This window comes from Variovorax sp. 10N412, from assembly GCF_056394985.1.
The window spans coordinates 112,623-167,518 of record NZ_JBFTIO010000011.1 but is presented as its reverse complement, the minus strand read 5'-3'; the positions used below and the strand labels follow the sequence as shown (position 1 = coordinate 167,518).

Below are 54,896 nucleotides of genomic sequence, written 5' to 3'. Positions count from 1 at the left end.
GCTGGAGAAGATCACGCCCACCGGCGAGGAAGCCAACGCGGTGCTGGCCTCCTACGGCTTCGCGCTGAACCGCACGCTGGTGAACGAAGACGAGCCCGCCCACATGCCGCGCCGCCGCGCGCTCATGGACCCGTTCACGCCCGAGGCGCTGAAGCACCACGAGCCGATGGTGCGCGAGCTGGCGCGCGCCTACGTCGACCGCTTCATCGACGACGGCAAGGCGGATTTGGTCGACCAGATGCTGTGGGAAATTCCGCTGACCGTGGCGCTGCACTTTCTCGGCGTGCCCGAGGAAGACATGGACACGCTGCGCAAGTACTCCATTGCGCACACCGTCAACACCTGGGGCCGCCCCAAGCCCGAGGAGCAGGTGGCCGTGGCGCATGCGGTGGGCAACTTCTGGCAGTACGCCGGCAAGGTGCTCGACAAGATGCGGCAAGACCCCGACGCCCCCGGCTGGATGCAGTACGGCATCCGCAAGCAGGCGCTGCACCCCGAGGTGGTGACCGACTCGTACCTGCACTCGATGATGATGGCCGGCATCGTCGCCGCGCACGAGACCACGGCCAATGCCACCGCCAACGCGATGAAGCTGCTGCTGCAGCACCCGCAGGTGTGGCAGGAGCTGTGCGAAGACCCGGGGCTCATTCCCAACGCGGTGGAAGAGTGCCTGCGCCACAACGGCTCGGTGGCCGCATGGCGGCGCCTGGTCACGAAAGACACGCAGATCGACGGCGTCGACCTGCCCGCGGGCTCGCGCCTGCTGATCGTCACCTCGTCGGCCAACCACGACGAAGGGCACTTCGAGGACGCCGACCTGTTCGACATCCGCCGCGACAACGCCAGCGACCACCTCACCTTCGGCTACGGCTCGCACCAGTGCATGGGCAAGAACCTGGCGCGCATGGAGATGCAGATCTTCCTGGAGGAGTTCACGCGCCGGCTGCCGCACATGAAGCTGTCCGAGCAGCGCTTCACCTACGTGCCGAACACCTCGTTCCGCGGACCGGAGCACCTGCTCGTCGAATGGGACCCGGCGCTGAACCCCGAGCGCACGAACAAGGGCCTTCTCGATGTGCAGGTGCCGGTTCGCATCGGCGAGCCCTCGGCGGGCTCGATCGCGCGGCCCGTGGTCGTCGAGCGCGTGACGCCGGTGGCCGACGGCATCGTCAAGCTGCGCCTGGCCTCGCCCGACGGCAAGCCGCTGCCGCGCTGGACGCCCGGCGCGCACGTCGACGTGGAATGCGGCGTGCCCGAACTCTCTCGCCAGTACTCGCTGTGCGGCGACCCGGATGAAGCCGGCGTGTTCGAGATTGCGGTGCTGCACGAACCCGAAGGGCGCGGCGGCTCGGCCTGGGTGCATGCCAGCGTGAAGGTCGGCGACCGGCTGCGCATTCGCGGCCCGCGCAACCACTTCAGGCTCGACGAGTCGCTGGACAAGGCGATCTTCATCGCGGGCGGTATCGGCATCACGCCGGTGAGCGCGATGGCGCGGCGCGCCAAGGCGCTGGGCATGGCCTACGAGCTGCACTACAGCGGCCGCAGCCGCGCGAGCATGGCTTTCGTCGACGAACTGGCCGCGCTGCACGGCGAGCGCCTGCATGTGCATGCGGCGGATGAAGGCCGCCGCAACGACCTGCAGGCGCTGCTCGCGAAGCCCGTGCCCGGCGCGCAGGTGTATGCCTGCGGCCCGCTGCGCATGCTCGAAGCGCTGGAACATGCTTGCGCCGCATGGCCCGAAGGCGCGCTGCGCGTGGAGCATTTCGAATCGACGCTGGCCACGCTCGACCCGTCGAAGGAGCACGCCTTCGAGGTCGAGCTGAAAGACTCCGGCCTGGTGCTCACCGTGCCGCCCGACCAGACGCTGCTGAGTGCCTTGCGCGCCGCCAACGTCGATGTGCAGAGCGACTGCGAGGAAGGCCTGTGCGGCTCCTGCGAAGTGCGCGTGCTGTCGGGCAAGGTCGACCACCGCGACGTGGTGCTCACGCGCATGGAGCGCGACGCCAACACCAAGATGATGGCCTGCTGCTCGCGCGCCTGCGAAGGGCAGGACCGGCTGGTGCTCGAACTCTGAGCCGCCAGGGCTACCAGGGCTACCAGGGCCGTCAGGACGCGAGCGGCATCCGCAGCGCCACCTGCGTTTCGCCGGGGCGCGACTGCAGTTGCAGCTCGGCGCCCAGCCGGCGCGCCCGCGCGCGCAGGTTGCGCAGCCCGGCACCTGCGTTCCGAGCGGTGTCATTCACCGCGAAGCCGCGGCCGTCGTCGCGCACGCTGAGCCGCAGTTCCGCGCCGGCGCGCACCACGCTCACGTCCACGCGCTGGCTGGCGCTGTGCTTGAGCACGTTGGTCAGCGCCTCCTGCAAAAAGCGCATCAGGTCGAGGCTCTGCGAGGGCGGCAGCTCGAGCGTGTCGATGTTCGACACCTTCCAGCGGCAGTCGATGCCGTTGGCGTCCAGCAGCTGCGCGCTGCGGTGGCGCAGCGGCGCCAGCAGCTCGCCCAGGGCGCGGGCACCGTCGTCGCGGCCGGTGGCGTCGATGATCAGCCGCAGGTCGTCGCGCAGGCGCTTGAGCATGGCCAGCAGCTCCGGCGCGCTGAGGTTTTCGGGCGTGCGCTCCAGCGTGGCGATGCTGCCCACCAGCATGCCGCCCAGGCCGTCGTGCAGGTCGCTCACCAGGTTCACGCGCTCGCCGATGCGCGCGTGCGCCAGTTCCAGCGCATGCTGCTGCGCCAGCGTGGCGGCCAGCTCGGCCTTGGCGGCGTTCACCTCCTCGATGAGCTCGGTGTTGAAGTTCTCTATGCGCCGCAGGCTCTGCGCGAAGCGCGCGGCCTGCGCCAGCGCCATGCCCAGCAGCAACACGTACGACGACATGTTCGTGTAGTAGATGTTGCTGTCGATCACCTGCGTGAACACCAGCAGGTCGTGCGCGCCGGTGATGGCGGACAGCGCCATGAAGGGCGCGAGCGAGCGCATCGGGCTGCCGCGGTGGCGCCAGGCGTGCACGATGGCGACGCTGTTCACCACGATGATCGTCAGGCCGCCCACCAGCGTCCAGAGCGCGCGGTGCGCCGCCAGGCCGGCCAGCGGCGCGACCCACAGGTCGGTGACCCCGGCCGCCGCCACCAGCAGCGCCGCGCCCTCCAGGCGCGGCATGCGCCGTTGGCAGTACCGCAGCGCGAACACCAGGTAAGACAGGCTGAACACCAGCAGCAGCGAGGTGTTGAGCGCCTGCCAGCCGTGGTTGGACGCAAAGGGCCACGGGCTGGTCGCGATCTGGTTGTAGGCGAACAGCAGCCACAGCACCGACATTGCCGCGAACCAGCCGTAGGCCGTCTCGCGCCGGCGCAGCCACCACCAGGCGGCGAAGAAGGCCGAGACCGCCGCGCTCACCGCCAGGCCCAGCACCTGCAGGTCGTGGCGCAGCAGCCGCTCGTGCGCGAACCCGGCTTGCGTGGCCGCCGGCGTGCCCAGTTCGACCGGCCCCAGCCCCGCCTGGTAGACCGACAGGCCCGACACGCGCACCAGCAGCGTGTTGCTGCCCGCGCGCAGCAGCGGCGGCGCCAGCAGCCAGTGGCGCGGCGTGTTCCAGGCGCGCGTGAGCGGCTCCACCAGGCTGGCGTCGCGCGAAATGGGCGTGCCGTTGAGCGACACCTCGCCGGCCATGTTCAGGTAGTGCAGCAGCAAGCCGGCTTCACGCACCTGTTCGGGCTGTGTCCAGGTCAGCCGGTACCAGACCACGCCGTCGAAGCCGGGCCAGCGCTGCGCCCAGCTGTCGGGCAGTGTGACGGGCGTCCAGCCTTCGGCGGGCGGCGCGGTGTCTTGCCACCCGGCGCCGCGCACGGCCTCGACGTGCAGGGCCGGTGCGGCCACCGCCTGCGCCCAGGCCGGACCGGCTGCAAGACAGACGAGCAGCGCGCCGATCAGCGCAGCAAGCCATGCCGCCGCCCCTGGAACACGGCTTCGGTGCGCGAGTTGACGGCCAGCTTGCGGTAGATGTTCTTGGTGTGGCATTCGACGGTCAGCCTGGAAATCGACAGCATCTCGGCCATTTCCCGGTTGCTCAGGCCTTGAGACACGAGCTCGAGGATCTTGCGTTCGCGCGGTGTCAGGGCCGAGAGGAGTGCATCCCCGGGCGCATTCCCGCGCGCCCCGGCCGGTGCCGTCGCAGGCCGAGGCGCGGCGGCAGCCACCCACGCCAGGATGCGCCGCGCGATGGTCGGGTCGATCGGTGCACCGCCTTGCTCGATGCTGCGCAGCGCCATGGCCAGCTCGAGGTCGTCGCGCTCCTTCAGCAGGTAGCCGATGGCGCCCGCGCGCAGCGCCGAAAAGATGATTTCTTCGGTGCGCCAGGCCGAGATCACCACCGCCGGCACGCCCGGGTGGTGCGCCTGCAGCCAGCCGATCAGTTCCACGCCGCTGCCGTCGGGCAGGCCGATGTCCACCAGCGCCACGCTGTAGCGGTGTGCGCCCAGCAGTTGCTGCGCGCCGGCCACGCTGTCGGTCACCGCGATGTGCGCGTCGTCGCAGCCGAGGGTGGCCAGCACATGGCGCAGGCGCTGCTGCATCTGCGGGTCGTCCTCGACGATGAGGGCGGGGCTCAGCGAGACGGGGTCGGCGTCTTCAACGGGGAGAACGGGCATGGACGCAAGGGCTCCGGGCAGTGGGCGGACGGTTGCTGATTCTCCCGGATTGTTGCCAAGTATTGCCTTTTGTATCCAAGGCGCCTTTTTGCGCCTTGGCACCGCCCGCTCAGGTCGCCCGAGGGGGCCGGCACATGATCAGGTATTCGGCATCCGACACCGGCTCCCGGTGCGCGGCCTCGCTGCGAAAGCCCAGCCGCTCGTAGAACCCCACGCTGCGCGGCGTGAAGGTTTCCAGGAAGCAGGGCACGCCCGCCGCGTCGGCTTCAGCCAGCGTGGGCGCCAGCAGCCGCGCGCCCAGCCCGCGCCCTTGCGCGGCGGGCGCGATGCCCAGGATCGACAGGTACCACGCGCCCGCCGGCACCACGGTCGGGGCGCGCGCCGCCATGAACTCGACGATGCGGTGGTAGCTGGCCAGGCCACGAGGGCCCAGCGCGCCGGCGAGGAAGGCGCTTTTCGCGGCCGACTCGGCGGCATCGACCTCGTCCGCGCGCGGCAGCAGCCATGCCGCCGCGCCCAGCGCGGGGTCTTCGGGCGTCAGGCAGCGTCCGGTGCGCGCGGCCTCGTCCAGCGACCAGGCGAAGTACGAGGCGAGCACCGCCTTGCGCTGGCGCATGTCGTGCTCGAAATCGACCGAGATCGCCAGGTAGAACGGATCGACGATCAGCGCGTCGGCCAGCGCGGGCGTGGAGAGCGACAGGGGCAGGGGTTCTTCGGTCGGCATGCGGGTCTTGGAGCGGGTTCAGGGGCGGCCGCGCGATTCTAGGGAGCCGCTTTGCCTCCTGCGCCAGGAAGCGGTACAGCTTCGGGTCGTCCGCATAGCCCAGGTTGGGTGATCGTGGCCACGGCCTGTGTGCTGAACCTGCGCTTCGTGGTGTTCAGCGTGTTCCTGGGCAACGGGCGCCTGCTGTCCGACTGGCACGATGCCCGGCTCTTTGCAGTGGACGCCGCATTGGCCTACTACCTTGTTCGGCGAAACGATGTGGCCGGGACGATCCTGGTCGGCACGGGTACGCTGATGCGCTTGCGGCTCGGCGTCGGCTGGCCCTCACACGAACACTTTGGCGATTACTTTTTTCAAGCGAATGGAGAACACGAGATGACGCTGGCAATGAGCTGGGACGAATGGGCCGCGCACGACGGCATCGGGCTGGCCGAGCGCGTGCGCAAGGGCGACGTGACGGCGGCCGAACTGGCGGCGCAGGCCGCGGCCGGTATCGCGAAGGTCAACCCGCAGCTGGACGCGGTGGTCGAGGTGTTCGACGACGTGGTCGCCGACCCGCTGAAGGACGGCATGGACCCCGAGGGCGTGTTCGCCGGCCTGCCGTACCTCATGAAAGACCTGGGTCCCACGCTCAAGGGCCGGCTGCAGGAATTCGGCTCGATGATCATGCAGGGCAACCGCCCGGCCGCCGACAGCTTCCTCACGGAAAAGCTGCGCAAGGCCGGCCTGAACATCGTGGGCCGCAGCACCACGCCCGAGTTCGGTGTGTGCAGCTCGGTGGAAAACGCACTGCACGTCACGCGCAACCCGTGGGATCTCGAATACACCACCTGCGGCTCGTCGGCCGGCACGGCCGCAGCCGTGGCGGCGGGCGTGCTGCCGCTGTCGCACGCCACCGACGGCGGCGGCTCCATCCGCATTCCGGCGGGCGTGAACGGCAACATCGGCCTGAAGGTGTCGCGCGGCGTGTTTTCGCTGGCGCCGGGGCTGTCCGATCTGTCGGGGTTGGTCTCCATCCAGGGCTGCCACAGCCGCACCGTGCGCGACACGGCCGCCTTCGTCGACCACTGCCGCGGCGGCGCGCCGGGCGAGTTCATGCCCTTCTGGTCGCCGGCCGAGCCGTACAGCGAGCTCATCGAGAAAGACCCGGGCCGCCTGCGCATTGCGCTGTCGCACGAATGGGGCGACTTTCGGGCCACGCCGCATTTCGTGGCCGAGCTGGAGCGCGCGGGCAAGTTCCTCGAAGGGCTGGGCCACCACGTGGAGTGGGCGCTGCCCGAGGTCGACCTTCGGGCCGCCTTCGCCGCGCAGACCACCTGCTACATCAGCAACTTCGCGCAGGTCATCGACGGCCACCTGCACCGCCTGGGGCTGGAGCGCCCGCCAGCCGAGCTGCTGGAGCCGATCAACATCAAGATCTGGGAAGCCGGGCTGAACACTTCGTACACCGAGCGCTCGAAGATGCAGGCCGTGTTCAACACCACCTCGCGCGCCTTCGGCAACTTCTTCCAGGGCTGGGACATCATCCTGACGCCGATCACCGCGCTGCCCACGCCCAAGGTCGGCACCAGCGAATACCTCACGACCAGCGCCAATCCGTCGGTCCACGACTGGTTCGCCAACCTGTGGCAAAACTTCGCATACACGCCGCTGTCCAACCTGTGCGGTCTGCCGGGCATCTCGCTGCCGATGGCCGCGCAGGAGAACGGGTTGCCGCTGGGCATCCAGGCGCAGGCGGCGCAGGCGAACGACGGCTTGTTGCTGCAGCTGGCCGCGCAGATCGAGCGGGCGCTGGGCGGCAAGTGGAATGCGGGCGAACGGCCCGGGGTGCACGTCACCAAGGTGTGACAGGGGCGGCTGACAGGGGCGGCGGCGTGGCCGCCGTGGCCGCCGCGGTTCAGAGCAGGTTGCGCAGCGCGGCCTCGATGGCCGCGGCGGTGGCCAGCGGCTTTTCCATCGGGAACAGGTGCGTGCCGTCCAGCATGGCGATGCGGCCCTTGGTGACGAGCTGCGTCATCGCCATGCCCACGCGCTTCATCTCGGCCGACTGCCGCCCGCCGATGAAGGCGGCCTTGCACTTGAGCGGGTGCGCGCGCAGCAATGCGCCCAGGTTGTGGGGCAGGGTGTTGTAGATGGCGGTTTCCACGTCGCGGTCGAAGCTCAGCTCGCGGCCTTCTTCACCGCCCTTGTCGCCGTCGAAGGTGCCGTGGTCGATGTAGTCGTGCAGCACCTGCTCGTCCCACTTCGCAAAGGCCTTCTTGCTGCGGAAATGCGCGAACACCGCCTCGCGGTGCTCCCAGCTGTTGCGGCGCTTGCGGCTGATGGCGCCCGGCGAAATGCTCTTCATGAGCGGCGTGCGCTTGACCACGTTGAGCGTGTTCGCGCGCCAGCCGCCGAGGATGGGCGAGTCGACCAGCACCACGCCGCGCGCCAGTTCGGGGTGGCGTGCCGCGCACATCAGGCTCAGGAAGCCGCCCAGAGAATGGCCGACGAGGAACACCGGGCCGCCCGCGCGGTCGGCACGGGCCTTGGCGAAGTCGGCCAGCTGCTGCACCAGGTGCGGCCAGTTGTCGGTGACGGGGTATTTCGGGTCGTGCCCGAACTTCTCGATGGCGTCGACCTCGAAGCCGCGGTTGCGCAGGCTGTCGAGAAGGACGCGGTAAGTGCTGGCGGGAAAGCTGTTGCCGTGCGAGAAAACGACGGGTGGCACGGGGTTCAGATGAGCTTTTCGTCGGGAGTCGAGATCTTGCGCAGCGCGCCGTGGCGCGTGGCGGGCATCTTCAGCGGATGCTCGGTATGGCTGTCGTCCCACACCGGGTCCTCGATGCTGTCGAACACCTCGCGCAGCTTCTGGCCCCAGCTGTTGTGCATCATGCGGTAGTAGGGGTTGTCGGCGTCGATGCAGATCACGCGGTCGGTCTCGAGCTTGTTGGCCTCGTACACCACCAGGTCCAGCGGCAGGCCGACCGACAGGTTCGACTTCATGGTCGAGTCCATCGACACCAGCGCGCACTTGGCGGCCTCGTCCAGCGGGGTCTCGGGGGTGAGCACGCGGTCGAGCACGGGCTTGCCGTACTTCGATTCGCCGACTTGGAAGTAGGGCGTTTCGGTGGTGGCTTCGATGAAGTTGCCGGCCGCGTAGACCAGGAACAGGCGCATGCCCTCGCCCTTGACCTGGCCGCCGAAGATGAAGGACACGTTGAAATCGAGCCCCGCATGCTTGAGCGCCTCGGCGTCGCGGTCGTACACATGGCGCACCGCCGAGCCCAGCACGCGGGCGGCGTCGAACATGCTCTTGGCGTTCCAGATGGTGATGGGCTCGCCCGGCGTGCCGTCTTCGCGGGTTTCGCGCAGCTCTTCGATCTGCAGGATTTCGCGCACCGACTGCGAAATGCTCAGGTTGCCCGAGGACAGCAGCACCATCACGCGGTCGCCCGGCTGTTCGTAGACGATCATCTTGCGGAAGGTGCTGATGTGGTCCACGCCCGCATTGGTGCGCGAGTCGGACAGGAACACCAGGCCGGCGTTGAGTTTGATGCCTACGCAATAAGTCATGAGTTCGTCTCGCATGAACAGTGCCCGGTCAGCCGGCGGCCTGTTCGCGTTGGTTCAATTTTTGAAGGGCGTACAAGGCGTCGAGTGCCTCGCGCGGGCTCATGGTGTCGGGGTCTAGCGCAGCCAGGGCGGATTCTACGGCGCTGGCCAGGGGCGTCTCGGCCACCGGGGGCGGTGCGAACAGGTCGACCTGCGCACGCGTTTGTGCATGCTGCGATTCGAGGGCTTCCAGCGCCTGCCGTGCGTGGTTGACCACCGCCGCGGGCATGCCCGCGAGCCGCGCCACCTGGATCCCGTAGCTCTTGCTGGCCGGGCCAGGCTGCATTTCATGCAAAAACACGATGTCGCGGCCTGCCTCGGTGGCGCTCACGTGCATGTTCACCGCACCGTGGTGCGTGGCCGGGAACTCGGTCAGCTCGAAGTAGTGGGTGGCGAACAGCGTGAAGGCCTTGCTGCGGTCGTGCAGCTGTGCCGCAATGCCCGCGGCCAGCGCCAGGCCGTCGAAAGTGCTGGTGCCGCGGCCGATTTCGTCCATCAGCACCAGCGACTGCGCCGTGGCGCTGTGCAGTATCTGCGCGGCCTCGGTCATCTCGAGCATGAAGGTCGACTGCGCATTGGCCAGGTCGTCCGCCGCGCCGATGCGGGTATGAATGGCGTCGATCGGCCCCAGCCGGCAGGCCGCCGCCGGCACGTGCGAGCCGATGGAGGCCAGCAGCACGATGATCGCCACCTGCCGCATGTAGGTCGATTTACCGCCCATGTTGGGGCCGGTGATGACCTGCATGCGTTGCTGCGGGCCCAGTTGCGTGTCGTTGGCGATGAAGCCGCCCGACGACTTTTCGGCCAGCCGGGCTTCCACCACCGGATGGCGGCCCTGCTGGATCTCGATGCAGGGGTGCGACACGAAGACCGGCGCGCGCCAGTGCAGCGTGTGCGAGCGCTCGGCCAGCGCGCACAGCGCGTCCAGCGAGGCGATGCCGACGGCCAGTTGCGTGAGCGCGGGCACCGAGGGCTGCAGCGCGTCGAGCAGCTGTTCGTAGAGCCACTTCTCGCGGGCCAGCGCGCGGTCTTGCGCGCTCAGGGCCTTGTCCTCGAAGGCTTTCAGTTCGGGCGTGATGAAGCGCTCGGCGTTCTTCAGTGTCTGGCGGCGGCGGTAGTTGTCGGGCACCTTCGACAGTGCGCTTTGCGTGACCTCGATGTAGAAGCCGTGCACCCGGTTGAACTGCACGCGCAGGTTGCTGATGCCGGTGCGCTCGCGCTCGCTGATTTCGAGCTTCAGCAAGAAGTCGTCGCAGTTGTCGCTGATGGCGCGCAACTCGTCGAGCTCGGCGTCGTGGCCGGTGGCGATCACGCCGCCATCGCGCACCAGCGCGGACGGGTCGGGTTTGATGGCGCTCACCAGCAGGTCGGCGCAGCCGGGCGGCGGTGCCAGCCGCTCGGCGATGCGGGCGAGCAGCGGGGCGGACGCGGGAAGGATCGGCGCCAGCTGCTCGGCCTTGGCCAGCGCCAGGCGCAGCGCCAGCAGTTCGCGCGGGCGCACCTGCCGCAACGCGATGCGCGCCGCGATGCGTTCCACGTCGCTGGTGTTCTTCAGTTGCTCGCGCAGCGAGCGCCAGGGCGCGGCCGTGCCGTTCAACACCGTGGACTGCAGCGCGCCGATGGCTTCGAGCCGGGCCTGCGCCTCGCTGCGGTCGCGGCGAGGCGACAGCAGCCAGCGCTTCAGCAGGCGGCTGCCCATGCCCGTCATGCAGGTGTCGAGCAGCGAGAACATGGTGGGCGAGTCTTCGCCGCGCAGCGTCTGCACCAGTTCGAGGTTGCGCCGCGTGGTGGGCGGCAGCTCGATCAGATCGCCGTCGCGTTCCACCGACAGACGCTGCACGTGCGAGAGCGCGCGGCCCTGCGTGTGCTCGGCATAGCCCAGCAGCGCGGCGGCCGCGGCATGCGCGTTGGTCAGCGATTCGGCGTTCCAGGCGGCCAGGCTGTTGCTGCCCATCTGCTCGCTGAGCTTGCGCTCGCCCAGGCCGCCGTCGAACTGCCACGCGGGGCGGATCGACAGGGTGAAGGGGGTGGACGCGCGGGCGGCTTTCAGGCGCTGTTCGAAGGCGGGGGTGACCTCGGCGCTGTAGAGCAGTTCGCTGGGCGCGATGCGCGCGATCCAGGTTTCGAGCGCATCGGCCGGGCACTCGGCCAGCCGCAGTTCGGCGCCTGTCACGCTGAGCCAGGCCAACCCGCAGAAATTGCGCGTGCCGGCGTGCACCGCGAGGAGCAGCGATTCGCTCTTGTCGCTGAGCAGTTCGGAGTCGGTCAGCGTGCCGGGCGTGACCACCCGCATCACCTTGCGCTCGACCGGGCCCTTGCTCGCGCCGACCTCGCCCACCTGCTCGCAGATGGCGACCGATTCCCCCAGCTTGATGAGCCGCGCGAGGTAGGTGTCGACCGCATGGAAGGGCACGCCGCACATCACGACCGGCTGGCCGGCCGACTGGCCGCGCTGCGTGAGGGTGATGTCGAGCAGGCGCGCGGCCTTTTCGGCGTCGGCCCAGAACAGCTCGTAGAAGTCGCCCATCCGGTAGAACAGCAGGGTGTCCGGGTGGTCGGCCTTGAGGCCGAGGTACTGCGCCATCATGGGCGTGTGCCCGGAAAAGTCGCTGGTCGTGGGGGAGGGTTGGGCAGTCGTCGTTTTCACTCGGGCGATTATCGGGGACGGTCGCAGCTCAGCCGATGACCAGCTTGACTGGCTTGCCGATGCGACTGAGCATCTCGACCAGCGTGTCGATGGTGAACTTGGCTGTCTTCCTGTTCACCACGTCAGAAACCCGAGGGCGGGAGACCATCAGGATGTCGGCCGCTTCGGCTTGCTTCAGGTGATGCTCCGAGATCCAGCTCGACAACTCCTCCATGAGTTGCTGTTTCAGCAGCCGCGTATCGGTGATCTGCTTTTGCGATGCTGCCTGCAGGCGCTTGGCCTCCGCGGGCGGAAAGCCCAACTCGAGGAAGAGGTTGGCGCCAGGCTTGGTGACGTGATTGATTGCTGTGTCGGTCTTCATGGTCATTTCTTCCTCGTCTTGATCACCGCCCGATAGCGTGCCTGTGCGATCGCCTTGTCCTGCTGACTGGTCGCCTGTGCTTTCTTCTGGAAACAATGCAGGACATAGATGGCTTCCTCGAACATGGCCACGTACATCACGCGGTAGATGCCGCTCGGGTCCCTGAGCCGGATTTCCCGCGTGCCGGAACCCACGTCATTGAACGGCTTCCAGTCCGTCGGGTCCTGCCCGGCCTGGACCTTGCCCAATTCGAAACCCGCTGCGCGGCGCGCTTCCACGGGGAATGACAGCAGATCCGCATATGAAGAGCCTGCCCAGCGGATTTCCTTTTCGTCCATCCATGCGCCTGTGTGTATAAGATTTTATACGCGAAGCCGAATGCGCCATCGCGCAACGACTCCCCTGATTCCGCATTGTTGGCAAGGTCCGGATGCTTTTGCTTCGGGCGGCACGATCTCGATGCCGACGGTCGTGAACTTTGCGGCATATCGAACCCCGATCAATTGCCGTGGCCTGCGAGAACTGCCGCAACCTCGCCGACATTCCGGCCCGCCGGCCCATTCGACGCGCAGCCACCGCTCTAAAATCCGCCAGCGCGACCCCCGCGTGAAGAACAAGGCGCCCATGGCCCAGCTGAACGAATCCAAAGGCCCTGAAGCGGTCGCCACCGCGCTGCCAGACAGCGCCACCGTCTCTGCCGAACTTGCCGCGCTGTACCTGTGCATGCCGCCGGCCCAGCTTGCGGACCTGCGCAAGTCGAAGCGGCCCGACGGGCGCGCGGGCAATAGCGCCAGCGTGATCCGGCCCGTGGAAGGCGGCGCGGCCGGGGCGCACCAGCCGGTGCGCTACCAGCTCGGCGCGTTGCGCGACTTTGCGAAGGCGAACGCCGCGCCCTCCGCCTTCGACACTGCGTCCAACGCCGGCATGCAGGGCTGGGCGTCCGCCAAGCTGCCTTTCTTCGCCGAGCTCGAGCCGCGCGTGAAGCGGGGCCGGCGCGTGATCATCGGCGGTGCCTGGGACCGTGCGGACCCCCTGCGCGAGAAGCGCTTCATGGACCTGGCGCAGGGCCGCATCCGCTTCACGTCGCTCACCTGCTTCGAAGCCGCGACCAGCCTGTGGGCCGACACGGCAAGCCACGCCGCGCTGGCCGACAAGGGCCTGGCCCTGCTCCGGAGCGAGACGCAGGCCATAGAGGCGGCGCTGGCGGACACCGGCGCGCTGGCAGCCAGGTCGAGCGCCGACACTGCGAGCTGACCCCGCCTGCAGGCATTTCCCCAACCCCTGTGAATTTTTCGGAGCTTCCATGCTGATCAACTGCGTGGCCTATGAAAACGGCGCCAAGCTCGCCGACATTTCGGTCGAGGACATCAGCGACTACATCAGCCGGCCGGGTTGCTTCGTGTGGGTGGCGCTGAGCGACGCCTCCGACGAAGAACTGGAAGAGATGCAGAAGGAATTCAACCTGCATCCGCTGGCGGTCGAGGACGCCCACCACGGCCACCAGCGCCCGAAGGTGGAGGAATACGGCGACTCGCTCTTCGTGGTCATGCACCTGGTGGAGCCCTCGGCCGAGGGCGAGCACTGCACCAACGTGGGCGAGGTCGACGTGTTCGTCGGCGCGAACTACGTGCTGTCGGTGCGCAACCGCAGCAAGCAAGGCTTTCTGGGCGTGCGCGAGCGCTGCGAGCGCGAGCCCGACCTGCTGCGCAACGGCGCGGGCTTCGTGCTGTATGCGCTGATGGACGCGGTGGTCGACCGCTACTTTCCGGTGATCGACGCGCTCGAGGTGGAGCTGGAAGCCATCGAGCAGCAGATCTTCGGCCAAGGCGGCGTGGCGCGCGACAAGATCAAGCAGCTGTACGACCTGAAGCGGCGCAGCATGATCCTGAAGCGCGCGGTGGCGCCGCTGCTGGAGGCGGCCGGCAAGATGCACGGCGGGCGGGTGCCCCAGATCTGCATGAGCTCGCAGGAGTACTTTCGCGACGTGGGCGACCACCTGGGGCGTATCAACGGCTCCATCGACGCGATGCGCGACACCATCGGCACGGCCATTTCAGTGAACCTGTCGATGGTGACCATCGAAGAGAGCGAGGTCACCAAGCGGCTCGCGGCCTGGGCCAGCATCTTCGCGGTGTGCACGGCGTTCGCCGGCATCTGGGGCATGAACTTCGAGAACATGCCGGAGCTGAAATTCCACTACGGCTACCCGGTGGCGCTGGGCCTGATCGCCGCCACCTGCGGCTATCTCTATTACCGGTTCAGGCGCGCCGGCTGGCTTTGACAACGGCCACATCGCCGGGCCGTTGCTAATGCCAAACTAATAAACATGTAGATAATCCAGTCCCTTATGAAAAGGGACTTTACGCAGCGTTTCGGTTTTCTCGTCAAGAGCGTCGGCAAGCTCTACATCGAAGAGTTCGACCGCCTGGCGCGCGAACGCATCGGCCTCACCAGCGCGCAGTGCCGCCTGCTGGGCGCATTGGCCATGCACGGCGACCCGGACGAGGTCGAGCCGCTGTCGCAGGCCGAACTGGCGCAGCGGCTCGACCTCACACCGATGGCGGTGGCCGGGCTGTGCGACCGCATGGCCGCGGCCGGCTGGATCCGCCGCGAGCCCAGCGCCACCGACCGCCGCGTCAACAAGATCCACCTGGAGCCCAGCGCCGAGAAAGCGCTCGACGCCGCGCTGAGCATCAGCGACGGGCTCAATGCCCGTGTGATGTCGGTGCTGACGCAGGCCGAACGGCTGCAGTTGCTGGGCCTGCTGGGCAAGGTGCACGGCAGCCTGGTGGACATCACCTCCGGCGGAGGGAGCAAGCCATGAGCGTCGCCCCCGGAACCACCGTGCCGCACAAGGGGATGATCACCATCTCGATCATGCTGGCGACCATCATGCAGGCGCTGGACACCACCATCGCCAACGTCGCCCTGCCGCACATGCAGGGCAGCCTGCAGGCCTCGCAGGACCAGATCACCTGGGTGCTCACCTCGTACATCGTGGCCTCGGCCATCGCGTTGCCGCTCACGGGGTGGCTGTGCGGCCACTGGGGCCGCCGGCGCGTGTTCATCATCTCGGTCATCGGCTTCACGGTGGCCTCGGCGCTGTGCGGGCTGGCGACCTCGCTGGTCGGCATCGTGGCCGCGCGGCTGCTGCAGGGCGTGTTCGGCGCGGCGCTGGTGCCGCTCTCGCAGGCGGTGCTGCTGGACATCAACCCGCGCGAGAAGGTGGGCCAGGCCATGGCCATCTGGGGCGCGGGCATCATGGTCGGGCCCATCCTCGGGCCGCTGCTGGGCGGCTGGCTCACCGAGAACTTCGACTGGCGCTGGGTGTTCTTCATCAACCTGCCGGTGGGCATCTTCGCGTTCTGGGGCATCGCGCGCTACCTGCCCGAGAGCCGGCCGCAGGGCGAGAAGCTCGACATCTTCGGCTTCGTCACGCTGAGCCTGGCGATCGGCATGCTGCAACTCTTTCTGGACCGCGGCGAGCAGCTTGACTGGTTCGACTCGTGGGAAATCAAGCTCGAGGCCGCCGCGGCGCTGGTGGCCTTCGGCTTCTTCGTGGTCCACACCTGGACGGTGCAGGGCGTGTCGTTCTTCGACCGCGACCTGCTGAAAGACCGCAACTTCGTCACCGGCCTGCTGTTCGCGTTCATCGTCGGCATGATCCTGTTCGCCACCATGGCGCTGCTGCCCAACTTCCTGCAGGGGCTGATGGGCTATCCGGTGATCTACACCGGGGAGGTGACCGCGCCGCGGGGCGTGGGCACGATGATCGCGATGATCATCGTGGGGCGGCTGGTGCAGCGCATCGACGTGCGCGCGATCATGGCGGTGGGCTTCGGGCTCACGGCGTTCTCGCTCTACCAGATGACGCGGCTCACGCTGCAGATGGACAGCTCGCTGATCGTCGTCTCGGGTTTCATCCAGGGCCTGGGCATCGGCTTCACCTTCGTGCCGCTGTCGACCGCCACCTTCGCCACGCTGGCGCCGCGCCTGCGCAACCAGGGCACGCCCATCTTCAGCCTGCTGCGCAACATCGGCAGCAGCGTGGGCATCTCGATCGTGCAGGCGCTGCTGACCGAAGGATCGAGCAAGGCGCACGCGCAGATTGCGTCGACCGTGGCGCCGGGCAATCCGGCGCTGGCGACGCTGCCGCAGATGATGTCGCCCGACACGCTGACGGGGCTGGCGCTGATCAACGCCGAGGTGACGCGCCAGGGCGCGCTGATCGGCTACCTGGACGACTTCGGGATCATGATGGTCATCACGGTGCTGGCGATTCCGCTGCTGCTGCTGATCAAGAGCCCGCGGCGGAATGCGGCGGCGTCTGGGCCGGCGGAAGTGCCGCACTGAGTTTGCATGTCTCCCTCCCCCGCTGGGGGAGGGTAGGGGTGGGGGCACGACGGCCTATGCGCCATCAGCTGCTTGTCGAACGCCGCTTGCCCCCATCCCGGCCTTCCCCCAGAGGGGGAAGGAGCAAGACCGAATTACTCGTCGTGCGAATCGTGCGTGGCCGCCGCACCCTTGCGCCAGTAACCCGAGGCCCGCGTCCACTTCGGGTTCGCGCCGCGCTCGCCCACCAGGTGCGCGCGCAGCGCCTTGGCGATGGCCGACTCGCAACCCACCCACGCATGGAAGTCGCCGGCCGGCAGCGTCGCCGCCTTCAGCGCATCGACCAGCACGGGGCTCGTGCCCGGCTCCGCGCCGCGGCGGTGCACCCATTGCAGCGTGAGTTCGGCCTGCGTCTCGAACGCCAGTTCGTCGGCCTCGCTGTCGACTTCCGCCAGCACCACCGCGCGCGCACCGGCGGGCAGTTCGGCCAGTCGGCGCGAGATGGCGGGCAGGGCGGTGTCGTCGCCGATCAGCAGGTGCCAGTCGAAGGCGGTCGGCACGATGAACGAGCCGCGCGGGCCGCCCACGCCGAGGACGTCGCCGGGCTTGGCCTGCTCAGCCCATTGCGTAGCGGGGCCGGCGTCGTGCAGCGCGAAGTCGATCTCCAGCGTGCCGGCCTGCGCGTCGTGGCGGCGCGGCGTGTAGTCGCGCATGGTCGGGCGGCCGCTCGCGGGCCACACCGGGCCGTCGGGGCCGGCGGTCGGCAGCGTGAGCTTGCCGGTGGCGGCATCGGGAAAGAAGATCTTCGCGTGGTCGTCGAAGCCGGGGCTGCTGAAGCCCGCGAGGTCGTCGCCCGTGAGCGTGATGCGGATCAGGTGCGGCGTCACGCGCTCGGCGGTCTTCACCGTGAGCTGGCGAAAGCGCAGGTCGTGGCGCACCCGGCGCGGTGTGCGGTCGGGGGCGGTGGGAGCAGATGAGGTACTGAGGTCAGTCATTGCAGAGGTCCTGGGTGAGCAGGGCGGGTTGAGATGGGGGTGGGAGAGCGGGCGTTCAGATCTTTTCGATCTGCTGCGCCGCGCTGTCGAGCACGGCCGCGAAGTCGTGCGCCTGCTGCTCGGTCAGCGGCGTGCCCGACAGGCGCATGCGCATCGCGAGCTTGAGGTTCTCGATGGCGCGCGTGACCTGCGGCGGGCGTCCGCCGCGCGGGCCGGCGCCGTCGACGCCGCCGCTCATGCGGGACATCATGGCGTCGGCCGTCTCGCGGTTGGCCGCCAGGAATTCCTGGCCGCTGTCGGTGATGCTGTAGCGCTTGCGCCCGCCGTTGTCGGCGGTTTCCACGCTGAGGTAGCCCATTTCCTCGAGCAGCGTGAGGGTGGGGTAGACCACGCCGGGGCTCGGCGCGTAGCTGCCGCCGAGGCGGTCTTCGATGGCCTTGATCAGCTCGTAGCCGTGGGCTGGCTTGTCGGCGATGAGCTGCAGCAGCACGAAGCGCAGGCCGCCGTGGCCGAACACGCGTCCGCCGCCACCGCCGCCGCGTCCGCCACGGTGTCCGCGGCCGCCGGAAAGACCGTCTTCATGTTCGCCGCGGGCGGTGCGGCAGTGTTGATGGTCGAGGTGGAAATGTCTCATGGTGGGTATCCTTCTTGATGTGTATCGGAATTATTTTAGATATATCTAAAATAAAGTCAAATCGATACATGAAAGACGACCCGGATGCCCGGAAGCAGGGCCTTCAGACGGCCCCGGCCCTGTGGGTGTTGTGCGCGTGCAGGTGCTCCAGCGTCAATGCCTCGCCGATGTGCGAAAGCGCCGGCAGGTCCTGAGCGCCACCGGGCGCCACACACCCGCGGCGCGGCGCTTTCACGCGGGCGGCTGCTCCAGCACGCTCTCCTGAAAGCGCTGCGCCGCCGAGGTCTGGCCTCCGGGCGGCAGTGCCAGCGCAATGCCGATGGCCGTCTGCGCGCCCGGCCCGGCGAGCTTCTTGAAGACGATGTTGCGCGCCACATGCCGCGCCGCGACCGAGGGCACCAGCGCCACGCCCAGGCCGCTTTCCACCAGGCTGATGAGCGTCTGCACCTGCACCGCCTCCTGCTGCACGTCGGGAATGAAGCCCGCCTGCTGGCAGGCCAGCAATGCCGCGGCATGCAGGCCCGGCACCTCCATGGCGCCGTACATCACGAAGGTTTCCTGCGCCAGGTCGGCCAGCGTGAGCCGCCGGCGCCGCGCCAGCGGGTGATCCACCGACAGCGCCGCCATGAACACGTCGCGCTCGACGGGGAAGATGCGCGCCTTGCACGCCCGCCCGATGGGAAAGCGCACCAGCCCCGCATCGACGTCGCCGCTTTCCACCATCTCGACGATGCGCGCGGTGGTCGATTCGGCCAGCTGCAGGTGCACGCCCGGATAACGCGCCCTGAAGCTCGGCAGCACGCGCGGCATCAGCGCATAGGTGGCCGAGCCGACGAAGCCCACGCGCAGCGTGCCGGCCTCGCCGCGCGAGGCGGCCTGCGCGGCCAGCGTGAACTGCTCGGTGTGGAACACCGCGCGCCGCGCGTTTTCTAGCGCGGCCGCGCCGGCCGGCGTGAGCTCGGTGCCGCGCCGGTTGCGCACGAACAGCGGCACGCCCACCTGTTCTTCGAGCCGCCGTATGGAGGCCGACAGCGGCGGCTGCGCCATGTGCAGCCGTTCTGCCGCGCGGTGGAAGTTGAGCGTTTCGGCCAGGGCGAGAAAGTGGCGAAGCTGGCGTGTGTCCATGATCTCCAAAAGGTATCACAGAGCGGGAATTTGATATTGGACGGCATTGCCTGCGCTTCCCAGAATGGGCGCCAGGAGACAACCAGACGATGCTTCCCCTTCAGGGCGTGAAGGTGCTCGACCTTTCGAGCGTGGTGTTCGGACCGTTGGCGAGCCAGACGCTCGCCGACTACGGTGCCGAGGTGATCAAGATCGAGCCGCCCGAGGGCGACTCCACGCGCCACACCGGTCCGGCCACGGAGGCCGGCATGTCGGCCGTGTTCCTCGGCAGCAACCACAGCAAGAAGAGCGTGGTGCTCGACCTCAAGCGCCCCGCGGCGCGCGATGCGCTGATGGCGCTGCTGGCCGGCGCCGACGTGTTCATGCACAGCATGCGCCCGCAGAAGCTGGCGGCGCTGGGCATCGCCCCCGAAACGCTCACGGCGCGCTTTCCGCGGCTGGTGTATGCCGGCCTGCACGGCTTTGCGCAGGGCGGGCCTTACGCGGGGCGGCCGGCCTACGACGACGTGATCCAGGGCATGTCGGGCCTGTCCGCGCTCATGGAACAGCAAGGCGGCGAGGCGCGCTACCTGCCCACCATCGCGGCCGACAAGACCTGCGCGCTGGTCGGTGCGCAGGCCATCCTCGCGGCGCTGTTCCAGCGCGAGCGCACGGGGCGCGGCTGCTTCGTGGAGATCCCGATGTTCGAGACCATGGTGGCCTTCAACCTCGTGGAGCACATGTACGGGCGGCACTTCGAGCCGCCGCTCGCGCCGGCCGGCTACCCGCGCGTGCTCACGCCGTGGCGGCGTCCGTGGCGCACGGCCGACGGGCACATCTGCATGATGCCGTACACCTCCCAGCACTGGCAGCGCTTCTTCACCGAAGTGGGCGAGCCCGCCATGGCGGGGGACCCGCGCTTCGCCGACATGGCGGCGCGCACGCGGCACATCGGCGAACTGCTCGAACTGGCCGGGCGCTTCGTGGCGAGCGGCACCACCGCCCACTGGCTCGCCACCTGCGAGCGGCTGGAGATTCCGGCCGCCCCCATCAGCCGGCTCGACGACCTGCCCGACGACCCGCACCTGGTGGCGACCGGCTTCTTCACCGAACTCGAAGACCCCCGCATGGGCGCGATGCGCTTCCCCGGCGTACCCGTGAAGTTCGACGGCGTGAGGCCCCCCGTGCGCATGCCGCCGCGCCTGGGCGAGCACACCCGCGAAAGCCTTGCCGCGGCCGGCTGGTCCGGCGCACAGATCGACAGCCTCATGGAGACCCCGCGATGACCGACTTGCCCCAGTTCTCACCCGAACACCGCGCGCTGCCCCGCCTGGGCCAGGGCTTCGTCTGGCAGGACCTCGCGGTCGGCCAGCGCCTGCGCACCTTTCGCCGCACCGTGACCGAAACCGACCTCGTCAACTTCATCGGCGTGACCGGCATGCTGGAGGCGATCTTCATCGACGCCGCGTACGAAGGCAGCGCCATCGCCGGCCGCCCGGTGCCGGCCGCGCTCACCTACACGCTGGTCGAGGGCTTCATCCTGCAGACCATGATCCAGGGCACGGGCCTGGCGATGCTGGAGCTGGTTCAGAAGATCCATGCGCCCGTGCTCGTGGGCGACAGCATCGAGGCCGTCGTCGAAGTGACCGGCATCCGCCCGACGTCGAAGGGTGGCCGCGCCATCGTCGATTCGCGCATCGAGGTCTTCAACCAGCACGGCCGCTGCGTCATGCACTACGACGCGCGGCGCCTGCTCGCGGGCCGCACGGCCGGCGCGCACTGATTTCGAACGACAGACAACCACAACGGAGACAAAAGACATGCATGCATCCCGCTTCCTCGCGCGCCGCTCGCTGGCGCTCGCCACGGCCGCCGCGCTGCTCGGCCTGGCCGCCCCGGGCGCCTTCGCGCAGGGCGCCGCCTACCCGGCCAAGCCCATCACCATGATCGTGCCGTTCCCGCCGGGCGGGCCCACCGACCTGGTCGCACGCGTGCTCGCGCAGAAGCTCGGCGAGCAGATGGGGCAGACCGTGCTGGTGGACAACCGCGGCGGCGCCAATGGCAACATCGGCGCGCAGCTGGTGGCCAAGGCCACGGCCGACGGCTACACCATCCTCTACAACACCTCGTCGATCACGCTGAGCCCTGCGCTCTACAAGAGCGTGTCGTACGACGTGCAGAAAGACTTCGCGCCCGTGGCGCTGGTGGCCGTGGTGCCGCTCGCGCTCGTCGTGCACCCGTCGATTCCGGCCAACACCGTCAAGGAGTTCGTGGCCTACGCCAAGGCGCATCCGGGCAAGCTCTCGTACGGCTCGGCGGGCAACGGCAACGTCACGCACCTGGGCGCCTTCCAGTTCGTGCAGGCCAACGGCCTGGAGGCCACGCACGTGCCCTACAAGGGCAGCGCGCCGGCCGACGTCGACCTGGTGGGCGGGCAGATCCAGTTCATGACCGACACCGTCAACTCGGTGATGAGCTTCGTGCGCGACAAGCGCATGAAGATGCTCGCCGTGACCACGGCCAAGCGCATGACCCTGTTTCCCGACGTGCCCACGCTGGCGGAGTCGGGCATGCCGGGCTTCGAGGTGGGGGCGTGGCAGGGCGTGATGGTGCCCGCGGGCACGCCGCAGGCCGTGGTCGACAAACTCAACGCGGAGATCGTCAAGGCACTGAAGTCGCCCGACGTGCGCGATCGGCTGGCGCTGCAGGGCGCCGAGCCGCTGGGCTCCACGCCGCAGGAGTACGGCGCCTACGTGAAGAAGGAGCTGGCCCGCTGGGCCGGCGTGGTCAAGGCCACGGGCGTGACGCTCGATTGAAGGCGATGCACATGACCTTTACTTCCAGGCTCATCGCCCCCTTGCTGGCGCTGGCGGCCGTGTTCGGCGCGGGCCCCATAGCGGCGCAGACGGCCGCGGACTTTCCGTCGAAGCCCATCAAGTTCGTCGTGCCCTTCCCGCCCGGCAGCGGCACCGACACCTCGGCGCGCTACTTCAGCCGCAAGCTCACCGAACTCACCGGCCAGCCGGTGGTGGTCGAGAACAAGCCCGGCGCCAACGGCTTCATCGCGGTGAAGGCGGTGCTCTCCGCGCCGGCCGACGGCTACACCGTGTTCGTCGGCAGCAACTCGACGCTGGCGGTGAACGTGGCGCTGTTCAAGTCGCTGCCCTACGACCCGGTGGCCGACCTGGCGCCGCTCACCATGATGATGCGTTCGCCCGCGCTCGTGGTGGTGCCCGGCAACTCCGAATACAAGACGCTGGCCGAACTGATCGCGGGCGCCAAGGCCAAGCCCGGCGTGCTGAACTACGGCGCGGGTTCGGCCGGCTACCAGCTGATGTCCGAGCTCTTCAACGACGCGGCCAAGGTGCACACCGCCCATGTGCCCTTCAAGGGCGCGGGCGAGGCGGTCATCGCGGTGGTGTCGGGCACGGTGAACATGGCCTTCGCCGAGATCACCAGCGTGCAGGAGCTGGCCAGGTCGGGCAAGGTGCATGCGCTGGCCGTGGCGGCCGACAAGCGCATTCCCGCGTTGCCTTCGGTGCCCACGGCCGGCGAGGCCGGCCTGCCGGGCTTCGCGGCCTACACCTGGGTCGGCGCGATGGTTTCTTCGAAGACGCCCAAGGCCGAGACCGACAAGCTGGCAGCCTTGCTCACGAAGATTGAAACCATGCCCGAGACCCGCGAGTTCTACGAACGCATCGGCGCCGAGGTGATGCGCGGCGGGCCCGAGGAAATGCGCGCCTTCCAGGGCGCGGAAATCCAGCTGTGGAAGCGCATCGCGGTCAAGGCCAATGTCGAGCAGCAGTAAGGCAACCGCCATGAACAACCCGCCTGCACCAGCTTCGGCAGGCGCGCTGTCGCACATCCGCGTGCTCGACCTGTCGCGCGTGCTGGCCGGGCCCTGGGCCAGCCAGACGCTGGGCGACCTGGGCGCGGAGGTCATCAAGATCGAGCGCCCCGGGCGCGGCGACGACACGCGCCTGTGGGGCCCGCCCTTCCTGAAAGACCGCGAGGGCGAAGACACACGCGACTCGGCCTACTACCTCTGCGCCAACCGCAACAAGAAGTCGGTCGCCATCGACTTCACCACCGCGGCGGGCCAGGCGCTGGTGCGCGAGATGGCCAAGCGCTGCGACGTGGTCATCGAGAACTTCAAGGTGGGCAGCCTCGCGCAGTACGGGCTCGACCACGCGTCGCTGCATGCCCTCAACCCGCGGCTGGTGTATTGCTCGATCACCGGCTTCGGCCACACGGGCCCGTATGCGCAACGCGCGGGCTACGACTTCCTCATGCAGGGCATGGGCGGGCTCATGAGCATCACCGGCCGCGCCGACGGGGAAGAGGGCGCGGGCCCGATGAAGGTGGGCGTGGCGCTTACGGACATCCTCACGGGGCTCTATGCGAGCACCGCCATCCTGGCTGCGCTGCAGGCGCGCGACCTCACGGGCGTGGGGCAGCACATCGACCTGGCGCTGCTCGACGTGCAGGTCGCCTGCCTCGCCAACCAGGGCATGAACCATCTGTATGGCGGCTCCCCCAGGCGCATGGGCAACGCGCACCCGAACACCGTGCCGTACCAGGACTTTCCGACGAAGGACGGCTTCATGATCCTGGCCATCGGCAACGACGGGCAGTTCGGCAACTTCTGCCGCGCGGTCGGGCATGCGGAGTGGGCCGGCGACGCGCGCTTCAGGACCAATGCCGACCGTATCGCCCATCGCACGGTGCTGATCGCGCTGATGCGCGAGCTCACCGTCACGCGCGGCACCGCCGAGTGGATCGCGCTGTTCGAGCAGGTGGGCGTGCCCTGCGGCCCCATCAACACCATCGCCGACGTGTTCGAAGACCCGCAGGTGAAGGCGCGCGGCACGCAGATCCGCATGACGCATCCGGTGGCCGGGGAGATTCCGCTGGTGGCCAGCCCGCTGCGCATGTCGCAGACGCCGGTGCAGTACCGCCGCGCGCCGCCGCTGCTGGGCCAGGACACGCGCGACGTGCTGGCCGACGTGATGGGCATGGCGCCGGAGGCGATTGCTGATTTGATGAAACAAGGAGTAGTCGCATGAGCGCGCTGACCTCGCTGTCGATGACAGCGATCCCGCCCGAGGACGAGGCGCTGCGCGCGCCCGTGCGGGCCTTTCTTTCCGACGCGCTGGCCAACGTGCCCGCGCACATCCGCGCCAAGTCGTGGTCGGGCTACGACAGCGCCTTCAGCCGCGAACTCGGCAAGCGCGGCTGGCTCGGCATCACGCTGCCCAAGGAATACGGTGGCGGCGGCCGCAGCGCCTTCGCGCGCTACGTGCTGGTGGAGGAGTTCCTGAACTTCGGCGCGCCCGTCGGCTCGCACTGGATCGCCGACCGCCAGAGCGGCCCGCTCATCCTGAAGTACGGCACCGAGGCGCAGAAGCGCTTCTACCTGCCGCCGATCTGCCGCGGCGAGTCGTTCTTCTGCATCGGCATGAGCGAGCCCGATGCCGGCTCCGACCTGGCCAGCGTGCGCACCCGTGCCGTGCGCACGGACGAGGGCTTCACGCTCAACGGCCAGAAGATCTGGACCACCAACGCGCACCACTGCCAGTACATGATCGCGCTGGTGCGCACCTCGGGCGACGCGCAGGACCGGCACAAGGGCCTGTCGCAGGTCATCGTCGACCTGGGCCTGCCGGGCGTCACGGTGCGGCCCATCACCGACCTGTCGGGCGACTCGCATTTCTGCGAAGTGTTCTTCGACAACGTGGCGCTCGCACCCGACGCGCTCATCGGCGAAGAGGGCAGGGGCTGGGAGCAGGTGACGGCCGAGCTGGCCTTCGAGCGCAGCGGGCCCGAGCGGCTGTTCTCCAGCATCGTGCTGTTCGACGAGTGGCTGGCCTTCGTGCGCACCGAAGCCGGTCGCACCCCGGCATCGGTGCGGCTGGCCGGCAAGATACTGAGCCAGCTCGCGCCGCTGCGCGCCATGTCGCTCGCCGTCACCGAGAAGGTGGCGCAGGGAGGCAGCCCCATCGTCGAGGCTGCGCTCGTCAAGGACCTGGGCACGGGCGTGGAGCAGCTCATTCCCGCCGCCATTGCCGACGACCTGTATGCCCGCGACGGGCAGGACATTCCGCTCGAACTGCTGCGCACGCTCGACTACGTGACGCAGGTGGCGCCGTCGTTCTCGCTGCGCGGCGGCACGCGCGACATCCTGCGCGGAATGATCGCGCGCGGCCTCGGCCTGCGTTGACACCACAAGGACAACCCACGATGGACGACATCTACATCGACGCCCTGCGCGGCGTACTCACCGACCGCTGCACGCTGCAGGCCGTGCGCGACATCGAAGGCGGGCAATCGGCCGAAGCGCTGTGGGAGGCGATCGAGGAATCGGGCTTCGCCGATGCGCTGCTGCCCGAGGCCGAAGGCGGCGCGGGTCTCTCGCTGGCCGAGGCCTTTCCGCTGCTCGAACTGTGCGGTGCCTTCGTGGTGCCCGTGCCGCTGGCCGAGACCATGGTGGCGCGCTCGCTGCTGGCGCAGGCGGGCGTGGCGCGGCCCGGCGGCAGCATCGCGCTGGCGCAGGGCCGCCTGCAGGGCGACGGCACGCTGGTGTGCGAGCGCGTGAGCTTCGGCCGCGTGGCCGACTGGGTGCTGGTGGGGCTGGGCAAGACCTGCCTGCTGCTGCCGGTGGATGCTGCAGCGTCGGCGGCCGCCGTCGCGCCGCTGGACGCCACGCTGTCGTGGCCGGCCCCCGCGCAGTCCGCCGCGCTGCCGGTGCCGGGTGTGGCCGACGTGCGCGTGCCGCTGGCCTGCGTGCTCGCCGCGCAGCTCGCCGGCGCGCTGATGAGCGTGTTCACGCGCACGCTGCAGTACGCCAACGACCGCCAGCAGTTCGGGCGGCCCATCGGCAAGTTCCAGGCCATCCAGCACCAGCTGGGCGTGATCTCCGAGCACGCCTTCGCGGCCCGCATGGCCGCGCAGATGGGCTGCAGCACCGACCGCCTGCGCGTGGCCATCGCCAAGGCGCGCACCAGCGAGGCCGCGCTCGAAGTGGCGGCGCTGAGCCACTCCATCCACGGCGCCATCGGCTTCACCGAGGAGTTCGACCTGCAGCTGTACACGCGGCGCCTGCACGCCTGGCGCCAGGCCGGCGGCTCCGAGTCTTGTTGGCACGACGTGGTCGGCCGCGCGCTGGTGGACCAGCGCCAGGGCCTTGCGCTCGACCTCGTGCGCGCCACCACCGACCTTGTTTGAAAAGAGAACCCCCATGACGACCTTCCTGAAGTCCGAGCGCGACGGCGCCATCCTCACGCTGACCATGAGCCAGCCCGAAACGCGCAACGCGCTCACTGGCAACACCGCGGTCGACGAGATCGTGCAGGCCTGCGCGCAGGTCACGCTGGACCGCAGCATCCGCGTGGTCGTGCTCACCGGCGCCGGCCCCGTGTTCAGCTCGGGCGGCAACGTGAAGGACATGCAGCGCTATGAAAAGGAAGGCCTCTCGCCCGAGGTCATCCGCGAGGAGTACCGCAACGGCATCCAGCGCCTGCCCAAGGCGCTCTACAACCTCGACGTGCCGGTCATCGCCGCAGTGAACGGCGCCGCCATCGGCGCGGGCATGGACCTCACCTGCATGTGCGACATCCGCATTGCGTCGGACAAGGCCACCTTCGCGGAGAGCTTCGTCAAGGTCGGCATCGTGCCTGGCGACGGCGGCGCGTGGCTGCTGCCGCGCGTGGTGGGCATGTCGAAGGCGTCGGAAATGGCGTTCACCGGCGACCTGCTCACGGCGCAGGAGGCCCTGGCCTGCGGCCTGGTGTCGCGCGTGGTGCCGCATGAGCAGCTGATGGAAGAAAGCCTGAAGCTCGCCGCGCGCATCGCCGCCAACCCGGGCGGCGTGCTGCGCATGACCAAGCGGCTGCTGCGCGAAGGGGAGCGCAGCACGCTCGAATCGCTGCTCGAGATGTCCGCGGGCTACCAGGCCATTGCGCACATGACCGGTGACCACCGCGAGGCGGTGCGCGCCTTCGTGGAAAAGCGCAAGCCGGTGTTCGGCAACGAATGAGGGTGCGCCGGCCGCGCGCGCATGAAGCGGTGCGGCCGGCGCTGCGCGGTCAGGCGATGTCGAACCGGTCGAGGTTCATGACCTTGGTCCACGCCGCCACGAAGTCGGCAACGAACTTGTCCTGCGAATCGGCGCTGCCGTAGATCTCGGCGATGGCGCGCAGCTGCGCGTTCGAGCCGAAGACCAGGTCGGCGCGCGTGCCGGTCCACTTGAGTTCGCCCGACTTGCGGTCGCGCCCTTCGTACTGCTCGTTGCCGCCCGAGGCCGGCTTCCACTCCGTGCCCATGTCGAGCAGGTTCACGAAGAAGTCGTTGCTCAGCGTGCCCGGCTTGCTGGTGAACACGCCGTGCTTGCTCTGGCCGACATTGGCATCGAGCACGCGCAGGCCGCCGACCAGCACCGTCATTTCAGGCGCCGTGAGCGTGAGCAGTTGTGCCCGGTCGACCAGCAGCACTTCGGCCGGCACGCTGAAGCGCGCCTTCGTGTAGTTGCGAAAGCCGTCCGCGGCAGGCTCCAGAGGCGCGAAGGAGGGTACATCGGTCTGCGCTTGCGAGGCGTCCGCACGGCCCGGCGTGAACGGGACCTTGACCTCGCGGCCCGCGTTGCGCGCGGCCTGCTCCACACCGGCACCACCGGCCAGCACGATCAGGTCGGCCAGGGAGATCTGCTTGCCGCCGGATTGCGCCGCGTTGAACTCGCTGCGAATGCCTTCCAGCACCTGCAGCACCTTGGCCAGCTGCGCCGGCTCGTTCACGGCCCAGTCCTTCTGCGGTGCCAGGCGGATGCGCGCACCGTTGGCGCCGCCGCGCTTGTCGGAGCCGCGGAAGGTCGATGCCGAAGCCCATGCGGTCGAGACCAGCTGCGCCGGCGTGAGGCCCGAGGCCAGCACCTTCTGGCCCAGCGCCGCGACGTCCTGCGCATCGACCAGTGCATGGTCGACCGCGGGAATCGGGTCTTGCCAGATCAGTTCTTCGGCCGGCACTTCGGGGCCGAGGTAGCGCACGCGCGGCCCCATGTCGCGGTGCGTCAGCTTGAACCAGGCGCGGGCGAAGGCGTCGGCGAACTGGTCGGGGTTCTCGAGGAAGCGGCGCGAAATCTTTTCGTAGGCCGGGTCGATGCGCAGCGACAGGTCGGTCGTGAGCATGGTCGGCGCGTGGCGCTTCGATGGGTCATGCGCGTCCGGGATGGTGCCGGCACCGGCGCCGCCCTTGGCCACCCACTGGTGGGCGCCCGCGGGGCTCTTGGTCAGCTCCCATTCGAAGCCGAACAGGTTCTCGAAGAAGTTGTTGCTCCACTTCGTGGGCGTGGTGGTCCAGGTCACTTCCAGGCCGCTGGTGATGGTGTCGCCGCCCTTGCCGGTGCCGAAGCTGTTCTTCCAGCCGAAGCCCTGGGCTTCGATGCCGGCCGCCTCGGGTTCGTGCGCCACGTTGGACGCCTCGGCCGCGCCGTGGGTCTTGCCGAAGGTGTGGCCGCCGGCGATGAGCGCCACGGTTTCCTCGTCGTCCATGGCCATGCGTGCGAAGGTGTCGCGGATGTCGCGCGCCGCGGCCAGCGGGTCGGGGTTGCCGTCCGGTCCTTCGGGGTTCACGTAGATCAGGCCCATCTGCACGGCAGCCAGCGGGTTCTCCAGGTCACGCGTGTGCGGCACCTGGCTGTCGTCGTCCTTCACGAGCACGCCGCGGTCCTTGTCGACGCCGGGCGAGCCTTGTGCGTAGCGCACGTCGCCGCCGAGCCAGGTCTTCTCGCGGCCCCAGTACACGTCCTGGTCGGGTTCCCACACGTCCGCGCGGCCGCCGGCGAAGCCGAAGGTCTTGAAGCCCATGGTCTCGAGCGCGACGTTGCCCGTGAGGATCATCAGGTCGGCCCAGGAAATCTTCTTGCCGTACTTCTGCTTGATCGGCCAGAGCAGGCGGCGTGCCTTGTCCAGGCTCACGTTGTCGGGCCAGCTGTTGAGCGGTGCAAAGCGCTGCTGCCCGCGGCCGGCGCCGCCGCGGCCGTCGCCGATGCGGTAGGTGCCGGCGCTGTGCCAGGCCATGCGGATGAACAGCGGACCGTAGTGGCCGAAGTCGGCCGGCCACCAGTCCTGCGAGTCGGTCATCAGCGCGGCCAGGTCCTTTTTCACGGCGGCCAGGTCGAGGCTCTTGAACTCGGTGGCGTAGTCGAAGCTGCTGCCCATCGGGTCGGACTTGGACGAGTGCTGGTGCAGCAGGTCCACGCGCAGTTGCTGGGGCCACCAATCGCGGTTGGTGGTGCCGGCGCCTGCGGCCTGGCTGAACGGGCACTTCGCTTCGGTCTTTTCATTGCTCATGGAGGATCTCCTGGGTTGTGCTGTGGGGACCGGCAAATTCTCTGACAGATGCCGCGGTGGGGCGAATAGAACCATTTAATTCCGGTGATAGCGGGCCGGCCGTCTGGCTGTAAAAGGGAAGACTTGTTTCCCGGTGCATCCACGAATGCGAACGAACGACTTCGACCCCCCGCAGCCCACGCCGCCACGGCCCACGTCCTATTTCTGGAGCGGCGACGCCCTGCGCAGCCGGGGCGTGAGCCATGTCGTGCTGTCGGGCACGCTCGATGTGCCCGAGCCGCCCGCGCGCCTGGTGGCGGATTGGGAGCGGGACGTCGCATCGACGCTGGCCCTGAATCCCGGCGACGTCGAGACGCTGCCGCTGGCCAGGGCGCGCATGCGCTGGCCGGACTACAGGCACTGCGTGCAGGCCGCGTCCGACTGGACGCGCGCGCTGGGCCTGCCCGAGGTGCTGGCCGCCAGCGACGTCGCCCTCATGGCCTGCCGCGGCGCGCGCTATCACCACGACGGCGAGCAATACGGCGGCGCGGCCTTCTGCAATCTCTTCCTGAGCGAGGACAAGGGCCTCGACCTGCATTTCCCCGGCGCGGACCTTCGCATTCCCCTGACCCGGGGCACCGCCGTGGTGTTCGACACCGGCCAGCCGCATGCCGTGATCCGGCGCGGCGCCAGCGGCTTCGATGCGGCCGATTTCGCGCCCGACCACGATTGCACCCTGGTGTTCCTGACCTGGGAGCTTCCCCTGGAAGACGGCCCCGTGGGCCGCGCACTCCAGGTCACTTTCGACACCGACCCCGCCACCGCGCTGCAACTGACCGAGGAGCAGGTCTGGCTGGACGGCGCCCGGGCCGTGGTATGCCCCGAATCCGGCGTGTGGCGCTGCGCCGACTGACGGATGTCATACTCCCCAGCCCCCAACAACTAGCCAGAAGCCCGCTGAATGGAAAACGAAGTCGATCCCCAGGTACTCGCTGTCATCAATGAAAAGCGATTGTCCGGACCACGGCTCACCCCCGTCGAAATCGTTGCCAAGATGGGTGTGTTCGACGCCCGCGAAAAGCCGTTCGACCACGCCTGGCTCGCCACGGGCGACAACGTCATCGCCACCATCTGGGCCGAGTGGGTGAGCGTGGGCGCCGGCGGACGCTGGTTCTGCCTCGAGCCGCTCGACGTGCAGCGCCGTGCCGACGGCGGCGCACGCAGCGCCCACCAGGTCCAGCGCGCCAAGGACCGCCTGTCGTTGCTCAAGCGCACCTGGGACGCAGGCACCGGCTTTCGCGCCGTGGTGCAGACCAACCGCATCGCCATCGTCGAGCTCGAGAGCAACAAGGACGCCAAGGTGTCCACGCGCGTGCGCGACGACGACGAATGGCACGTGGCCAGCTGGGAACTCGACGACAAGCTGGCCGTGCTCGTGCGCGGCCCGCGCGGCTGGGTTCCGACCGACGACGAAATCAAGGCCGCCAAGGCGCGCAGCAATGTGCCGGAGCCGGAAGTGCTGGCCCCCGTGGTCGCCAGCCAGGCTTCGCAGGAAGAAATCCTGGCTGCCGCGCTCGCTTTTGTCACGCGCCATTTCAAGGGCTACGGCTACAACGCCGAGAACGTGAGCGAGCAGAACCTCGGCTACGACCTCGAAGTGTCGAACTCCAAGGGCGCAACGCTCCTCAGGGTCGCGGTGAAGGGCACCGGCTCGGGCGTGTCGAGCTTCCAGCTCACGGCCGAAGAGCGCACCAGCCTGGCCCGCGAGCCGCTGTGGCGCCTGATCGTGGTGCTGGACGCCATCGGCCCGACGGCGCAGCACAAGATCTTCAAGGCCTCCGAGATCAGCTCGGCGCCGGGGTACGACCCGCTGGGTTGAACGCCCTCAGCCTTCGACAGAGCACATCGCCCCGTCTTGCGGGGCGATGTCGCTTCTGCCGAGTGCCTCTGGAGGGGGCGCCGCCTCAGCGCTGCGGCATATCCTTCACCGAATACCCCAGGCTGACCGTCGCATCCTCCGGAATCGCCGGCATCGTCGCATTCCAGGCTGCCCAATCTGCCTGCATCGCGGCGAGCCTTTCGGGCTCCTTCTTGGCCAGGTTCGCCCGCTCCCGCTCGTCGGATGGAATGTTGAACAGGTATTCGTTCCCGTCCACCTTCAGGTACTTCCAGTCCCCATCGCGCAGGGCTTCCTGTCCGCGATGGTTCATGCGCCAGTGCAGCGGCCGGCGGAAGCTCTTCGTCGCGTCCTTGAGCACAGGCATCAACGACACGCCGTCCAGCGGATAGGCCGGATCGGCCGACACGCCGGCCGCGTCGAGCATGGTTGCGGACCAGTCCATCGTCATGCACAGCTGCGTGCTCTCGCCGCCCTTGCCGATCACGGCGGGCCAGTGCGCGATCCATGGCACGCGGATGCCGCCTTCGGTCAGGTCCATCTTGCCGCCCACCAGCGGCCAGTTGTCCGAGAAGCGTTCGCCGCCGTTGTCGCTGGTGAACACCACCAGCGTGTTTTCCGCCATGCCGTGCTTTTCCAGCGCGGCCATGATCCAGCCGATGCCTTCGTCCATGTGATGGATCATGCGGCGGTACACGTGGATGTTGCCGCCGGCCAGGTCGAACAGGTTGTCCTTGATGGTCGGCGCCTTCTCGGCGTCGTCGCGCGTCTCCCACGGCCAGTGCGGTGCGGTGTAGTGCAGGCTCAGGAAGAACGGCGCATCTTGCGCGGCCATGCGCTCGACGTAGTCGACCGCGCGCTTGGAAAGGATGTCGGTGAGGTAGCCGTCTTCCTTCTTGTCTTCCTCGCCGAACCACAGGTCGTGGCGGCCGGTGGAATCGCAGTGGGTGAAGTAGTCGACGCCGCCCGACATGGGCCCGAAGAACTCGTCGTAGCCCGAGCGCAGCGGCCCGAAGGTGGGCGGGTAGCCCAGGTGCCATTTGCCGATGAGCGCGGTCTGGTAGCCGCTGGCCTTCAGCAGCGACGGCAGCGTGGGGTGGTCGGTCGGCAGGCCCAGCGTGGTGCTGCCGCGGCTCTTGCTGTTGATGGGCTCCTCGGCCGCACCGCGCAGGCGGTACTGGTAGCGCGCGGTGATCATGCCGAAGCGCGTGGGCGAGCACACGGGCGAGTTCGCGTAGCCCTGCGTGAGCTTCAGCCCGTTGGCCGCCAGGCCGTCGAGCACGGGCGACACGGCGCCGAACGCGGCGTCGCGCCCGCCGTAGCAGCCCAGGTCGGCGTAGCCGAGGTCGTCGGCAACGATGAAGATGATGTTGGGTCGGGTCATGTCTCTGCTGTGGATGTTGTGGGGGCTCAGGGCTGGTAGCCGGACTTCTGCACCACGGGCGCCCATTGCGCCTTGTAGGCCTTGAGCATCGCGGCGGTCTGCGCCTGGGTGCTGACCACCGGCGTCATGCCGGAGTCCTTGAACTTGCGTTGCGTGTCCGCGTCCTGCATGACTTCGCGGATGGCCGTGGCCAGCTGCTCGACCCTGGCCTTGGGCATGCTGGTCGGCGCGAAGAAGGTGTTCCAGCCGGTGGCGGACAGGTCCAGGCCGGCCTCCTTGAAGGTGGGAATGTTCGGTGCGAACGGCGAGCGCTTGGCGCCCGACAGCGCCAGGATGCGCAGCTTGCCCGCCGCATGCTGCGGCAGCACCACGTCTTCGGTGTCCACCGCAATGGGCACCTGGCCGCCGATCAGGTCGTTCAGCAGCGGGGCGGAGCCGCGGTAACCGATCACCTGCGTCTGCACCTTGGCCTTGTCGCCCACCATCAGGCCGAAGAAGTGCGGCAGGCTGCCGGTGGCGGGCACGCCCACGTTGGCCTGCGCGGGGTTGGCGCGCATCCAGGCGAGCAGGTGGCTCAGTTCGCGCACGGGCAAGGTGGGCGACACGGCCAGCGCGAAGTCGTAGTCGTTGACGTGCGACACGGGCACGAAGTCGCGCTCGGCGTCGTAGTTGTTGTCCTTGAAGACCAGCGGCGCCACCACCATCACGGCGGGGTTGGCCAGCATCAGCACGTTCTGGTTGGCGGGCGTGATCTTCACCTGCTGCGCCGCCAGGCGCCCGCCTGCGCCGGGCTTGTTGTCGACGACCACCGGCACGCCCAGCTTGGCCGAGAGCTTGTCGCCCACGATGCGCGCCACGCGGTCGGTGGCGCCGCCCGGGGCGTAGCCGACCACGAGGTGCAGCGGGGTGTCGAGCTTGGCCTGGGCGGCGGCGCCGGTGGCGAAAGCCGCCGTGGCGGCGGCGATGGCCAGCAGGCCGACCAGGCGGCGCGTCACGCGCGGGGTGGACAGGGAGGAGGGCGGGTTCGTCAGCATGATGGGCAGGTCCTGGTCTTCGTCGTTCGGGCGGTGGCCGGTGGGTGTGGCCGCGAGGTCCGCGGTTGCGGACGATTCTGAAGACGCGGCATCTGATTGTTCAAATCAACCATCGCCCGTGTTAACCCGAAGGTGTCAATCGACCTTCATGCCTGTTGCTTTCACGATGCGCCCGTAGCGCGCCTGGTTCGCGGCCAGGTGCTCGCTGGCGGCGTTGCCGGTCTCGGCCAGCGCCACCATGTCGAGCGAGGCGAGGCGCGACTTGAGCTCGGGCAGGGCCATGGCTTTCTGCAGTGACTGGCGCAGCGTCTGCATCACCGGCTCGGGCGTGGCCGCGGGCACCATGGCGATGTAGAGCACCTCGAACTCCAGGTCCTTCAGGCCCAGTTCGCCCACCGTGGGAACCTGCGGCAGCAGCGGCGAGCGCTGCTTGCCGGTGACGGCCAGGGCGCGCAGCTTGCCCGACTGCACCTGCGGCAGCAGGCCCGGCGTGGCCAGGATGCCGGCCTGCACCTCGTTGCCCATGAGCGCCAGCACGGCCGGCGCGTTGCCCTTGTAGGGCACGTGCGTGATCTTCGCGCCCGTCTCGGTGGCGAAGATTTCTGCGGCAATGTGCCCCGGGCTGCCGTTGCCGGCGGAGCTGAAGGTGGCGGGCTCGGCCTTGGCCTGGGCGATGAACTCGGGCAGCGTCTTCGCCTTCACGCCGGAGCCCACGCCGAAGCTCAGGCCCGAGGAGCTGAAGATCATCAGCGGCTTCAGGTCCTTCGCGGTGAAGGGCATGGACGCGTACAGGTGCGGGTTGATGGTGAAGGTGCTGTCGATGCCCAGCAGCACTGTGTAGCCGTCGGCCGGGCTCTTGGCGACCAGGTCGGCGCCGATGTTGCCGCCCGCGCCGGGGCGGTTGTCGACGATGAAGGGCTGCTTCAGGTCCTTTTGCAGCGCATCGGCCAGCGCGCGGGCCAGGATGTCGATGGGCCCGCCCGCGGGAAAGTTGCTGAGGAACTTCACCGCCTTGGTGGGGTAGGGCGCATCGGCCGCGACGGCGGCGTTGCCAAGGGACAGCGCGGCGCAGGCCGTGAGGCCCGCAAGGGCCGCGATGGCGATTCGGCGGCGCGCGCCGCCGGAAGCGTTCTGCAGACGGTGGGTCATGTGTCTCTCTTTGTCTTTCTGTGGCTCTGGACCGAAGGCAACTCTAGAAGGGCGGCCTTCGCTTCACAACTGAAAGCTCATCCGCCAGGTATTCCCTGTCGTTATATTTGAACGATGCCGCCAGAAGGAACCACCGTGTCAGCCATGAACTTTGCACGCTTGAAGATGCGCCATCTGCAATGCCTGGTGATGGTGGCGCAGGAGCGCAACCTGGTGCGCGCGGCCAGGGCGCTGTCGCTCACGCAGCCGGCGGTGTCCAAGACCGTGGCGGAGCTGGAGGAAATCGTCGGGCGGCAGCTGCTGCTGCGCCGCCGCCGCGGCGTGGAGCTCACGCCGGCCGCCGAGGTGCTGGTGCGGCATGCCGTCTCGGCGTTGCGCGGGCTGCGCGAAGGCCTGGGCCTGGCCATGGACCAGCCCGAGGCCGACCAGTTGCGCGTGGCCGTCGGCGCGTTGCCCAACATGGCGGGCGAGCTGCTGCCGCAAGCCGTGGCGCAATTGCACGCATCGCACCCGGCGGTGCGCGTGCGCGTGGCGAGCGGCACCAATGCGCAGCTGATGACGCAGTTGCGCCAGGGCGAGATCGACCTGGTGCTCGGCCGGCTCGCGCAGGCTTCGGCCATGGCCGACCTGGCGTTCGAGCATCTCTACAGCGAGCCGCTGCGGCTGGTGGTGCGGCCCGGGCATCCGCTGGCGTCGCGGCGCAAGCCGACGCTCGATGCGCTGGCTGCCTATCCGCTGGTGCTGCCGGTGTCGGGCACGCTGATCCGGCACACGGCGGACGCCTTCCTCATCGCGCAAGGCATGGCATTGCCGAACCAGTTGGTGGAGGCGACCGACACCAGCTTCGCGGTCGGCCTGCTGCAGCGTTCGGAGGCGGTGTGGTTCGCACCGCAGGGCGCGGTGGAAGGGCTGCTCGCGCGCGGCGAGCTCCAGCGCGTGGCCCTCGACACCGCCGGCACCGAAGGGCCCGTGGGGCTCACCGTTCGGCGAACCCTGGAAGCTGGCGAGGCGGGCGAGCTCGGCGAGGGCGCGCGGTTGCTGATCGAGGAGATCCGCGGCATCGTGCGCAAGCGCAAGGCCTGATGCCGCGCTGCGGGTCGCGCAACGCTCAGTGGGCGATCCTGGGGTTCGGGTATTCGCAGCCCACTTCGACGCGACCCTTGAGCTTGCTCGCCACGGTCCATGCGCCCTTGCCGGCCTCGCGTGCCAGGCCCCGGCCGTCGACGCCGCGCAGGCCCAGCCGGCGCGCCACCGCATCGAGGTCGGTGCTGTCGGTCACGGCATGCACCGAGTAGTTGCCCAGCTCGTGGCTGCCGAAGCGCACGTCCTGCACCTGGAAGCCCGCCACCGTGATCGGCTGGGGCAGGTGCCACACGTCGGACATGAAGGCGCTGAGCTCCGCGCTCTTGCTCCAGCCCGCGAGCGAGCCGTCTTCCAGCTTGTCGGCGTAGGCCGGAATGCCGCTGGCAGCGCCCTTGCATTCGATGAGCGCCTGCAGCGATGGCAGCGCCTTGCCGCTGTCCGCCGGCGCAGCCATGGTCGACTGCGCCAACAGCACGAACAGGCCGACGACTGCCACCGGAAACGACCAGTACTGCATCGGCACCCAGAAGAACTTGTGGCGCTTGTAGAGCAGCACCGTCTCGTTGGTCTTGGCGTCGACCAGCTCGCGTGGCGGCTTGCTGTTGAGCTTGCGGCCGATGAACCAGTTGGCCGCCGCGCCAGAAAAAATGCCGAGCGCAATGGCGACCATCAGCCACTCGCTGTGCCCGATGGCGCCGAGCAGGCGCTCGAGCAGCATCGAGACCGCCATGGAAGTGACGAACACGATGGGCACCACCAGAAAACCAAGACCCGACCAGACAAAAATCATTGCACTCTCCCCGTGCCGCGTGTGCGGCGAATTTTGAAAAAGGGCGAAGTATCGGTCAGGTAACCTGCGTTGCCGGCGCGGCGGCATCCGGCACCTTGCAGTTTTTCGCGCACGCGCCGACAGACCATGAACCAAACCCCCAGCCTCCCCGATTCCCCCGCCGAACCACCCCGGCGCCAGTCGCTCGTCGATGCATTGCGCGGCTTCGCGCTGCTGGGCATCCTGGTGGTGAACATCGCCAGCTTCTCGTCGACCTACTACGGGGCGGGCGTGCCCGACCCGCTGGGCCTGTCGCTGGTGGAGCGTGGCGCGTCGTTCGTGCGCACCTTCGTGTTCGAGACCAAGTTCTACCTGCTGTTCTCGTTCCTGTTCGGCTACAGCTTCAGCTTGCAGATGCAGGCCGCGCAGCGCATCGGCACGCCGTTCGCGCCGCGCATGGCGCGCCGTCTCCTGGGGCTGTGGGTGCTCGGCGTGCTGCATGCAGTGGTGCTGTACCACGGCGACATCCTCACCACCTATGCGGTGATCGGTGCGGTGCTGCTGATGCTGCGGCGGCGCGGCGATGTCGTGCTGGCGTGCGTCGCCATCGGGCTGGTGCTGGCCACGTCGTTGCTGTGGGCCGGCATCGGCTACCTGCTGGCATTCGTCAACCTGTCGACGGACATGCGCGGCGCGTACGCCGAGGCGGGCAGGGCGCTGGCGGCCTACCGCGGCACGCCCGCCACGGTGATCGTGCAGCACGTGCGCGAGCTGTCGCAGATCTGGTGGATCACCGTGCTGGTTCAGGCGCCGACGGCGCTGGCCATGTTCTTCGCCGGCTTCATCGCGGGCCGGCGCGGGCTGTTCGTGAATGCCGCGAAGCACCGCACGCTGTTCCGGCGCCTGCTGGTCTGGGGGCTGGTGATCGGCCTGCCGGGCGCCGCCGTCTATGCCTGGCCGTCGGCGCGCGTGGAAAACTCGATCCGCGAGATCTACGGCCTTTCCGCGACCCTGCTGACCGCGCCGTTCCTGTCCGCCGCCTACGCGAGCGGGCTGGTGCTGTGGATGCTCGGCCCTCGCGGAAAGGCCGTCGAAGGCCTGCTCGCGCCGGCCGGGCGCATGGCCCTGTCGAACTACCTGCTGCAGTCGCTGGTGTGCGCATGGCTCTTCCTGGCCTACGGCCTGCGATGGATCGGCACCTTCGGCCCGCTCGCCACCACCGCCATTGCCTTCGCGATCTTCGGGTGCCAACTGGTGCTGAGCCGCTGGTGGATGCGCCGCTTCGTCTACGGCCCGGTCGAATGGCTGCTGCGGGCGTTCACCAATCTCGAAGTGCCGCCAATGCGAAAAACGCCTGCATCACCCGTTCAGCGCGCGAGCAACGTCGAGAGCTGATACACCGCGAAAGCCAGCAACACCGCGCCCGACAACCGGTTGATGAACCGCATGGCGCCATCGCCGAGCTTGTGCCGCACCGACGCCACCGCCGTCGACAGGCCGAGCCACCACAGCGCGGAGCCCAGGAACACGCCCAGCACCATCGTCGCCGCCGCGCCGGCGCTGCCCACGTGGCCGGTCGCGATGGACGCGAACACCGCAATGAACGACAGGATCGTCATCGGGTTGGCCAGCGTCAGCACGAAGATCGACAGCATTGCCTTCACCGGCGTGGCTGCGTCCTGCGCCGCCCTGGCCGTGGACGCGGCCGGCGCGCGAAGCAGCTGCACGCCCATCCATGCGAGAAACGCCGCGCCGCCCAGCGCCAGCGGCACGCGCGCGGCAACCATGGTCGAGACGACGGCCGACACCCCGAGCGCGCCGATGGCCCCGTAGACCGCGTCGGCCAACGCCGCGCCCAGTCCGCTGAGAAAGCCGATGCCGCGCCCATGCGCCAGCGTGCGCTGGATGCACAGCAGCCCGATCGGGCCGACCGGGGCGGCGATGGAGAGCCCGATGACCAGGGCCTTGAGGAAGAGAGCGAGATCCATGCAGGAATTGTCCCGGGGCGTATCGATGGAGAGAATGGCGAAACGCAGGCGCAACACCTTGTTTGCCTGAAATCGGAAGCCCATCGTCAACCCGAGCCTGAAATTCATGGAAATCGACAGCAAGAACTGGCAGATCCTCGACGTGCTGCAGGCCGATGCACGCACCTCGCTCACGGCGCTGTCGAAGCAGGTGGGCCTGTCGGTGCCTTCGACCTCCGAGCGCGTGAAGCGGCTGGAAGAGGCCGGCGTGCTCGACGGCTACCGCGCGGTGGTCCCGCCGCGCAAGGTCGGCTACACCGTGACGGCGCTCGTCGGCATCACGACCGCGCAGCCCGACAAGGCGCGGCTGCTGAAGCTGCTCAAGGGCAAGACCGAAGTGCTGGAGTGCTTCCACGTGACGGGGCAGGACTCGTATGTGCTCAAGGTGATTGCGCGCGACATCGAACACCTCGAAGCCTTCGTGAGCAGCATCAACCACCTGGGCGAGACGCGCACGTCGATCGTCATGTCGATACCGATTCCGGCAAGGGCCGTGGCGGTGCCTGCGGGCATGGCCGAGCTCGAGCCGGCGAAGCCGGCATAGACGGCGCGGCATCGGCCGTCGCGTCCCACGACACGCCACCGCCGATCACGCGTGCGCGCCTGGACACGAGCCCGAAACGGACTCGGCTCACGCAGGAGGCACGGCCGGCAGCGGCCGCGACCACAGCCAGGCCAGCACCGTTGCCATGCACGCGATGGCCAGCACGGCGAGCCATGCGCGGTGCGCGGTGAACGACACGATCACCGCGCAGACCGCCATGGTCACCGTCGCGCTCCACTTGGCACGGCGGCTCACGGTGCGGCCGTTCTCCCAGTTGTGCAACAGCGGGCCGAACAGGCGATGGTTCAGCAGCCACGCGTGCAGGCGCGGCGAGCTGCGCGCGGCGGCCCAGGCGGCCATCAGGATGAACACCGTCGTCGGCATGCCCGGCAGCACCACGCCGATGAGGCCCAGCACCAGGCACAGCACGGCAAAGGCGTACAGCAGGAACCGCGTGAGCGGGGACTTTCGTTCGGGGTCTGGCTTCAACGCAGCACGCTCTGGCTGTTCGGGCTGTTCGGGCTGTTCGGGCTGTTCGGACCGTTCAGGCGGCCATCGCCCGCGGCTGTTCCCGCTCCTGCGGGCCATCGCTCTCGATGCGCATCTTGGGCAGGAACTGCGGGTACTCGCGCTGCATGAAGTCGATCAGCCCTTCGCGCACGCTGCAGCGCAGGTCGAAGGCCAGGCTCGAGGTGGCCGCGGTGCACAGCACGCGAATCTGCATGGTGCGTTCGGTCGCGTCGGTCACGCGCAGGTTGAAGAAGCGGCCGTCCCACTCGGGCGCGGCCTTCACGATGCGCTCCACCTCTTCGCGCAGCGGCGCGAGCGGCATGCCGTAGTCGGCGTAGATGAACACCGCGCCCAGCAGTTGCGCCGAATGCCGCGTCCAGTTCTGGAACGGCTTCTCGATGAAGTAGGTCAGCGGCAGGATGAGGCGGCGCTCGTCCCAGATCTTGATGACCACGAAGGTGCCGGTGATCTCTTCCACGCGGCCCCATTCGCCCTCGACCACGAGCACGTCGTCGATGCGGATCGGCTGGGCCAGCGCAATCTGCAGGCCCGCGATGAGGTTGCTGAACACGGGCTTGGCCGCCAGGCCCGCCACGATGCCGATGACGCCGGCCGAGGCCAGCAGGCTCGCACCCACCTGGCGCGCGCCCGGAAAGGTCATGAGCATCATCGCGGCGCCGGCCACCAGCACCACCGTGGCGGCGGTGCGCGCCAGCACGCGCGTCTGGGTGAGCACGCGGCGCGCCTGCAGGTTGTCGGACACGTCGGAGGGGTTCTGCGCGAGCACGCCGTCGGCGAAGCCGCTGATGGCCTTCACCGCGAGCCAGGTGGTCGATGCGATGAGCAGCAGGCCGGTGAGGTGGCGCACGTTGCCGATGAAGCGCAGGTCGTCGGGCGCGCCCTGCCACACCACGTTGAGCGCCACCAGCGGCAGCACGAGCCGCGCCGCGGCGTTGCAGTTGACCACCATCGTGTGGATCGTCGGGGCCGGGCGGGTGATCCGCCTGAGCACCATGCCACCGATGCGGTGGGCGAGAAGAGCAAGGGGAACTGCGATCAGGGCGGCAACCCATGTGCCGAACCAGGGGTGGGCAAGTATCTCTTTGGTCATCAGGCGGTGGTCGTCTTTGCTGTTTCCGTTGTCTCGTTCAGAGGTTGAAGAATGCGCGCCGCGTCGTCGCGCAGCTGCGTGGCGAGCGCCGTGGCCTGGTCGAGCCGCCGCAGCAGCCAGGGGCTGATGTCGTTGTCGAAGGGGTCGGGCAGGGGAATCGGTCCGCCTACGGCGGTGGAGCCGGCGCTCTCGGGTTGAGAGGGCCCGGTGGTGGGCAGAGTTCCGATGGCGGCTTCGATTCTTTGCGAGGTGCGGCTGATCGGGCCCACGATGTCGTCCGGCGTGAGGCGGTCGCGCCGCAGCACGAGCATCGACTTCACCGCGCTCAGCTGCGCGAGCAGCTGGTAGCTGTGTGCCTGCAGGTGTTCGAGCGGTTCCAGCGGCGGCTGCACCGCGCGCGGTTCGGACAGCGAACGCTGCGTGGCCTGCACCAGCGCCGAGAGGCTGTCGTAGGCCTCGCGGCGCGCGAGGCGCCATTCGAGTTCGGGGCTGCTGTCGATGGCCTGCAGCTGGCCCAGACCGAGCGCCAGGCGCGCATGGCGCGCCTGCGCGGTGAGCACGCGCGCCACCAGCGCCGGAATCTGCGTGCGCTCCCACGAGGGCAGCACGTAGCAGAAGCCCCAGGCGAGCGTGGCGCCGATGAGCGTGTCGGCAATGCGCTCGAACAGCGCGAAGATGGGTGCCACGCCCACGTTCAGCATGTGGGCCTGCACCAGGCCGAGCACGGTGGCCGCCACGGCGGTGATGAGGTAGCGGCGCACCGCGAAGCTGTGCGCAATGGCCTGCGCCACGGTCACGATCACCAGCAGCATCAGCGCCGACGGATGCCCCGACAGCAGCGCCACCGCGAGCACGCAGCCCAGCAGCGTGCCGGCCACCCGCGCGTTGCGGCGCTCCAGCGTCTGCGAGAGGCTGCCGCGCAGCACCACCACGATGGTCAGCAAAATCCAGTAGTCGTGCGAGCCCCAGGGCATCGACACCGCGATGGCGTAGCCCGCGGCAATGGCCAGCGCGGCGCGAATGGCATGGCGCAGCGGCGGCTGGTCCCAGCGCCACAGCGTGAAGAAGGGGCGAAACGACCAGTCGGTCGGGCTCACGAACATCTGCCAGTTGGCGCGCACCACCGCCAGGTTGGGCTCGACGTCGCCGCGCGCCATGGCCGACAGGCGCAGCACCTCGTCGTTGATGTGGCCGATGCGGCTGGCCAGCCCGCGCGCGAGCATGGCGGCGGTGGGCCCGATGTGGCCACCGTGGCTGTTGCTGTCGTCGGACGAGACATGGATGGCCGCCAGCCGTGGCCGGCGGTCGGCCACGGCCTCGGGGTGGCGGCGCATCAGCAGGGCGTCGGCCAGCGCGATGGTTTCGTCGGACAGTTCCTCGAGCACGGTGCGCATCTGGATGAGCGCCTCGGCATGCGCCGGGTGGGCGCGCAGGGTGTCGAGGTCGAGCTCGCTGGCCAGCAGCTGGTCGCGCATTTCGAGCACGATCACCAGCATGGCGGCCAGCCGCTGGCGGCGCGGCGTGCGCGGCGACTCGAGCACGATGTCGCGCGTGGCCTGCAGCTGGTCGGCCAGCGCGGCCTGCTCGCGCAGCAGCTGGCCCAGCAGCGGGGCGGGGGTGTCGCGCACGTCGCGCGTTTCGTCCTGCGGCAGGAACTGGCTGGCCTCGGTGCGCATCAGCGCGGCCAGCGAATACAGCACGTCGGCGATCGACTGGGTGCGAAAGCGCCCGTTGAGCAGCAGGTTCGACAGCGTCGCCCAGATCACGTACAGGCCGGCGCCCATGCCGAAGTGCCAGGTGCGCTCCAGCGCGTCGGCCATGCCGGTGGGCGTGGGCGTGGCCATCGAGAAGATCATGGAGAACATCACCGCGATGGCGATGGGAATGCCCCGCTTGCCCCAGGCCATGGCCAGGAAGGCCATGAAGGTGGCGGGCACCAGCAGCAGCCCGAGGCGGATGGGGGCGGTGTGCAGCATCTGCACCGCAAAGAACAGCGGCAGCCCGATGAGCGGCGCCGGCAGCATCTGCAGGAACTTGCCGCGGCGCGGGCCGGGCAGGTCGGGCGGCGCGGTGACGATCACGCCGGTGGCGGCGGCCGAGGCCGCGAGCGTGCCCAGCCAGAAGTGGATGCCGCCCGAGATGAACAGCAGCCCCAGCGCCACGGTGAGCCCGCTCGCGACGTAGTGGCTCAGCGCAATGCGCAGGGCCGCGCGAAGGCGGGGCGCGGCGTGGGGCCCCGGCATCACTTGGCGGAAGCGTCGCCCTCGGAGGGGCCACCGGCAGTGGGTGCGTCGCGACGGATGCGCGTGAGCTTGCGCGGCGCGGCGGGTGCCGCGGCGGACGCGTCGCCGTCGGCCGGCGCATCGGCGAAGTCGACCACCGTGCTGCGGGCGTACAGGTCGGCCGAGGCGTCTTCCGGGTTCGACTTGGTCGAGGCGGACACCGCGCGCACGCGGTCGCTGGCGCGCAGCTTGTCGTCCACGTTGGCGAACTTGGAGTACTTGGCGAGCAGCGGCACCAGCTGGCCGTAGATGCGCGGTGCGGCGGCCAGGCATTCGCGCTGCTCGATGAAGTCGGGCTCGCCCGTGAAGTTGCCGATCAGGCCGCCGGCCTCGGTGACCAGCAGCGAACCCGCGGCCACGTCCCAGGGGTTGAGGCCGGTTTCGAAGAAGCCGTCGGTGAAGCCGGCGGCCACGTAGGCCAGGTCGAGCGCGGCGGCGCCGGGGCGGCGCAGGCCGGCCATGCGGGGCATCATGTCGGCCATGATGGCCAGGTACTGCTTGAAGTTGTCGCCGGTGCGGAACGGGAAGCCGGTGGAGATCAGGCACTCGCTGAGCTTCACGCGCTTGGACACGCGGATGCGCCGGTCGTTCATGTAGGCGCCGCGCCCCTTGGTGGCGGTGAACAGGTCGTTGCGGCTCGGGTCGTAGATGACGGCCTGCTCGATCTTGCCGCGCACCGACAGCGCGATGGACACGCAGTACACCGGGAAGCCGTGGATGAAGTTGGTGGTGCCGTCCAGCGGATCGATGATCCAGACGTAGTCGGAGTCTTGCGCACCATGCTCGGTGCCCGATTCTTCGGCCAGGATGCCGTGCCCCGGGTACGCGCCAAGCAAGGTTTCGATGATGACCTTCTCGCTGGCGTGATCGACTTCGGTGACGAAGTCGTTGACCTGCTTCTGGGAGATGCGCACGGCCTCGACGTCGAGGGCGGCGCGGTTGATGATCGCGCCGGCGGCGCGTGCGGCCTTGACGGCCACATTGAGCATGGGATGCAGGTTGGGGGACGACATTGGATTGTGAGAAGAACAGGAAAGGAGCCTCTGGGAACCCCTGGAAGCGGCCCGGCGATGCGGGCGGCGAGAATCGGGGGATTTTACCGGGTCCGCCCGTTCGTGTCTCCCCAACCCGCCATGCGCACCCGTTTCATCCTGATCCAGACCAGCCACGCCGGCAATGTGGGCGCCGCCGCCCGCGCCATGAAGACCATGGGTTTCGACGACCTCGTGCTGGTGGCGCCGCGCTGGGCCAACGTGCTGCGGCGCGAGGAAACCATCCAGCGCGCCAGCGGCGCGCTCGACGTGCTGACCAACGCCCGCATCGTCGAGACCCTCGATGAAGCCCTCGACGGCGTGACCCACCTGTGCGCCACGGCCATGATCGCGCGCGACTTCGGCCCGCCCACCCGCACCCCGCGCGAGCACCTGGAACCCCTGGCAAAGCAGGGCGACCAGCACGTCGCCTTCCTGTTCGGCTCCGAGCGTTTCGGCATGCGAAACGAAGACGTGTACCGCTGCAACGTGGCGCTGACCATTCCCACCGACCCGAAGTTCGGCTCGCTCAACCTGGGCGCGGCCATCCAGGTGGTGGCCTACGAATGGCGCCTGGCCCTGGGCGGCTATGGCGTGCGCGAGGCCGCGCCCTCCGTGCAGGCCGACGCGCAAGCCGTGGCCGGCATGCTCGACCACTGGGAGCGCTCGCTGGTGGAGATCGGCTTTCTGGACCCGCAGGCGCCCAAGAAGCTCATGCCGCGGCTGCAGCAGCTGTTCAACCGGGCCCAGCCCACGCCGGAAGAGATTCACATCCTGCGCGGCATCGCCAAGGCCATGAGCGACGCCACGCGCCCGCCCCGCGGCGCCACCGCCCCGATGGACCCGACAGGCCCGACGGGTCCGTAAACCCCCATTGCCTGTACGCGATGACGGCGGGTTATAGACTGCGCGCCCCCTATCGATATAACGAAAACAAAGGCAGCGATGTTCTCTCGACTGCGCGCCGACATCCGGTGCATCCTCGAACGCGACCCGGCCGCCCGCAGCGCCTGGGAAGTAGTGACGCTCTACCCCGGCTTCCATGCCGTGGTGCTGCATCGGTGGGCCCACGCGTGCTGGAACCACGGCTTCAAGTGGTCGGGCCGTTTCATCGCGCACTGCGCGCGCGGCCTGACCGGCATCGAGATCCACCCGGCGGCCAAGATCGGCGAACGGGTGTTCTTCGACCATGCCATGGGCGTGGTGGTGGGCGAGACCGCCGAGATCGGCGACGGCTGCACCATCTACCAGGGCGTGACGCTGGGCGGCACCTCGCTCTACAAGGGCGCCAAGCGGCACCCGACGCTGGGCCGCAACGTGGTGGTGAGCGCCGGCGCCAAGGTGCTGGGCGGATTCGTGGTGGGCGACGGCGCGAAGATCGGTAGCAACGCGGTGGTCATCAAGCCGGTGCCGGCGGGGGCGACGGCGGTGGGCATTCCGGCACGCATCATCCCGTCGAAGAGCAGCGCGAGCGGCGAAAGTGCCGACGTGGCCGCGCCGCAGAAGTTCTCCGCCTACGGCATCACGCAGGAAGACGATCCGCTGAGCCAGGCCATGCGCGGGCTGATCGACAACGCTTCCAGCCAGGAGCACCAGATCGCGCTGCTGTGGCAGGCCATCGAAAAGCTGTCGGCCCAGCCGGGCACCAAGGACTGCGTGCCGTGCGACGCGGCGCGCGACCAGAGCTTCGAGGCGGAAAAGCTGTCGCAGCTCGTGGGCAAGTAGGCCCGCGCTTCAGTCCGCCGGCGGCGGGCGGCGCGCCACGAAGTAGCCGTGGTTGCGCGCCCAGAGCACCACCGCGCCGCGGCTGTGCACGTCGAGCTTGGCGTACACGGTGGACACATGGTTGCGCACCGTGCTCAGCGCCACGCCGAGCTTCTTGGCGATCTCCTTGTCGGCCTGGCCTTCGCACAGCGCGTCGAACACGTCGCGCTCGCGCGGGGTCAGGTCGTCCAGCTGGGGGGCGCGGCCCTGCTCGTTGTGCCGCTTCACGTTGGCCAGCTTCTCGATCAGCGACTTGCTGAACCAGGAGGCGTCCTTCATCACGGTCTCGATGGCGCTGACCAGCTCCAGCTCGGAGCGCTTGCGCTCGCTGATGTCCAGCCAGGCCATGAGCACGCAGGCCTGGCCGTTGATCGTCACGTTCTCGGCGGACACCAGGCAGTCGACGGGCTCGCCGTCCTTGCGGCCGACGCGGAACTCGGCGGCCCTCACGCTGCCGCTTTGCGCCAGCTGGGCCGCGATGGCTTCGCGCGCATCGTCCAGCCAGATGCCGGCCGTGTCCGCGGCGCGGCCCACCAAGTCTTCGGGCGCGTAGCCGGTCACCGCGGTGAACGCCTCGTTGATGTCGAGCAGCGTCAGGTCCTGCGCCCCCAGCACGGCGCTGGGCACGGGCAGCATGCGGAACGCCTTCTGGAACCGTTCCTCGCTCTGGCGCAGCGTGCTTTCGGCCTTGCGGCGGGGCTCCAGGTCCATGAAGGTGAAGAGCATGCAGGCCTCCTCGCCGATGTCGATCGGCTGGCCGGCCACCACCACCGGCTTGTGGCCGCCGTCGGGCAGCCGCAGCTCGGCCTCCATCTGCGGGATGGTGCCGCCTTCGCCCAGCCGCTCCACCGCCAGGTCGCGCTTGTCGGCGTTCTCGAAAACGTCGAGCTGGTACACCGAGCGCCCGATGACCTGTTCGCGCACATAGCCGGTCATTTCCAGGAAGCCCTGGTTGACCTTGATGTAGCGCTGGTCGCTCAGGCGGCAGATCACCGCAGGCGCCGGGTTGGCATTGAAGGTCTTCTCGAAGCGGTTCTCGGCGCTGGCCCACTCGCTGGCGTCGTGCAGGATGAGCGCGAGGCAGTCGGGCTCGCCGTCGGTGTTGGTCAGCACCAGGCTGCGCACGCGGTGCACCCAGTTCACCGTTTCGTCGTGCGCCGGAAACACCTCGACGATCACGTCGCTGAAGCATTCGCCGGCAATCACGCGCTCGATCGGGTACTGGCCTTCCTGCAGCGGGTGGTTGTTGCGGTAGCGCAGGCGAAAACGCTCGCGGTACTGCGTGACGTCGCCGCCCAGGTCGGCCACGGTGCCGACGCCGTGCATCTTCAGCGCGGCCTCGTTGGCCCAGACGATGCGCTGGTCGGGCTCGACCAGCATCACGCCCTCGGTGAGGCCGGTGATGATCTGCTGGAGCTGTCGTCTGTCGGTCTGGGTCTGTAGAACGCGATCGTTCATCGTGTACGTCTCGAACCGCGGAAAGCCCGCATGCGCGCCATTAGAACCCGGCCGCGCAGAGCGGTGCCTTCCGCTTTTTCTTTGGTCAGTCGGGGCTGCTGCGCCGGCCCAGGAAGCCCGCGCCGCCCGACACCAGGGCGCCCAGCAGCAGGACGATCACGCCCGCCCAGGCCGCATGGCTCACGCCCTTGGCCGCCGCATCGCCGGCTTCGCGGGCCTTCTGCTCGGCCTGCTGCTTGAAGGCGTTGTACTTGGCGACCGCCTGGTTGAAGCTCTGCTCGTAGTTGTTCGCCACCTGCTCGGCTTCGGCGCGGCTCTTGCCGGTGCGCGCGGAAATGATGTTCACCAGCGCGTCCTTGTCGGCCGCGTCCAGGCCGGGCTGCGCCTTCTGGCGCAGGCGCTCGAAGAAGGCCGCGAGATCGTCCGCCGACGTCTGCGGCGTGGCGGCCGCGTCGGCGGCGCTCGCCTTGCCGTCGCTGGCCGCCGCACGCGCGTCGGCCTTCAGCTTGTCGGGGTCGAGCGCGGGCTTGCCGGTCTGGCGCAGCAGGGTTTCCAGCTGGGCGCGGGCGTCGGACAGGTCGAAGTTGATGCCGTTCTTCTGCAGCTGGTCTTTCACGCCGGACGCCAGCGTGGGCGCGGCGGCCGCCACGCCCTGGCCGGCGAGCGACAGGCCGGTGCCCGCCACGCCGGAGGCCGCGCCGATGACGCCGCCTGCCAGCGACGAAATCGCATAGACCGTGACCAGCGTGGTCACCGCCCAGCACAGCACGCCGTGCAGGATGCCCTTGCCCGGCGCGGAGCGCCCGGCAAAGAAGGCGCCCACGGCCAGCGCGATGAGCGTGGACGCGCCGACCCACAGGCCGGTGCCCGTGCCGAAGCCGGCGAGCGGGTTGCGTTCGCCCAGCGCATCGATGGCGCCGGAGCCCACGGCCGTGCCGAGCACGCCCAGGAACAGGTAGGTCGCGAGTGCGAGGAACAGGCCGACGAAGACGGCGCCCCAGGAGACGCGTGACGGCCAAGGGCGCAGCCTCTCGGCCGTCAGGAGGGTGGTTGTGTTCATGTTGTTGCTTCCCTGAATGTTCGATGGGACGGCGCGCTCAGCGCCGGGACCACAGCGCGCCGGCGATGAAGCTCACGGCCGCCACCGCCGCCAGCGTGGCGACGGGACTGGTGCGCGCCGCGCTGCGCAGCTGGGCCAGCACCTCGCCGTAGCCCTGCTGCGTGCGCCCGGCGACCTGGCGTGCCTTGCCTTCGATCTGCGTGCCGACATTGCCCGTGGCACCGCCCACGGCGTCCTGGATCTTTCCTGCGATGTTCTGCATCGCGCCTTCGGTTCGTTCGAACATGGTGTTGTCGTCCTTCATTCAATGGGGGAGGGTGCGATGCGCGGTCACTTCGACGGGCGCACCTTGTCGGCCAGGTCCTTGGCGGCCTGCTGGGCCTTGCCGGCGCCTTCCTGCACCTTGCCCTCGACCTTTTCCGTGGCGCCTTCGGCCTCGAGCTTGTCGTTGCCCGTGACCTTGCCGAGCGCTTCCTTCACGGAGCCCTTGACCTGCTTGAGCGTGCCGTCGACGGTGTTCTTGTTCATGGCGGATTCCTTTCGAAAAATGCCCAGGCGAAGCTGCCTGGTGAAAGGAATGTTAGGTTTGCGCCGCGCCTCGAAACAGCTGCGTATGCACCAGATGGCCTAGTGCATTTGCTCCAGAAGACGGGGCAAATCCAGACGTGCTCGCCGCCTGCGTAGGAAGCCGCGCCGCGGGGAGGTCAGCCGGCGCGCTTGGCCGGCGGATGCAGCGCGCCATGCACGTGGCCCGCATGCTGGGCGAAGGCGTCGGGCGCGACCGCCGCCGTGTCGAGCTCCTGAAGAATGCCGCAGGCGTTCGCCGACATCGGCCCGCCGCACTGCAGGCGCAACGCCTTCAGCTGTTTTTCGAGCATCTTCAGTTCCGCGATGCGCGCGGCCACGTGGCCGATGTGGTCGTCCAGCAGCTGGTTGACCTGGCCGCAGTCTTCCTGCGGCGCGTCGCGGAATTTCAGCAGGCTGCGGATCTCGTCGAGCGTCATGTCCAGCGAGCGGCAGCGCCGGATGAAGCCCAGGCGCTGGGCGTGGTCTTCGTCGTAGATGCGGTAGTTGCCGTCGGTGCGCGCGGGCTCCGGCAGCAACTGCTCGCGCTCGTAGTACCGGATGGTTTCGACCGGCGTGTTCGCGACCTTGGCCAGTTCCCCGATTTTCATGATGCGGCAAATGAACGAATGGAAAAGAGCGTTTGACTCTACACCTGCTTCAGGGTTTCCAATCGGTTGCATGACGAACGAGAACGCCTTGAAGCAGCCCGCGCCGCATGCGCATTCACATGCCGACGACCATGGCCGTGGTCATGACCACGGCCATGACCATGCGCCCACCCAAGCCCCTGCGCACGCCCACCCGCATGCCGCCGACGCCTGCTGCGCCGGCAGCCACGGCCCGGTGCCGCTGGCGCCCGATGCGGCCGACGTGCCTAAAGGCGCCTTGCTCTTTCGCATCCCCACCATGGACTGCGCCGTCGAAGAGTCCGAAATCCGCCGTGCCCTCGAGCCCGTGGCGGGCGTCAAGGCGCTGCGCTTTCGCCTGGGCGAACGCACCATGGCCATCACCACCGACGACGGCGCGTTGCCCGAGGCGCTGGCCGCCATCCGCAAGGCCGGCTTCAAGCCCGAGCCATTGAACGCCGCGGGCGGCCCCGCGTCGGGCACGCAGGCCGCCGCCGCGCCCGCGCAGATCGCGGGCATGAGCGTGGGCCTGGTACGCCTCATCGCCGCGCTGGTGCTGGCCGTGGCGGCCGAGTCGATCTCGTTCATGGGGTTCGAGGGCAAGGGGTTCATGGCCGCCGAGATGGTGCTGGCGCTCGGTGCCATCGGCCTGGCGGGCCTGGACACCTACAAGAAGGGCTTTGCCGCATTGGTGCGCGGCCGCCTGAACATCAATGCCCTGATGGCCGTGGCGGTGACCGGCGCGTTCGTCATCGGCCAGTGGCCCGAGGCCGCGATGGTGATGGCGCTGTACGCAATTGCCGAGCTCATCGAGGCCCGTGCCGTCGACCGCGCGCGCAACGCCATCCAGGGCCTGCTGGCGCTCGCGCCCGAGCAGGCCGAAGTGAAGCAGCCCGACGGCAGCTGGCAGGCCGTGATGGCCAACGCCGTCGCGCTGGACGCCGTGGCCCGCATCCGCCCCGGCGAGCGTGTGCCGCTGGACGGCGTTGTCACCGCGGGCACGAGCGCCATCGACCAGGCGCCGGTCACGGGCGAGAGCATTCCGGTCGACAAGACCGTCGGCGACCCGGTGTTCGCGGGCACCATCAACCAGACCGGCGCGCTGGAGTTCCGCGTGACGGCGGTGGCCGCCAACACCACGCTCGCGCGCATCATCCATGCGGTGGAGGAAGCGCAAGGCTCGCGCGCGCCGACGCAACGCTTCGTCGACCGCTTCGCCGCCGTCTACACGCCCACCGTGTTCGTGCTGGCGCTGGCCGTGGCCGTGTTCACGCCGCTGTTCATGGACTGGACGTGGCTGCAGGCGCTCTACAAGGCGCTGGTGCTGCTGGTCATCGCATGCCCGTGCGCGCTGGTCATCTCCACGCCCGTCACCGTGGTGAGCGCGCTGGCCTCGGCCGCGCGGCGCGGCATTCTCATCAAGGGCGGCACCTACCTCGAGGAGGCGCGCAAGCTCAAGGCGATCGCGCTCGACAAGACCGGCACCATCACCGAAGGAAAGCCCAAGCTGGTGGCCTCGTCGCTGCTCGATGCCTCGGCCAGCGAGGCCGAGGTGTTCGCAACGGCCGCGCGCATCGCGGGCCGCTCGGACCACCCGGTGTCCAAAGCCATCGCCGAGGGGCTGAAGGGGCCACGCGAGAAAGCGGGCGAGCAGGCGCTCGAAGAGGCGGCCGACTTCACCGCGCTGCCCGGGCGGGGCGTGCAGGCCACGGTCGCGGGCCAGGCCTATGTGCTGGGCAACCACCGCCTGATCGAAGAGCGCGGGCTGTGTTCGCCCGAACTCGAGGCCGAGCTCCAGCGCCATGAAGAGGCCGGGCGCACCGTCACGCTGCTGGCGTCCGACAAGGCCGTGCTCGCGCTGTTCGCCGTGGCCGACACCATCAAGGAATCGTCCCAGGCCGCGGTGGCCGAGCTGCGAGCGCTGGGCGTGGTGCCCGTCATGCTCACCGGCGACAACGCCGCCACCGCGAAGAACATCGGCGCGCATGCCGGCATCGAGGACGTGCGCGGCAACCTGCTGCCGGAAGAAAAGCTGGCCGCCATCAAGGCCCTGCAGCAGCGCTACGGCGCCGTCGCGATGACCGGCGACGGCATCAACGACGCCCCCGCGCTGGCGCAGGCGGACATCGGCTTTGCCATGGGCGGCGCCGGCACGGACACCGCCATGGAAGCGGCCGACGTGGTCATCATGAACGACGACCTGCGCCGCATTCCCGAGACCATCCGCCTTTCGCGTCGCGCGCATGCGGTGCTGTGGCAGAACATTTCGCTGGCGCTGGGCATCAAGGCGGTGTTCTTCGTGCTGGCCATGTTCGGCAGCGCGAGCATGTGGATGGCCGTGTTCGCGGACATGGGCGCGAGCCTGCTGGTGGTGGCGAACGGGCTGCGGCTGATGCGCGCGGCACGCTGAGCTTCAGCTGCTCGCCGGCCCGGCCGTGGACAGCGTCGGATTGAAGATCAGCAGGCCCGCGCCCATGACCAGCACCAGCGCCACCGTCAGCAGCCAGACCGAGATGGCCAGCGCCCGCCCGCGGCCGATGCCCAGCCGCGAACGGAACCACGCGGTCTCTACACCCAGGTACCAGGCCGTCGCCACCAGCACGACCACACCCGCCGCCACGCCCGAGACGTGCTGCCCGAAGAGGGTCGCCGCCGAGCAGGCCACCATGAAGGGTGTTGCCAGGAAGCACTGCAGGTAGAACGGCCGGCGCAGCGTCGTGCGGTCGATGGCGCGCTTCTGCCTGCCCAGCAGGCCCACCGCCATCGACATGGGGAAGATGCTGAACGCAATGGCGCGGAAGATCAGCAGGTTGGTTTCGGAGGCGAGCACCTGGCTGGCCAGCGGCGTCGGCTTGCCGATGCTGGCCAGCTGGGTGTGCAGGCCCACCTCGACCATGTGCATCAGCAGCACCGAAAGCATCAGGAACAGCGGCGGGCTCACGAGATCGGTGAACTGCTCTTCGTCGGGCTCGCTCAGTTCGGCTTCGGCCTTTGCTGCCAGGGCCAGCGGGTGCCGCAGGACGCGCCAGAACGTCCTGGGATAGAAGAGCAGCCACGTCATCACTTCGTACAGAAGCTCTTCGACGGAGCGGATGAACTTGAGGAACTCCATGGCGGGTGCGGGCCATCATGCCATTGCATCCTCCGGCCTGGCGAGCCTCTGGCGCCGCGAACCGGGTTCGAACTAACATTGCGGACACTTTTGTCAACGAAGCGATCCGATCCATGTCCGCCACCTCGCTGCTGCTGCAACTCATCGTCATCCTGACCACCGCGCGCGTGTGCGGCTGGGTGCTTCGCTACGTGGGCCAACCCAGCGTGGTGGGCGAAATGGCGGCGGGGCTCATGCTGGGCCCGGTCGTCATGGGCGCGCTGTTTCCTTCGCTGCATGCGCAGCTGTTCTCCAAGGAGTCGCTGCAGGGGCTCTCGTCGCTGTCCACGCTGGGTCTGGTGCTGTTCATGTTCGTGGTCGGCTTGGAGCTGCGGGCGTCGCAGGGCGTGCGCGAGCAGTTGCGCTCCGCCGGCTACGTGGGCGTGTTGAGCACCGTGGTGCCGGCCGCGCTGGGCATTGCTATCGCGCCGGCGCTGCATCCCTCGCTGGCGCCGGCCGGCGTGGGCTTCTGGCCTTTCGCGCTGTTCATCGCGGCGGCGCTGTCGATCACCGCGTTCCCGGTGATGGCGCGCATCCTGAAGGACCGCGGCATGACGCGCACTTCCTTTGGCCAGCTGTCGCTCGGCGCGGCCGCGGTGGTCGACGTGTTCGCCTGGATCCTGCTGGCCTTCGTGGTGGCGATGGTCGGCGCGGGCGAGGGCTTCCACGGCCTGCTGAAGACCACGCTGGGCATGGTGGTGGTGCTGTGCGTGCTGTTCCTGGCCGTCAAGCCGGCCTTCGCCTGGCTGCTGCGCACCAAGGCGCCCGAGGGCGAGCCGTCGATCACGCTGATGGCCGCGCTGATGATCGGCCTGCTGGCCACCGCGCTGGTCACCGAGTGGCTGCACCTGCATGCCGTGTTCGGCGCCTTCCTGTTCGGCGCCTGCCTGCCGCGCGACGACCGGCTGCTGAAGTCGTTGACCGAGCGCATCGAGCCGATCTCGATCGTGGTGCTGATGCCGCTGTTCTTCGCGCTGGCGGGGCTGGGCACCACGTCCAGCGCGTTCTCGGGTGCGGGCTTCGGCGCCATGATGCTGATCCTGGGCGTGGCCGCCTTTGGCAAGATCGCCGGCGGCGCCATCGGCGCGCGCATGGCCGGCTACGGCTGGCGCGACAGCCTGGCCACCGGCTCGCTGATGAACGCGCGCGGGCTGATGGAACTCATCGTCATGAAGATCGGGCTGGACGCCGGCCTCATCGGCCCCGAGCTGTTCACGATGCTGCTGGTGATGGCGCTGGTGACCACCGCGATGACCGGGCCGCTGATCAACCTGTTCATCGGCCGCAAGGCGAGCGTGCCGGTCGGCACTGCAGAGGTCGGCGCGGCGGCCAAGTCCTGAAGGGCTCGCGGCGGCGGCTCAGTCCCCGCGCCGCACCGTGAACCCGATGCGCGTCTCTCCGCCCTGGCTCGACGCGAACACGCGCCCGCCGTGCATGCGCGCAATGGCTTCCACGATCGACAGGCCCAGGCCGTGGTGCCGGGTGGAGCCGTCGCGGGCGTGCGCGGCGCGGTAGAAGCGCTCGAACAGGCGGGGCAGGGCTGCCGGGTCGATCGGCTCGCCCTGGTTGACCACGGCCACTGCGAACTCGTTCGCGTCGTCTTCCCCGATCTCGATGCGCAAGGTCGACGCCGGCGCGGCAAAGCGGATCGCGTTGCCCAGCAGGTTGAACAGGGCGCGCCGGATCAGCGCGGCGTCCACGTCGGCCGTGGCGTCGCCCCGCACCTCGGCACGCAGGCCGGCTTCTTCCAGCATGGCGTCGTAGAAGTCGATCACGTCGGCGGCCTGCACGGCCAGCTGTGTGGCCGCCCGCTTGCGCATCGCCCCGCCGCGCTCGGCCTGCGACAGGAACAGCATGTCGGTGACGATGCCCGACAGCCGTCCGATTTCCTCGAGGTTGGACGCCAGCACCGTCTGCAGCTCCTCGTTGCTGCGCGGGCGGGTGAGCGCCAGCTCGGTCGAGCCGATCAGGTTGGCCAGCGGCGTGCGCAGCTCGTGCGCCACGTCGGCGTTGAAGGACTCCAACTGCACATAGGCCCGCTGCACCCGCAGCAGCAGCGCGTTGAACTGCGTGATCCACGGGCGAAGCTCTTCGGCG

The 54,896-nt window shown here is 68.9% G+C and carries 51 protein-coding genes (2 of these 51 cut by a window edge); 23 read left to right on the top strand and 28 right to left on the bottom strand.

The window, feature by feature from the left end; all coding sequences use genetic code 11:
• Positions 1-2,074 carry the 3' portion of a cytochrome P450 gene (locus AC1DJH_RS23430; RefSeq protein ID WP_478187350.1) on the top strand. Its footprint begins 305 nt before the window's first position, so the window shows 2,074 of its 2,379 coding nt (coding positions 306-2,379); its start codon lies off the left edge, out of view; the stop codon is at positions 2,072-2,074.
• Positions 2,075-2,105: 31 nt separating this feature from the next.
• On the opposite strand, the gene AC1DJH_RS23425 is transcribed toward AC1DJH_RS23430, so the two are convergent.
• The 3 genes from AC1DJH_RS23425 to AC1DJH_RS23415 form a co-directional block, all read right to left on the bottom strand.
• The gene (locus AC1DJH_RS23425) at positions 2,106-4,010 is read right to left on the bottom strand and encodes a sensor histidine kinase (protein WP_478187349.1); all 1,905 of its coding nucleotides are present in this window, start codon (positions 4,008-4,010) and stop codon (positions 2,106-2,108) included.
• Complete coding sequence (locus AC1DJH_RS23420) at positions 3,920-4,639, bottom strand: response regulator transcription factor (RefSeq protein ID WP_478187348.1); 720 nt, start codon at positions 4,637-4,639, stop codon at positions 3,920-3,922. Before AC1DJH_RS23420 ends, AC1DJH_RS23425 begins: the two co-directional genes overlap by 91 nt.
• 109 nt (positions 4,640-4,748) lie before the next feature.
• The gene (locus AC1DJH_RS23415) at positions 4,749-5,363 is read right to left on the bottom strand and encodes a GNAT family N-acetyltransferase (RefSeq protein ID WP_478187347.1); all 615 of its coding nucleotides are present in this window, start codon (positions 5,361-5,363) and stop codon (positions 4,749-4,751) included.
• A gap of 375 nt (positions 5,364-5,738) precedes the next feature.
• Between AC1DJH_RS23415 and AC1DJH_RS23410 the strand changes: the two genes are divergently transcribed.
• Positions 5,739-7,211, top strand: coding sequence for an amidase (locus tag AC1DJH_RS23410; RefSeq protein WP_478187359.1), 1,473 nt, complete (start codon positions 5,739-5,741; stop codon positions 7,209-7,211).
• 49 nt (positions 7,212-7,260) lie between these two features.
• Here AC1DJH_RS23410 and AC1DJH_RS23405 read toward each other — a convergent pair whose 3' ends face one another.
• From AC1DJH_RS23405 to AC1DJH_RS23385, 5 genes are read right to left on the bottom strand one after another with little or no spacing between them, the layout of a single operon-like run.
• On the bottom strand, positions 7,261-8,073 hold the full coding sequence (locus tag AC1DJH_RS23405; RefSeq protein ID WP_478187346.1) for an alpha/beta hydrolase: 813 nt from the start codon (positions 8,071-8,073) through the stop codon (positions 7,261-7,263).
• A gap of 5 nt (positions 8,074-8,078) precedes the next feature.
• Positions 8,079-8,918, bottom strand: coding sequence for a proteasome-type protease (locus tag AC1DJH_RS23400; protein WP_116912950.1), 840 nt, complete (start codon positions 8,916-8,918; stop codon positions 8,079-8,081).
• A 28-nt stretch (positions 8,919-8,946) separates the two neighbouring features.
• Positions 8,947-11,604 (bottom strand): DNA mismatch repair protein MutS, encoded by a 2,658-nt coding sequence (mutS, locus tag AC1DJH_RS23395; protein ID WP_478187345.1) that lies wholly within the window; start codon positions 11,602-11,604, stop codon positions 8,947-8,949.
• A gap of 28 nt (positions 11,605-11,632) precedes the next feature.
• Entirely contained in the window at positions 11,633-11,965 is a 333-nt protein-coding gene (locus AC1DJH_RS23390) for a helix-turn-helix domain-containing protein (protein WP_472120986.1), read from the bottom strand.
• Between the two features lie 2 nt (positions 11,966-11,967).
• A complete protein-coding gene (locus tag AC1DJH_RS23385) occupies positions 11,968-12,303 on the bottom strand; it encodes a type II toxin-antitoxin system RelE/ParE family toxin (protein WP_478187344.1) in 336 nt (111 codons plus the stop codon).
• 286 nt (positions 12,304-12,589) lie between these two features.
• On the opposite strand from AC1DJH_RS23385, the gene AC1DJH_RS23380 reads away from it, so the two are divergent.
• The 4 genes from AC1DJH_RS23380 (at position 12,590) to AC1DJH_RS23365 (ending at position 16,318) form a co-directional block, all read left to right on the top strand.
• Positions 12,590-13,219: a hypothetical protein gene (locus AC1DJH_RS23380; protein WP_478187343.1), complete on the top strand. Its 630-nt coding sequence runs from the start codon at positions 12,590-12,592 to the stop codon at positions 13,217-13,219.
• Between the two features lie 49 nt (positions 13,220-13,268).
• A complete protein-coding gene (locus tag AC1DJH_RS23375) occupies positions 13,269-14,246 on the top strand; it encodes a magnesium and cobalt transport protein CorA (RefSeq protein WP_472120976.1) in 978 nt (325 codons plus the stop codon).
• Positions 14,247-14,312: 66 nt separating this feature from the next.
• Positions 14,313-14,789 carry a MarR family winged helix-turn-helix transcriptional regulator gene (locus tag AC1DJH_RS23370; protein ID WP_472120973.1) on the top strand — a complete coding sequence of 159 codons (477 nt, stop codon included), beginning with the start codon at positions 14,313-14,315 and terminating at the stop codon, positions 14,787-14,789.
• Positions 14,786-16,318 (top strand): DHA2 family efflux MFS transporter permease subunit, encoded by a 1,533-nt coding sequence (locus AC1DJH_RS23365; RefSeq protein WP_478187342.1) that lies wholly within the window; start codon positions 14,786-14,788, stop codon positions 16,316-16,318. The genes AC1DJH_RS23370 and AC1DJH_RS23365 overlap by 4 nt, the downstream gene beginning before the upstream one ends.
• Before the next feature lie 134 nt (positions 16,319-16,452).
• Here the strand turns inward: AC1DJH_RS23365 and AC1DJH_RS23360 are convergent, their stop codons facing one another.
• The 3 genes from AC1DJH_RS23360 to AC1DJH_RS23350 all read right to left on the bottom strand — a co-directional run bounded on the left by AC1DJH_RS23360 (position 16,453) and on the right by AC1DJH_RS23350 (position 19,051).
• Positions 16,453-17,292 carry a siderophore-interacting protein gene (locus tag AC1DJH_RS23360; RefSeq protein ID WP_478187341.1) on the bottom strand — a complete coding sequence of 280 codons (840 nt, stop codon included), beginning with the start codon at positions 17,290-17,292 and terminating at the stop codon, positions 16,453-16,455.
• Between the two features lie 55 nt (positions 17,293-17,347).
• Entirely contained in the window at positions 17,348-17,926 is a 579-nt protein-coding gene (locus AC1DJH_RS23355; protein ID WP_478187340.1) for a PadR family transcriptional regulator, read from the bottom strand.
• Positions 17,927-18,157: 231 nt separating this feature from the next.
• Positions 18,158-19,051, bottom strand: a complete 894-nt coding sequence (locus tag AC1DJH_RS23350; protein WP_478187339.1) for a LysR family transcriptional regulator — start codon at positions 19,049-19,051, stop codon at positions 18,158-18,160.
• A gap of 89 nt (positions 19,052-19,140) precedes the next feature.
• Between AC1DJH_RS23350 and AC1DJH_RS23345 the strand changes: the two genes are divergently transcribed.
• From AC1DJH_RS23345 to AC1DJH_RS23310, 8 genes are read left to right on the top strand one after another with little or no spacing between them, the layout of a single operon-like run.
• Positions 19,141-20,316, top strand: coding sequence for a CaiB/BaiF CoA transferase family protein (locus AC1DJH_RS23345; protein WP_478187338.1), 1,176 nt, complete (start codon positions 19,141-19,143; stop codon positions 20,314-20,316).
• Positions 20,313-20,813 carry a MaoC family dehydratase gene (locus AC1DJH_RS23340; RefSeq protein ID WP_478187337.1) on the top strand — a complete coding sequence of 167 codons (501 nt, stop codon included), beginning with the start codon at positions 20,313-20,315 and terminating at the stop codon, positions 20,811-20,813. Before AC1DJH_RS23345 ends, AC1DJH_RS23340 begins: the two co-directional genes overlap by 4 nt.
• A gap of 37 nt (positions 20,814-20,850) precedes the next feature.
• Complete coding sequence (locus AC1DJH_RS23335; protein ID WP_478187336.1) at positions 20,851-21,846, top strand: Bug family tripartite tricarboxylate transporter substrate binding protein; 996 nt, start codon at positions 20,851-20,853, stop codon at positions 21,844-21,846.
• Between the two features lie 5 nt (positions 21,847-21,851).
• A complete protein-coding gene (locus tag AC1DJH_RS23330; protein ID WP_478187335.1) occupies positions 21,852-22,838 on the top strand; it encodes a Bug family tripartite tricarboxylate transporter substrate binding protein in 987 nt (328 codons plus the stop codon).
• A 10-nt stretch (positions 22,839-22,848) separates the two neighbouring features.
• The gene (locus tag AC1DJH_RS23325) at positions 22,849-24,096 is read left to right on the top strand and encodes a CaiB/BaiF CoA transferase family protein (RefSeq protein WP_478187334.1); all 1,248 of its coding nucleotides are present in this window, start codon (positions 22,849-22,851) and stop codon (positions 24,094-24,096) included.
• Positions 24,093-25,250: an acyl-CoA dehydrogenase family protein gene (locus AC1DJH_RS23320; RefSeq protein ID WP_478187333.1), complete on the top strand. Its 1,158-nt coding sequence runs from the start codon at positions 24,093-24,095 to the stop codon at positions 25,248-25,250. The genes AC1DJH_RS23325 and AC1DJH_RS23320 overlap by 4 nt, the downstream gene beginning before the upstream one ends.
• A gap of 20 nt (positions 25,251-25,270) precedes the next feature.
• Entirely contained in the window at positions 25,271-26,254 is a 984-nt protein-coding gene (locus AC1DJH_RS23315) for an acyl-CoA dehydrogenase family protein (protein ID WP_478187332.1), read from the top strand.
• 13 nt (positions 26,255-26,267) lie between these two features.
• Positions 26,268-27,065: a crotonase/enoyl-CoA hydratase family protein gene (locus tag AC1DJH_RS23310; protein WP_478187331.1), complete on the top strand. Its 798-nt coding sequence runs from the start codon at positions 26,268-26,270 to the stop codon at positions 27,063-27,065.
• A gap of 49 nt (positions 27,066-27,114) precedes the next feature.
• Here AC1DJH_RS23310 and katG read toward each other — a convergent pair whose 3' ends face one another.
• On the bottom strand, positions 27,115-29,373 hold the full coding sequence (gene katG, locus AC1DJH_RS23305) for a catalase/peroxidase HPI (protein WP_478187330.1): 2,259 nt from the start codon (positions 29,371-29,373) through the stop codon (positions 27,115-27,117).
• A gap of 145 nt (positions 29,374-29,518) precedes the next feature.
• On the opposite strand from katG, the gene AC1DJH_RS23300 reads away from it, so the two are divergent.
• Entirely contained in the window at positions 29,519-30,265 is a 747-nt protein-coding gene (locus AC1DJH_RS23300) for a hypothetical protein (protein WP_478187329.1), read from the top strand.
• Positions 30,266-30,364: 99 nt separating this feature from the next.
• Positions 30,365-31,231, top strand: a complete 867-nt coding sequence (locus tag AC1DJH_RS23295) for a protein NO VEIN domain-containing protein (RefSeq protein WP_478187328.1) — start codon at positions 30,365-30,367, stop codon at positions 31,229-31,231.
• An 85-nt stretch (positions 31,232-31,316) separates the two neighbouring features.
• Here the strand turns inward: AC1DJH_RS23295 and AC1DJH_RS23290 are convergent, their stop codons facing one another.
• From AC1DJH_RS23290 to AC1DJH_RS23280, 3 genes are all read right to left on the bottom strand, one after another.
• Entirely contained in the window at positions 31,317-32,633 is a 1,317-nt protein-coding gene (locus AC1DJH_RS23290) for a sulfatase family protein (RefSeq protein ID WP_478187327.1), read from the bottom strand.
• Positions 32,634-32,659: 26 nt separating this feature from the next.
• Complete coding sequence (locus tag AC1DJH_RS23285; protein ID WP_478187326.1) at positions 32,660-33,667, bottom strand: Bug family tripartite tricarboxylate transporter substrate binding protein; 1,008 nt, start codon at positions 33,665-33,667, stop codon at positions 32,660-32,662.
• A 135-nt stretch (positions 33,668-33,802) separates the two neighbouring features.
• On the bottom strand, positions 33,803-34,816 hold the full coding sequence (locus tag AC1DJH_RS23280; protein WP_472120928.1) for a Bug family tripartite tricarboxylate transporter substrate binding protein: 1,014 nt from the start codon (positions 34,814-34,816) through the stop codon (positions 33,803-33,805).
• A 144-nt stretch (positions 34,817-34,960) separates the two neighbouring features.
• Between AC1DJH_RS23280 and AC1DJH_RS23275 the strand changes: the two genes are divergently transcribed.
• The gene (locus tag AC1DJH_RS23275) at positions 34,961-35,899 is read left to right on the top strand and encodes a LysR substrate-binding domain-containing protein (RefSeq protein ID WP_472120926.1); all 939 of its coding nucleotides are present in this window, start codon (positions 34,961-34,963) and stop codon (positions 35,897-35,899) included.
• 25 nt (positions 35,900-35,924) lie between these two features.
• On the opposite strand, the gene AC1DJH_RS23270 is transcribed toward AC1DJH_RS23275, so the two are convergent.
• On the bottom strand, positions 35,925-36,689 hold the full coding sequence (locus AC1DJH_RS23270) for a hypothetical protein (protein WP_472120925.1): 765 nt from the start codon (positions 36,687-36,689) through the stop codon (positions 35,925-35,927).
• Between the two features lie 126 nt (positions 36,690-36,815).
• Between AC1DJH_RS23270 and AC1DJH_RS23265 the strand changes: the two genes are divergently transcribed.
• Positions 36,816-38,063, top strand: coding sequence for a DUF418 domain-containing protein (locus AC1DJH_RS23265; RefSeq protein ID WP_478187325.1), 1,248 nt, complete (start codon positions 36,816-36,818; stop codon positions 38,061-38,063).
• Here AC1DJH_RS23265 and AC1DJH_RS23260 read toward each other — a convergent pair.
• Entirely contained in the window at positions 38,036-38,656 is a 621-nt protein-coding gene (locus tag AC1DJH_RS23260; protein ID WP_478187324.1) for a LysE/ArgO family amino acid transporter, read from the bottom strand. The two genes, AC1DJH_RS23265 and AC1DJH_RS23260, sit on opposite strands and share 28 nt — an antisense overlap.
• A gap of 106 nt (positions 38,657-38,762) precedes the next feature.
• Between AC1DJH_RS23260 and AC1DJH_RS23255 the strand changes: the two genes are divergently transcribed.
• Entirely contained in the window at positions 38,763-39,239 is a 477-nt protein-coding gene (locus AC1DJH_RS23255; protein ID WP_478187323.1) for an Lrp/AsnC family transcriptional regulator, read from the top strand.
• 87 nt (positions 39,240-39,326) lie between these two features.
• Here the strand turns inward: AC1DJH_RS23255 and AC1DJH_RS23250 are convergent, their stop codons facing one another.
• Genes AC1DJH_RS23250 through AC1DJH_RS23235 form a run of 4 tightly spaced genes read right to left on the bottom strand, consistent with a single transcriptional unit; the run spans position 39,327 to position 44,155 of the window.
• Positions 39,327-39,728 carry a YbaN family protein gene (locus AC1DJH_RS23250; protein WP_478187322.1) on the bottom strand — a complete coding sequence of 134 codons (402 nt, stop codon included), beginning with the start codon at positions 39,726-39,728 and terminating at the stop codon, positions 39,327-39,329.
• Positions 39,729-39,783: 55 nt separating this feature from the next.
• Positions 39,784-40,860 carry a mechanosensitive ion channel family protein gene (locus AC1DJH_RS23245; RefSeq protein ID WP_435436555.1) on the bottom strand — a complete coding sequence of 359 codons (1,077 nt, stop codon included), beginning with the start codon at positions 40,858-40,860 and terminating at the stop codon, positions 39,784-39,786.
• On the bottom strand, positions 40,860-43,103 hold the full coding sequence (locus AC1DJH_RS23240) for an FUSC family protein (protein ID WP_472120912.1): 2,244 nt from the start codon (positions 43,101-43,103) through the stop codon (positions 40,860-40,862). The genes AC1DJH_RS23245 and AC1DJH_RS23240 overlap by 1 nt, the downstream gene beginning before the upstream one ends.
• Positions 43,103-44,155 (bottom strand): inositol monophosphatase family protein, encoded by a 1,053-nt coding sequence (locus AC1DJH_RS23235; RefSeq protein ID WP_478187321.1) that lies wholly within the window; start codon positions 44,153-44,155, stop codon positions 43,103-43,105. The genes AC1DJH_RS23240 and AC1DJH_RS23235 overlap by 1 nt, the downstream gene beginning before the upstream one ends.
• A gap of 120 nt (positions 44,156-44,275) precedes the next feature.
• On the opposite strand from AC1DJH_RS23235, the gene AC1DJH_RS23230 reads away from it, so the two are divergent.
• The gene (locus tag AC1DJH_RS23230) at positions 44,276-45,040 is read left to right on the top strand and encodes an RNA methyltransferase (protein ID WP_478187320.1); all 765 of its coding nucleotides are present in this window, start codon (positions 44,276-44,278) and stop codon (positions 45,038-45,040) included.
• Between the two features lie 57 nt (positions 45,041-45,097).
• Positions 45,098-45,898 carry a serine O-acetyltransferase gene (gene cysE, locus AC1DJH_RS23225; protein WP_478187358.1) on the top strand — a complete coding sequence of 267 codons (801 nt, stop codon included), beginning with the start codon at positions 45,098-45,100 and terminating at the stop codon, positions 45,896-45,898.
• 9 nt (positions 45,899-45,907) lie between these two features.
• On the opposite strand, the gene AC1DJH_RS23220 is transcribed toward cysE, so the two are convergent.
• The 5 genes from AC1DJH_RS23220 to cadR form a co-directional block, all read right to left on the bottom strand.
• Positions 45,908-47,395 (bottom strand): PAS domain S-box protein, encoded by a 1,488-nt coding sequence (locus AC1DJH_RS23220; protein WP_478187319.1) that lies wholly within the window; start codon positions 47,393-47,395, stop codon positions 45,908-45,910.
• Between the two features lie 85 nt (positions 47,396-47,480).
• On the bottom strand, positions 47,481-48,455 hold the full coding sequence (locus AC1DJH_RS23215; protein ID WP_478187318.1) for a hypothetical protein: 975 nt from the start codon (positions 48,453-48,455) through the stop codon (positions 47,481-47,483).
• 37 nt (positions 48,456-48,492) lie between these two features.
• Positions 48,493-48,741 carry a CsbD family protein gene (locus tag AC1DJH_RS23210; RefSeq protein WP_472120900.1) on the bottom strand — a complete coding sequence of 83 codons (249 nt, stop codon included), beginning with the start codon at positions 48,739-48,741 and terminating at the stop codon, positions 48,493-48,495.
• A 44-nt stretch (positions 48,742-48,785) separates the two neighbouring features.
• A complete protein-coding gene (locus AC1DJH_RS23205) occupies positions 48,786-48,983 on the bottom strand; it encodes a CsbD family protein (protein ID WP_472120897.1) in 198 nt (65 codons plus the stop codon).
• 176 nt (positions 48,984-49,159) lie between these two features.
• Entirely contained in the window at positions 49,160-49,630 is a 471-nt protein-coding gene (cadR, locus tag AC1DJH_RS23200; RefSeq protein ID WP_478187317.1) for a Cd(II)/Pb(II)-responsive transcriptional regulator, read from the bottom strand.
• A gap of 70 nt (positions 49,631-49,700) precedes the next feature.
• On the opposite strand from cadR, the gene AC1DJH_RS23195 reads away from it, so the two are divergent.
• On the top strand, positions 49,701-52,058 hold the full coding sequence (locus AC1DJH_RS23195; protein ID WP_478187316.1) for a heavy metal translocating P-type ATPase: 2,358 nt from the start codon (positions 49,701-49,703) through the stop codon (positions 52,056-52,058).
• A gap of 3 nt (positions 52,059-52,061) precedes the next feature.
• On the opposite strand, the gene AC1DJH_RS23190 is transcribed toward AC1DJH_RS23195, so the two are convergent.
• Positions 52,062-52,760, bottom strand: coding sequence for a hypothetical protein (locus tag AC1DJH_RS23190; RefSeq protein ID WP_435484294.1), 699 nt, complete (start codon positions 52,758-52,760; stop codon positions 52,062-52,064).
• Positions 52,761-52,873: 113 nt separating this feature from the next.
• On the opposite strand from AC1DJH_RS23190, the gene AC1DJH_RS23185 reads away from it, so the two are divergent.
• Positions 52,874-54,139, top strand: a complete 1,266-nt coding sequence (locus tag AC1DJH_RS23185) for a cation:proton antiporter (protein WP_478187315.1) — start codon at positions 52,874-52,876, stop codon at positions 54,137-54,139.
• 18 nt (positions 54,140-54,157) lie between these two features.
• On the opposite strand, the gene AC1DJH_RS23180 is transcribed toward AC1DJH_RS23185, so the two are convergent.
• Positions 54,158-54,896, bottom strand: partial view of a heavy metal sensor histidine kinase gene (locus AC1DJH_RS23180; protein ID WP_478187314.1) — the 3' portion only. 593 nt of this gene lie beyond the right edge of the window; only the last 739 of its 1,332 coding nucleotides appear in the window; its start codon lies off the right edge, out of view; its stop codon occupies positions 54,158-54,160.

Excerpts from the sequence above, each read along its gene's own strand:
- AC1DJH_RS23290 (WP_478187327.1), bottom strand. The coding sequence starts at position 32,633 with ATGACCCGACCCAACATCATCTTCATCGTTGCCGACGACCTCGGCTAC.
- AC1DJH_RS23365 (WP_478187342.1), top strand. The coding sequence starts at position 14,786 with ATGAGCGTCGCCCCCGGAACCACCGTGCCGCACAAGGGGATGATCACC.
- AC1DJH_RS23265 (WP_478187325.1), top strand. The coding sequence starts at position 36,816 with ATGAACCAAACCCCCAGCCTCCCCGATTCCCCCGCCGAACCACCCCGG.
- katG (WP_478187330.1), bottom strand. The coding sequence starts at position 29,373 with ATGAGCAATGAAAAGACCGAAGCGAAGTGCCCGTTCAGCCAGGCCGCA.
- AC1DJH_RS23245 (WP_435436555.1), bottom strand. The coding sequence starts at position 40,860 with ATGACCAAAGAGATACTTGCCCACCCCTGGTTCGGCACATGGGTTGCC.
- AC1DJH_RS23400 (WP_116912950.1), bottom strand. The coding sequence starts at position 8,918 with ATGACTTATTGCGTAGGCATCAAACTCAACGCCGGCCTGGTGTTCCTG.
- AC1DJH_RS23235 (WP_478187321.1), bottom strand. The coding sequence starts at position 44,155 with ATGTCGTCCCCCAACCTGCATCCCATGCTCAATGTGGCCGTCAAGGCC.
- AC1DJH_RS23330 (WP_478187335.1), top strand. The coding sequence starts at position 21,852 with ATGCACATGACCTTTACTTCCAGGCTCATCGCCCCCTTGCTGGCGCTG.
- AC1DJH_RS23315 (WP_478187332.1), top strand. The coding sequence starts at position 25,271 with ATGGACGACATCTACATCGACGCCCTGCGCGGCGTACTCACCGACCGC.
- AC1DJH_RS23300 (WP_478187329.1), top strand. The coding sequence starts at position 29,519 with ATGCGAACGAACGACTTCGACCCCCCGCAGCCCACGCCGCCACGGCCC.
- AC1DJH_RS23370 (WP_472120973.1), top strand. The coding sequence starts at position 14,313 with ATGAAAAGGGACTTTACGCAGCGTTTCGGTTTTCTCGTCAAGAGCGTC.
- AC1DJH_RS23360 (WP_478187341.1), bottom strand. The coding sequence starts at position 17,292 with ATGACTGACCTCAGTACCTCATCTGCTCCCACCGCCCCCGACCGCACA.
- AC1DJH_RS23285 (WP_478187326.1), bottom strand. The coding sequence starts at position 33,667 with ATGCTGACGAACCCGCCCTCCTCCCTGTCCACCCCGCGCGTGACGCGC.
- AC1DJH_RS23425 (WP_478187349.1), bottom strand. The coding sequence starts at position 4,010 with ATGCCACACCAAGAACATCTACCGCAAGCTGGCCGTCAACTCGCGCAC.
- AC1DJH_RS23355 (WP_478187340.1), bottom strand. The coding sequence starts at position 17,926 with ATGAGACATTTCCACCTCGACCATCAACACTGCCGCACCGCCCGCGGC.
- AC1DJH_RS23275 (WP_472120926.1), top strand. The coding sequence starts at position 34,961 with ATGAACTTTGCACGCTTGAAGATGCGCCATCTGCAATGCCTGGTGATG.
- AC1DJH_RS23390 (WP_472120986.1), bottom strand. The coding sequence starts at position 11,965 with ATGAAGACCGACACAGCAATCAATCACGTCACCAAGCCTGGCGCCAAC.
- AC1DJH_RS23375 (WP_472120976.1), top strand. The coding sequence starts at position 13,269 with ATGCTGATCAACTGCGTGGCCTATGAAAACGGCGCCAAGCTCGCCGAC.
- AC1DJH_RS23260 (WP_478187324.1), bottom strand. The coding sequence starts at position 38,656 with ATGGATCTCGCTCTCTTCCTCAAGGCCCTGGTCATCGGGCTCTCCATC.
- AC1DJH_RS23420 (WP_478187348.1), bottom strand. The coding sequence starts at position 4,639 with ATGCCCGTTCTCCCCGTTGAAGACGCCGACCCCGTCTCGCTGAGCCCC.
- AC1DJH_RS23210 (WP_472120900.1), bottom strand. The coding sequence starts at position 48,741 with ATGTTCGAACGAACCGAAGGCGCGATGCAGAACATCGCAGGAAAGATC.
- AC1DJH_RS23385 (WP_478187344.1), bottom strand. The coding sequence starts at position 12,303 with ATGGACGAAAAGGAAATCCGCTGGGCAGGCTCTTCATATGCGGATCTG.
- AC1DJH_RS23255 (WP_478187323.1), top strand. The coding sequence starts at position 38,763 with ATGGAAATCGACAGCAAGAACTGGCAGATCCTCGACGTGCTGCAGGCC.
- AC1DJH_RS23310 (WP_478187331.1), top strand. The coding sequence starts at position 26,268 with ATGACGACCTTCCTGAAGTCCGAGCGCGACGGCGCCATCCTCACGCTG.
- AC1DJH_RS23335 (WP_478187336.1), top strand. The coding sequence starts at position 20,851 with ATGCATGCATCCCGCTTCCTCGCGCGCCGCTCGCTGGCGCTCGCCACG.
- AC1DJH_RS23230 (WP_478187320.1), top strand. The coding sequence starts at position 44,276 with ATGCGCACCCGTTTCATCCTGATCCAGACCAGCCACGCCGGCAATGTG.
- AC1DJH_RS23215 (WP_478187318.1), bottom strand. The coding sequence starts at position 48,455 with ATGAACACAACCACCCTCCTGACGGCCGAGAGGCTGCGCCCTTGGCCG.
- AC1DJH_RS23415 (WP_478187347.1), bottom strand. The coding sequence starts at position 5,363 with ATGCCGACCGAAGAACCCCTGCCCCTGTCGCTCTCCACGCCCGCGCTG.
- AC1DJH_RS23340 (WP_478187337.1), top strand. The coding sequence starts at position 20,313 with ATGACCGACTTGCCCCAGTTCTCACCCGAACACCGCGCGCTGCCCCGC.
- AC1DJH_RS23195 (WP_478187316.1), top strand. The coding sequence starts at position 49,701 with ATGACGAACGAGAACGCCTTGAAGCAGCCCGCGCCGCATGCGCATTCA.
- AC1DJH_RS23350 (WP_478187339.1), bottom strand. The coding sequence starts at position 19,051 with ATGGACACACGCCAGCTTCGCCACTTTCTCGCCCTGGCCGAAACGCTC.
- AC1DJH_RS23320 (WP_478187333.1), top strand. The coding sequence starts at position 24,093 with ATGAGCGCGCTGACCTCGCTGTCGATGACAGCGATCCCGCCCGAGGAC.
- AC1DJH_RS23280 (WP_472120928.1), bottom strand. The coding sequence starts at position 34,816 with ATGACCCACCGTCTGCAGAACGCTTCCGGCGGCGCGCGCCGCCGAATC.
- AC1DJH_RS23220 (WP_478187319.1), bottom strand. The coding sequence starts at position 47,395 with ATGAACGATCGCGTTCTACAGACCCAGACCGACAGACGACAGCTCCAG.
- AC1DJH_RS23240 (WP_472120912.1), bottom strand. The coding sequence starts at position 43,103 with ATGCCGGGGCCCCACGCCGCGCCCCGCCTTCGCGCGGCCCTGCGCATT.
- AC1DJH_RS23205 (WP_472120897.1), bottom strand. The coding sequence starts at position 48,983 with ATGAACAAGAACACCGTCGACGGCACGCTCAAGCAGGTCAAGGGCTCC.
- AC1DJH_RS23325 (WP_478187334.1), top strand. The coding sequence starts at position 22,849 with ATGAACAACCCGCCTGCACCAGCTTCGGCAGGCGCGCTGTCGCACATC.
- AC1DJH_RS23410 (WP_478187359.1), top strand. The coding sequence starts at position 5,739 with ATGACGCTGGCAATGAGCTGGGACGAATGGGCCGCGCACGACGGCATC.
- AC1DJH_RS23185 (WP_478187315.1), top strand. The coding sequence starts at position 52,874 with ATGTCCGCCACCTCGCTGCTGCTGCAACTCATCGTCATCCTGACCACC.
- AC1DJH_RS23345 (WP_478187338.1), top strand. The coding sequence starts at position 19,141 with ATGCTTCCCCTTCAGGGCGTGAAGGTGCTCGACCTTTCGAGCGTGGTG.
- cadR (WP_478187317.1), bottom strand. The coding sequence starts at position 49,630 with ATGAAAATCGGGGAACTGGCCAAGGTCGCGAACACGCCGGTCGAAACC.
- AC1DJH_RS23270 (WP_472120925.1), bottom strand. The coding sequence starts at position 36,689 with ATGATTTTTGTCTGGTCGGGTCTTGGTTTTCTGGTGGTGCCCATCGTG.
- AC1DJH_RS23190 (WP_435484294.1), bottom strand. The coding sequence starts at position 52,760 with ATGGAGTTCCTCAAGTTCATCCGCTCCGTCGAAGAGCTTCTGTACGAA.
- AC1DJH_RS23380 (WP_478187343.1), top strand. The coding sequence starts at position 12,590 with ATGGCCCAGCTGAACGAATCCAAAGGCCCTGAAGCGGTCGCCACCGCG.